Raw genomic sequence first — 57,671 nt, forward strand, 5'->3', positions numbered from 1 at the left:
AGCTGGAAAACGCCTATCGAAAAGAATGCTTTCGAGGTTCCGATCAAAGAAAAGGTCGACCTGCTGCTTACTGCCAATGGTGCGGCTATGGCGGGCGGAGCTAATTTTGTTAACTCGATGTTGTTTGCCGTAAATGAGCAAAAGTACTTCGCCTCAACAGATGGCTCCTACATCGACCAGGATGTGCACCGCTTATATCCAACGTTTACGGTTACCAAGATAGATCCTACCAAGGGCGCTTTCGAAACCCGCAATTCCTTAAGCTCGCCGGTTGGTATGGGTTATGAGTACCTGATCCCTTCAGCAGCCGAAACTGTGCAGGGTGTAACGCCACGCTATAAGAACCGTTACGATATTTTAGAAGATATGAAGTTCGCTACCAAACAGGCTGGCGAAAAATTAACCGCAAAATCTGTTGATCCCGGGAAATACGACCTGGTGCTTGATCCAAGCCACCTTTGGTTAACCATCCACGAATCGGTTGGTCACCCAACAGAACTTGACCGGGTATTAGGTTACGAAGCCAATTACGCGGGAACCAGTTTCCTTACTTTAGATAAATGGAAATCGGGCAACTTTAAGTTCGGCAGCGATAAGGTGAATGTAGTGGGCGATAAAACCCAGGTAGGTTCATTAGGTGCGGTAGGCTATGACGATGAAGGCGTAGGTACTAAGAAATGGGATATCATTAAAGATGGTGTACTGGTTAATTACCAGGCCATCCGCGACCAGGCGCATATCATCGGATTGAAAGAATCGCAGGGTTGCTGCTACGCGCAAAATTGGCAGGATGTGCAGTTTCAACGCATGCCTAACGTATCGTTACAGCCGGGCAAAACACCTTTAAGTGTTGATGACATGATCAAAAATGTAGAAAAAGGTATCTACATCATCGGTAACGGCTCCTTCTCGATAGATCAGCAGCGCTATAACTTCCAGTTTGGTGGTCAGCTATTTTACGAGATCAAAAACGGTAAAATTGCCGGGATGCTTAACGATGTTGCTTATCAGGCAAATACGCAGGAGTTCTGGAATTCGTGCACGGCAGTTTGCGACGAAAAGGATTACCGTTTGGGTGGATCATTCAACGATGGTAAGGGCCAGCCTAGCCAAAGCAGCGCGGTATCGCACGGGTCGTCAACAACAAGGTTTAACGGGGTTAATGTAATCAACACAAAAAGAAAGATCGGATAACTATGGCGATATATACAAAAGAACAGGCACAGGCTTTATTAAAGAAAGTGCTTAGCTATTCAAAAGCCGACGAGTGCGAGGTAAACTTAAGCGGCAGTGAGGGTGGTAATGTGCGCTATGCGCTCAACGCCGTATCAACCGCGGGCGATATCAGCAACGTAGGTTTGGCGGTAACATCTGTTTATGGCAAAAAATCCGGTACGGCAACTATCAATGAGTTTGACGATGCTGCTTTAGAACGCGTTGTGCGCCGGTCGGAAGAATTGGCACAACTTGCACCGGCCAACCCAGAGTATATGCCAATGCTGGGCCAGTCGGAATTTAAAGAATCTAAAACATTTAATGCCAATACCGCTGCAATGACTCCGGAGAGCCGCGCAGAAATGGTGGGCAAAAGCATAGCGATAACCAAAGAAGCCAAGCTGCAGGCGGCGGGTTTCCTGGAAAACTCGAGCGGCTTCAATTCGGTAATGAATTCAAAGGGGTTGTTTGCCTATAATAAAAGCAGTGATGTTACTTTTACCATTACTACCCGTAACGAAGGAGGTACCGCATCGGGCTACGCGGCCCGTGGTTTTACCGACGTAAGCAAACTGGATACGGCATCAGCTACCAGGGTTGCCGCCATGAAGGCCAACAGCTCAGTAGGGGCAAGGGCAATAGAACCGGGTAAATACACCGTAATTTTAGAGCCTGTTGCAGCAACCTACATGCTGGAAAATATGTTCCGTTTTGATGCGCGCAGCGCAGAAGAGGGCCGTAGCTTTTTAAGTAAAAAAGGTGGTGGCACCCGATTGGGCGAGCAATTAGTTGATCCTAAAGTAACCATCTATTCTGATCCGTTTGACGCAGATCTGCCGGGCTCTACCTGGGGCGGCGACGGTTTGCCACGCGAAAAAACAATGTGGATAGACAAGGGTGTGGTTAAAAACTTAGCTTACTCACGCTATTGGGCGCAAAAGAAAGGTGTGGCACCGGTGCCTAATGGCAGCAACATTATCATGGAAGGCGGCACGCAATCGTTAGAAGACCTGATCAAAGGTACCGAAAAAGGCATCCTGGTATCGAGGTTATGGTACATCCGCATGGTAGACCCACAATCTTTATTACTAACCGGCCTTACGCGCGACGGTACGTATTACATCGAAAATGGCAAGATCAAGTTCCCGATCAAAAACTTTAGGTTTAACGAGAGCCCGGTTATCATGCTGAATAACCTCGAAGCCCTGGGAAAACAGGAACGCAGCATCAGCATTGAAAGCTACCGCAGCTACCTGATTCCACCTATGAAGATTCGCGACTTTACTTTCAGCTCATTGTCCGACGCGGTATAAGTTGTACTTAACAACAAAAATTTAAAAAGCGCTGTTGCCGAAAGCAATAGCGCTTTTTATTTGTTTACAGAGCATGAGCTTACAAAAAATTGGATGGATAGGGCTGGGCACAATGGGCATCCCGATGTCGCAGCAACTGATTAAGGCAGGTTATCCGCTAACTGTTTTTAATCGCAGTAAGGATAAAGAAGCATCGCTAAAAGAGCTGGGTGCCGACACCGCGACAACACCTGCAGCGCTTTTTGCTGAAACGGATGTGGTAATCATCATGGTTACAGATGATAAAGCCATTCGCGAGGTATTTAGCGGCAATGACGGTTTATTAAGTGCAGGTGTAAACGGGAAACTGATCGTGAACATGAGTACGGTATCACCGGCAATAAGCAGGGAGATTGCCGGTTTGTGCGCCAAGCAGGGCAATCAATACCTGGATGCACCGGTATCCGGCAGTGTTAAACAAGCCGAGACAGCACAATTAGTGATTATGGCAGGCGGCGATGCGGCTGCCTTTGAGCAGGTAAAACCTATATTAACCAAAATGGGCAAAATGGCTAATCATATTGGTGAGGTTGGTGCAGGTAACGTGGCTAAGCTTGCTATTAATACCTTGCTTAGCATTCATACCCAAGGATTGGCTGAAGCGGTGGTACTTGCAAAGCAAAACGATATCGAACCAACGGTATTGATGGAATTGCTCAACAACGGCGCGTTAGCCAGTCCGTTCATGAAGATTAAGGGAGATGCTATCCTTAATGATAATTACCAGCCAGCATTCTCACTAAAAAATATTGCTAAAGATCTGCGATTGTCTAAAGATATCGGTCTTTCTACTCCATTGGGCGAAGCTGCTTTAAAAACGTTTAGTGATGCGGAGCAGGAATTTGGGAATGAGGATTTGATTGCCGTTAAAAAATATTTAGATAGATAAATTATTGGTCGTTAAGCTTAACTAACTTGTATTTAAGTTTGCCTTGCAGCAGTTGTGTTGAATTGCCGGCAGTTTTAGTTTCATAGAGGTTCAATGTGTTACCCTCGAAGTTAAATGCGTAAGTTTTCTCATTGGAACTGAAAATATCAAAAGTGATTTGATCGAGATTGTTTTTTAATTTACTGTCGAAGGTGTTCTCGGCAAGGTATGTCGAAAAATTTGGCATTCCGCTTATCCGGCCGTCGATACTTAATTTTACGATACAGGTTTTCCCAGTGTCATCGGTTAACTGGTAGGTGCCTGCAAAGATATTTTTATTGATAAGATAGATAATGCCTTCCTGCAATTCGCGGCCGTTCCAATTTTTTAAGGCCCGTACATAAGGTGTCAATACCCAGTTATTTTGATAGAATTGATGCAAGATGAGCGAAGTGTCGCCGCCGTTGATGGAATAGCTTAATTCATTTTCGCCAAAAGGCATCGCAGGAGTGTGTTTTCCGGGCCTGAATATCAACTCTACACCGCCGGCTTGCTGGTTGTCATAACTAACTTTAGCCTGCAGGCTGTCGGCTTCAATATTGTCAATATTGAACTGTATAGTTGTAATGCCAATTACTTTATCTAACCCCGCAAGCGGCGATTTGGAGGCAATTACTTTTTGAATATAATCCTGTTTTACCCAAACACCTTGTAAAATAGGCTTTAGTTTTGCGATCAATAGTTGTGTTGAATCGGTGGCAGATTTTTGTACTGAGAGCGGAGCGGTTGGCTTGCCTTTGCATGAAGCAAGTGCCACAATTATTGCAAATACAATAGCTCTTTTCCGCATAAGCACTAATATAATAGTTTACCGGGCGCTAACATAAACAAATTCCATCCTTCAAACATCTTTCGTATTTTTGTAACTTATTAATCTCACCTGCATGAATGCTGATGCTGTTAAAATGCTGCCGGGCCGTTACTGTAATTCGTTAACAGAATATTCGCGTTTTGTTACCCGCGAAGTAAACATTGGCGATATCCCGATGGGCGGCCAAAACCCCATTCGCATCCAAAGCATGACTACTACCGATACTATGGATACTATCGGTACCGTAGAGCAAACCATCAGGATGGTTGAAGCAGGTTGCGAATACGTGCGCATAACCGCTCCCAGTATTAAAGAGGCCAATAACCTGGCCGAAATCAAAAAACAGTTACGCCAGCGCGGGTACAATGTACCTTTAGTGGCAGATATTCATTTTACGCCAAATGCTGCCGAAGTGGCGGCACGCATTGTAGAAAAGGTGCGGGTAAATCCTGGTAACTACGCCGACAAAAAGAAATTTGACATCTTAGAATATACCGACCTGGAGTACCGCGCCGAACTGGAACGTATCTTTCAGAAATTTACCCCGCTGGTAAAAATTTGTAAAGAATACGGTACGGCAATGCGCATCGGTACCAACCATGGTTCGCTGAGCGACCGCATCATGAGCCGCTACGGTGATACCCCGCAAGGAATGGTAGAAAGTGCAATGGAATTTATCCGTATGTGCGAAACATTAGGCTATTACAGCCTTGTTGTAAGTATGAAGAGCAGCAACCCGCAGGTAATGGTGCAGGCTTACCGCCTTTTGGTGCAAACAATGGTTGCCGAAGGCATGAATTATCCGCTACACCTGGGTGTTACAGAAGCCGGCGACGGCGAGGATGGCCGTATCAAATCTGCCGTGGGCATAGGCACGCTGCTGGAAGATGGCCTGGGAGATACGGTCCGTGTATCGTTAACCGAAGAGCCCGAAGCTGAAGCACCGGTAGCTATTTCTCTGGTTAAAAGATATATGGACAGGAGTGAAAAGTTAAAAGTTGAGAGTAAAAACTCAGAAGTGCAGCCTTCAACGTTTAACTTTCAACCTTCAACCCATACCCCTTACGAATACAAAAAGCGCGAAACTTACGAGGCCAATGCATTCATAGGCGGGCATATGGTACCACGCGTAGTGATCGACCTATCACGCGCGAATTTGAAAGACCCTGCAGTTTTAGGAAATGCAGGATATTTGTATTCGCCTATACTGGACAAATATAACATGGCCGATCAGTCGGTAGATTTCGTTTATCTTGGCGATTGCCTGCCGTCTTTTGATCTGCCCGGCAATCTTAAGCAATTATATAATTACGCCACCTGGAAAACACTTAAAGTTAAAACCCTTTGCCACCCGCTGTTCACCTTGCGGGAGTACATTGAAGCAGATAACAGAACATCGGCGCTGAATCTGGTCAGGATCACGCGTGCCGATCTGGACACAGAAGCATTTGGCAACCTTCCGTTAGATAGATCGTTAGTGTTTGTATTAGAAACTAACGAGTTACATGGCATGGCCGATCAGCGTATATTTTTCCTGAAATTGCAGGAGATGGAATTGGATGTTCCGGTGATAGTTAAGAGGAGTTATGACTTTGATGTTGTAAATGAAGAAGGAGCAATTCAAAATTCAGCAATCAATACTCAAAAACTACAACTTGAAGCCGCTACTGATTTGGGCGCTTTATTGGTTGATGGCTTTGGCGACGGGATATGGATAGATGCACAACAGGTTGCTGCGGGTGTAATTACCTCTACCGCTTTCGGCATCTTACAGGCAACCCGCTCGCGCATATCAAAAACAGAATATATCAGCTGCCCAAGCTGTGGCCGTACATTGTTCGATCTGATGGAGACCACCCAAATGATCCGCAGCCGTACCAGTCACCTCAAAGGTTTGAAAATTGGCATAATGGGCTGTATTGTAAACGGCCCCGGCGAAATGGCCGATGCCGACTACGGGTACGTTGGCTCGGGTACCGATAAAGTTACCCTTTACCGCGGCAAAGAGGCTGTCAAGAAAAATATCAACTCCGCCAACGCACTCGACGAATTGATTGGCATTATCAAGGGAGACGGTAACTGGATAGAGCCGGTTTAAATATCTGTTCTGTTTCATAATAAACCTCTCGTAAAGAAACAATCCAATTTTCTCATAAAAGACATAAAATATTTTGTATACTAAAATAAATTAGCCAACTTTGCAACACAAAGTACTTTTATATATTTAGATGTCGGAGCAACTCAATCTGACATTTTTTTGGATAATTTACTTTGCAATTCAAAGTACTATTTAATCAGTAATTTAGAAATTAATTTATGACACTTTCAGAAAACGTATCTAAAACACTTCAACCTGCATTGCTTATCAAAACTATGCTAATAGGGGCGGGCATTGCCTTGGCAGTTATAACCGTATTTATTTTACCGGTAAATCCTAACCCGGGGTGGGGTAAGTTTTGGATGATAAGGCCGTTAATCATCACACCTTTGGCAGGTGCAGCCGGCGGCGCTGTTTACTATGTTTTAAATTGGATAGCAAACCCAACCGGTTGGATTAAAGTCGGCGTAATTACTTTAAGTCTGGTTGTATACCTTATAAGTCTTTGGTTAGGCATTATATTAGGGCTTGTTGGTACTTTGTGGAATTAATTGACGAAATACTTTATCACATGACTATTTCCAATAAAATTGCCTGCTTGTATATCGACCTGAAATTCAACCGTTGGATGCGTTACTTCTCGGTATTTACCAGGGTCGCTTTGGCAGCCGGTTTTCTGCCGTCCGGCTATGTGAAGATAGCCGGCGAGCGCTTCACTTCGCTACCTAACAATCAGCCGATGGGCCATTATCTCGAGGCATTGTTTCATACCGGCTATTATTATACGTTTATAGGTATTGCGCAGATGACGGCTGCTGTTTTGTTGCTGATACCCCGGACGGTTGTTTTAGGCGCATTACTATATTTCCCAATCATTTTAAACATTTGCATCCTTTCGTTTTCCGTACGGTTCGAGGGTTCGCTTATTTCCTCGCCACTTATGGTACTGGCCAACCTGTTTTTACTTTGCTGGAACTATGATAAACTCCGGTTTGTTTTCCCGTTTAGTCCACCCGCAATCATCGAAAAAGTTGAGCGGGATAGGCCGGTTAGCAATAAGTTTCCGATTGGCTTTTTTACCGGCGCATTAACAACCGTTATAGTTCTTGTCGCAATTATAACCAACGCGTATGAAGTAATGCCGCGCAATTCCTTAAGCGATTGTAAATTGCAATGTTCTAAAAGCTTAAACCCTGGTGCCTGTCAAATTTTTTGTGAAAGCATTCACTTGAAGGGACAGCCGCTAAACACTAGCCTTGACAAATATGAGAAGGCTCTGCAAAAGGGGAGAAATAAGTTAAACCCCTAAGCCTAAGTGAACATTTGCTTAATTTATACTGACGCGACACTAAGTATCAACTTTTATTTCTTAAGAAAATTATTCTGCCAACCTGTCATCACAGTGTAACCTGCACTGACGGTTTGGTCGGTTACTGCCACGAGTTCGCTTATTTTTCTGCCAAATGTATATTGGCACAACCCTTGTTAAATAGGTGGGGTAAGCAATATATTAATAATAAAATCAATCAATAATATGTCTAAAATAATTGGAATTGACTTAGGAACAACGAATTCCTGTGTTGCAGTAATGGAAGGTAATGAGCCTGTAGTTATTGCTAACAGCGAAGGAAAACGTACTACGCCATCTGTAGTAGCTTTTGTTAACGATGGCGAGCGTAAAGTAGGTGATCCTGCAAAACGTCAGTCTATCACAAACCCTACTAAAACTATTTATTCAATCAAGCGCTTTATGGGTAACCAGTTTAACGAGGTTACTAAAGAAACTGAGCGTGTACCTTACAATGTGGTTAAAGGTGACAACAACACCCCCCGCGTTGAAATTGGCGACCGTAAATACACTCCGCAAGAGATCTCTGCAATGATCCTTCAAAAAATGAAGAAAACTGCCGAAGACTTTTTAGGTACGGAAGTTACAGAAGCGGTTATTACTGTCCCTGCATACTTTAACGACGCGCAGCGCCAGGCAACTAAAGAAGCCGGTGAAATTGCCGGTTTAAAAGTTCGCCGTATTATTAACGAGCCTACTGCTGCTGCCCTTGCCTATGGCTTGGATAAAGCACACAAGGATATGAAAATTGCTGTGTTTGACTGTGGTGGTGGTACGCATGACGTATCTGTGCTGGAGTTGGGTGATGGCGTGTTCGAAGTAAAATCTACCGATGGTGATACACACTTAGGTGGCGATGATTTTGACCAGGTGATTATTGACTGGATGGCAGATGAGTTTAAAAGTGACGAAGGTGTAGACCTGCGTAAAGACCCTATGGCGTTGCAACGCTTAAAAGAATCTGCAGAGAAAGCTAAGATCGAATTATCAAGCTCAACTCAAACAGAAATTAACCTGCCATACATTACTGCCGGTGCCGAAGGCCCTAAACACTTGGTTAAAACCTTAACCCGTGCAAAATTTGAGCAATTGGCAGATAGCCTGATCAAACGTACTATTGAGCCTTGTAAAACTGCTTTGAAAAATGCAGGTTACAGCACTTCAGATATCGATGAGATCATTTTAGTAGGTGGTAGTACCCGTATCCCGGCTATCCAGGATGCAGTTCAGAAGTTCTTTGGTAAAGCGCCGTCAAAAGGTGTTAACCCGGATGAAGTTGTAGCTATTGGTGCTGCTATCCAGGGTGGTGTATTAACCGGAGAGGTTAAAGATGTGTTGTTGTTAGATGTGACCCCATTATCATTGGGTATCGAAACTATGGGTGGTGTAATGACCAAACTGATCGAATCGAATACAACTATCCCTACCAAAAAATCTGAAACATTCTCAACTGCGTCTGACAGCCAGCCATCTGTAGAGATCCATATATTACAGGGTGAGCGCCCAATGGCATCTGCCAACCGCACCATCGGCCGTTTCCACCTGGATGGTATACCACCGGCACCTCGTGGTGTTCCTCAAGTGGAGGTTACCTTTGATATTGATGCTAACGGTATATTACATGTATCTGCAAAGGACAAAGCTACAGGTAAAGAGCAAAAGATCCGTATCGAAGCTTCATCTGGCTTAACTGATGCCGAGATAAAGAAAATGAAAGACGAAGCAGAAGCTAACGCTGATGCAGATAAAAAAGCAAAAGAAGAAGTTGAAAAACTGAACAGTGCTGATGCCTTGATCTTCTCAACCGAAAAACAGTTGAAAGAGTATGGTGGTAAGATACCTGCTGATAAAAAAGGCGCTATCGAATCAGGGTTGGAAAAACTGAAAACTGCTTATGCGTCTAAAGATCTTGCTGCTATTGATACAGCACAGGAAGAACTTAACGCTGCATGGACAGCTGCATCAGAAGATATGTACAAAGCATCTGCCGAAGGCGGACAACCAGGCGCTGATGCAAGTCAGGCTGCCGGTGCCGAGCAAGGTGGTGCTGATAACGTGACTGATGTTGACTTCGAAGAAGTGAAATAATCTGTTAACAGATATTAAATAAAAAGCCGGTGCATTGTACCGGCTTTTTTATTTTTTAATTAGATCTGTGTCGAAAGTATAAATTTTACCAGGCAAAAGAGCCGACGCTAATAGCATCGGCTCTTTTAATATTTAAATGTTATTCGATATTATTATCCTTTAGATTTTCTAACTGATCAGATTATTCACCTTCTCAACTAATTCTGTCAAATCAAATGGCTTGTTAATAATGGCATCGCAGCCGTAAGCAAGGATATCCGATTCGTGATTGATGTATGCCGAAAAAATTATTACCGGGACATTGCTGTATTGCGGGTGCGATTTGATCTTACGGCACAGCTCGCCGCCGTTGGTACCTGCAACCCTAAAATCTAAAATAACCAGATCGGGATTAAACGTTTCAACCAGGGGCATTACTTCATCACTCTCGCCTGTGCTGCGTACCTCAAAATTTTCATATGTGAGGGTTTCGTGCACAACCGCAAGAATATCCTGGTTATCGTCCAGTACTAAAATACGTTTTACCATAAAAGATATTAAATAAACTTATATAAGCCGAAAAAGGTATTAACGTACGCAAATAATCTAAACAACATTAATATATACGTAAGGTTGGGCTTGCTCCTGTGGGGACTTTTGACAAGACAAAATTAATATAAAAATATTATATTATAAATTAAATGTTTGAGGGGTAATTTGTATCATTACTGTTATAAAACTGTTGATGCAAAACCCTAATGCAGCGCCCGGGCTTACTAACCAAAGCTTTCATAATCTGATGGCGCAAGCCCCCGTGGCTATTAGTATGCTGCGCGGTCCGGCTTTAGTTATTGAATCCGCCAACAGCATAATACTTGATGTGTGGGGCAAAACAGCAGCTATTATTGGCAAGCCGCTTATAGAGGGCCTGCCGGAGCTTAAAGGACAATCATTTGTTGATCTGCTGAACAACGTTTATCAAACCGGGCAGCCTTATTACGGTTACGAATCTAAAGTACTGCTTATACGCAATGGCATAGGCGAGCGTTGTTACTTTAATTTTGTTTATCAACCTATAACAGAACCAACCGGCCCAATCAGTGGGGTGATGGTGGTTGCAACGGAAGTTACGGGCCAGGTAATCGCGCGCCGCCAAATGGAAGACGCCGAAGAGCGCCTGCGCCTTGCTACAGAGGCTACCGGCCTGGGCACCTGGGATTTGGATTTGCAGGCGGGCAACATCATCCACTCGCCCCGCCTGGCCGAAATTTTTGGACGTACCGGCAAAACGCGCTTACGGCATACCGAACTGCGGGATATTGTTTACCCTGCCGATTTGCATATTGTTATAAAAGCTTTTGATAAAGCGCTTACCAGCGGAGTTTATTTTTATGAAGCGAGGATCATTTGGCCGGACGGCACTCTGCACTGGATCCGCACTACAGGCAAGGTGATTTATGACGATAATAGGCAACCTGTACGCATGTTAGGCACCCTTACCGATATCACCGAGCAACGGCACATACTGGATGCACTTAAAAAGAGCGAGGAGAGCTTCAGGCTTGCCACCAATGCGGCCGAATTAGGTACGTTTGACATGGATCTAATCAGCAGGCATTCGGTTTGGAACGCACGGCACCGGGAGTTGTTTGGCGTATTCGATGCCGCACTTATCGATTACAATTTGATTTTTGAAACAGCGGTGCATCCGGCTGATAAGATCATTATCGACAAGGCGTTCAACCGGGCTTGCAACAAACGGCTTACCAACGGCGATTATGATGCCCATTATCGCACGGTTGGTGTTGAAGATAAAAAATTAAGGTGGATACGTGCTAAAGGTAAGGTGTTGTTTAATGATACGAATGAACCTGTCAGGTTAATAGGCGCGATTGTAGATATCACGGAGAGCAAACAAAACGAGTTGCGCAAGAATGATTTCATAGCCATGGCAAGTCATGAGTTGAAAACGCCGCTTACATCCATTAAAGCTTATGTGCAATTGTTGTTAGCCAAAGCAAAGGCCAGCGGTGACAGCTTTTTTATCAACGCGCTCGAAAAATCTGAAAGTCAGGTAAACAAAATGACCAACCTTATTTATGGTTTTTTGGATTTGGCCAAGCTGGAATCGGGAAAGTTAAAGTTAAGTAAGTCAACATTTGACGTTACCATTCTGATAGACGAAGTGGTGAGCGAAAGCCGCCCAATATCCCAGGGGCATGAAATAACTTTCGATAATTTGATACCAGTTAATATTAATGCTGACAGGGAAAAGATAGGGCAGGTAATCAGTAATTTCATTAACAACGCGGTCAAGTATTCGCCTAAAGGCACTGTCGTTGCAGTAGCAGTTAAAGACGGCCAAAACGAAGTTAGGATAGAGGTCAGGGATAAAGGCATTGGTATAAAACCAGCTGACCAGCAATTTATATTTCAGCGCTTTTACAGGGTGGAGGATGAAAGTACCAAGGGCTTCTCGGGCTTTGGAATAGGGCTGTACCTATCAGCAGAGATTATTGAACTGCATAACGGCACTATAGGGCTAGAAAGCAAGGAGGCAAATGGATCTACATTTTATTTTACCTTACCCAAAATGCCTGATCAAGATTAATGGGGAACAAAAAAGGCCATGATCAATAATCATGGCCTTTTTTGTATATCAACTACTGGTTAGTATGGATAAGCTCTTCCGGGATGCGCTCTTTTCCACGCAGCACGGCGCTGTAAGTACGCAGCACGTTTCTTTTTCTCTTCACGCTTGCGGGCTTCGTTACCAATTACGTAACCACCGCCGGCACCAATAGCACCGCCAATAAGGGCACCACCAACGTTTTTGCCTATTAAACCACCAACAACGGCACCGCCGGCACCGCCAATAATTGCACCTTTACCTTGTTTACTTATTCCTTTTTTTTCCTGGGCCTGAGCATTAAAATTAAATGACGTGGTTAACGTCAGCGCAAGGCTACCGAATATGATTAGCTTTTTCATAATATTGTGATTGTATCTAAATATAACTCGCTATAACAAATAGCAAGCCGTAAAATATATATGATATATAGAGTAGCTAAAACCCATAAGGTTTAACCACTTATTTAAGAAAAGCAATTACAGCTTCAGAAAACTGTACACTATTCCCTGCATTGTTATGGTCGCCGGGTACGGTTTTCATTACAGCGTTAGGTATTAATTTTTGTAATTGGGCGACGTCGCCGTTGGTGGTGTCTTCACTACCATCTATTAACAGCACCGGCATCTTTACCTTGGCCAGTTGCTGCCGGCTGGTGCTGGGTTGGTGTTTTTGCTGATAGGCTAATGCCAGTTTATCAAACGGGTTTTTATTTATCCACACCATCATATCGTCTACATCATGCTGTGTGGTATCCCCCATCAGGGCCTTGTAGGCATGGATCCTTCTTGGCCATTCAGGGTTGGTGTAGTCGGCACCCATTCCGCCCATAACCGCTTTTTTAACCCTTTTATCTAACACCATTAACCGGGATGTGATAATAGAACCGCGCGAGTAGCCAACCGCGTGGTACACCTTTATGCCCATGCTGCTTACCAACCCCATAATATCTTTAGCCTCGGCATCATTGGCGTAGGCGGCGTCAGTATGTGGCTTATCCGACAGGCCGTTTCCCCGCTGATCCAGAATGATCACCTGGTATCCCTGGGCAATTAGATTGCTGTAAAGCTTACCTCGTTTCCAACCCTGGCTGGTGCCGGTAAACCCATGTATCAATACTATCGGGTAGCCGCTGCCCTTAACTTCATAATAAATTCTAGTACCATCTAACGATGTATAGTATTTCCCCTGCGCTATTTCCTGTGCACTAACAGATGCAGCCGGCAGCAGTGAGAGGCAAACTAAAAAACAAATTAGTAACTTTTTCATACAATAATTTTAGACGAATACATTTAGTAACAGCACACCAAAAAGTCCTACCAAGGCGACAATGGTTTCCATTAAACTCCACGACAAAATTGTATCTTTAATAGTAAGGTTGAAATATTCTTTGTACATCCAAAACCCAGAGTCGTTAACGTGCGAAAATGCCAAACTGCCCGCCCCTATCGAAAGCACCATCAGGTTGGGGTTAATGCTGGGGTCTTTAACCAGCATGGCCGATACAATGCCTGCAGCAGTTAATCCTGCTACAGTAGCCGAGCCCAGGCTTACCCTGATAATAGCGGCTATAAGCCAGCCTAAAAACAAGGGCTGCAGGTTGAATGATTGTAAGCTGGCGGCAATTTGTGTGCTTATACCGCTATCTGTAAGTACTTGCTTAAACGCTCCAGATCCGCCGATGATCAGCAGGATCAATGATATATCCTTTATGGCATCTCCGTAAATATTAGCCAGATGACCCATGGTTTTGCCCTGCTTAATGCCTAACGTGTAGGTGCCGATTATAAGCGCTAGCAGCATTACGATAGACGGGTCTCCTAAGAAGGCTACAATCTCATGAAGGCGATCTTTAGTATTGCCGATAAACGGAAAAACGGCAGTAACACCCAAAAGTAGTACGGGTAAAAGGGCGGTAAAAAAACTATTGGCTGCGCCAGGCAGCTGTGCGTCCGGCATATCTGCCGCACGGAAGGTATCTAACGGTTGTGATGGGATCTTTTTTAAGAACTGGGCAAACACCGGACCGGCCAGAATTACGGCCGGGATAGCGATCAATAAGCCGTATAAAAGGGTTAAACCCATGTTGGCGTGAAATATGACCACCAATGCTGATGGTGCAGGGTGCGGTGGCAAAAAGCCATGCGTAACAGAAAGCGCCGAAAGCATCGGCAGTCCGATATAAACCGCAGGTAGCTTATATTTATAAACTACCGAAAATATAAGCGGAACCATGAGCACGAAACCAATACCGTAAAACAAAGGTATGCCGATAACAAAAGCTGCTGCAACCAAAGCCAGCTGAATATATTTTACGCCGAAAGCGTTTACCAGCACCCCGGCTATTTTTTGCGCGGCACCGCTGCTGGCTACCAATTTGCCCAGCATGGCGCCAAGGCAGATAATCACGGCCAGTGATCCCAGCGTATCACCCAGGCCTTTTTGTATCGAGCCGCTGATTTTGCCAAGCGGTATACCCAGGCACAACCCTGCGGTAATTGATACCATAAGAAATGCTACAAACGGGTTTACTTTAGCCCAACTTACCAGTAAGATGAGCAGTACAATACAGAATAGGATAACCAGCATTGTTTTTAACTTCCAGGGTTTAGAAATGAATTGGTACCGGCGGCCGGTGCATCTAAAGTAATAACATTATAGCGAAAGTGCTTAGCTGTTAAAAGCATTTCTTAATAAATTAAAATGTCATTTTACATCATACTGGAAATAAGCTCGGCAAAAACTATTTTCTTTGCAGCAATTTATGACTAAGCAGCGCTATTTTATCATCATTCTGATACTGGGATCACTTACGGCGCTGGCGCCTTTTTCAATAGATATGTACTTGCCGGGGTTTCCGGAAATAGCACGTTCATTGCACACTACAACCGAAAAGGTTGCCTTGTCGCTATCTACTTTTTTTATAGGAATATCTGCCGGGCAATTACTTTATGGTCCTCTTCTTGATAAATATGGGCGTAAAAAACCGTTGTATTTTGGCTTGGCAGTATACATTGTCGCTTCGATGGGATGCTATTTTTCGGCCAGCATTGAGCAGCTTATTGGCCTGCGTTTTATACAGGCTGTGGGCAGCTGCGCTGCCAGCGTTGCGGCAATGGCTATGGTACGTGATATCTTCCCGCCAAAGGATAATGCAAAAGTATTTGCACTGCTTATCCTGGTGTTAGGTGCATCACCTATGATAGCGCCAACTGCGGGCGGTTACATTACCGATTATTTTGGCTGGCATGCTATATTTATAGTGCTTACCGTTATGGCCATATTAATTATGCTGGCAGTAGTATTTGGCCTCAACGATGACTACAAGCCCGATAGCAGTATTTCCTTAAAACCTGCTCCGATACTTGACAGCTTTAAAAAGGTAATCGTTGATCCGCAGTTTTATACATATGCGGTGTGTGGCGGTATTGGGTTTTCATGCCTGTTTGCTTACGTATCAGCATCCCCGCTGGTATTCATGGATGTGTTTAAAGTAAGTAGTAAGGCCTACGGATGGATTTTCGCCGGACTGTCGGTTGGTTTTATCGGGGCAAGCCAGGTGAACAGCAGGCTGGTAAAAACTTACAAAAGCGAGCAGATAGTAAACGTTACTATACCGGCAATGCTAATTATTTCGGTTTTGTTTTTACTGGGTGCATGGCAAAACCTTTTAGGCCTGGCCGGCACTCTTGTAATGATATTCGGCGTGTTAGCTTGTGTAGGCATCATATCGCCAAACACGTCTGCACTATCATTGGCACCTTTTGATAAAAATGCGGGAGTAGCATCGGCTTTGCTGGGCGCATTTCAAATGAGCATTGGCTCGGCAGTATCTGTAGGTGTAAGTTTATTCCCCGGTAAAACTGCAGTACCAATGGCCGCTATTATGGTAGTGTCATCATTTTTAGCGCTTGTAATGTTGGTAATCGGCAAGAAAAATATTAAGACTAAATCCGAAGCGGTATCGACAGCTTTTGCTGCGCACTGACAATTCAAAAAGCCACTCCTTTAACGAATAACTGCACTTTTGGCATTTGCATTGTAATTATTGCTGATAAAACAAAGCAGAGCAACGCAAAATATTTCTCAGGGAATATCCGTAGCTAACTTACCTTATTTGCATGGTATCCGGAGTTAAAAAGATCCCAATTTTACGTTATGGCCTTATCGTATCGCTTATAGTTGTACTTTTTGGCAGTGCATTCTATCTTTATCTTCATTACAACAGGGCCGAGCAGATCCGCAGTAATTTTCAAAAGATGATTAGTGCGCGCGAAAATTCGTCACTGATAGATAGCTGTATAGTTGAACTTTACAGTGCTGATAACAGCAGCCGGATGTATGCGTTGACGGCAAACAAGCAATACGCTAAAAAATTTTCGCAGCAGCTTAAGAACGTCTACAAGATCATTGAAACCATTAACACGAATAACAGAAATAAAGCAGGTGTTGCGGATGAGGATACCACACTTGGTGATCTGGTAAGCCAGAAAACCCTGAAAACCGACAATTACATTAAACTGATGAGCTTGACAGATAGTTTAATGCGGTCGGCAGGGAAACTCAACGGCGCTTTAACAGATCCAAATAATAAGGTTATCAAGCAGCCGGTTATAAAGCGCATCAAAACACAGGTACATGTAGATACCATTAAAGCCGTTGCTAAAGTTGAAGAGCAACAAAAAAAGAAAAAGTTTTTCGGCAGGTTGTTCTCAGCGTTTAGCAGCAAGAAAAAGGAGCAGAGGGCAGCCATCTCAAATCCGGTACTGGTTCAAAAGACTACTGATAATGTTATCACTACAATGGCCGCTACCCCAAAGGTTGCCCAGGTTTACAATAAATATTACAGTAAAATTTACGATGCAACTAGCAAACTGCGCAAAAACGAGCGTGAAATGCTGGAAATAAACAACCGCCTTATCAACCAAATCATCGGTAGTTTAAAAAAATATAAAGTTGCCGAGCAGCAATACATTGCAGGTAGTAAAAACGAGATCAACAGCAATTTAGCGACGGTGCTTTACGAGTTCAAGAAATTGTCGGGCATTATGTTTCTGATGCTTACGTCTGTTGTGATCGTAATATTTTATAACATCTGGAAGATCTTTCGTAATGAAGAAGAGCTGGTAGTTTATACGGAGATGGCCGAGAACTATGCTTTGTCAAAAAGCCGCTTTATGGCTAGCATGAGCCATGAGATACGCACACCGCTTAATTCAATAATTGGTTTTGCTGAGCAGCTTACGCAAAGTGATCTTAACGAAACACAGATAGAACAAACCAATGCCATCCGCAGTTCGTCAAAAATGCTTCTGGATGTGGTGAACGAAATACTGGACTTTTCTAAGTATGAGACCGGCAAAATGAGTTTTGAGCAGGAGCCGTTTAGTCCGTATGAAGCTATTGATGAGATAGCAACCAGTATGCAGGTGCAAGCTGCGAAAAAGAACATAAAGCTGTTGACCGATATTAACCTGGATAGGGACGAATGCTTTAAAGGCGATTATTTCCGCCTGAAGCAAGTGATCATGAACCTTACAGGCAATGCCATTAAATTTACCAATGTGGGCAGCGTTACCATCAGCGCGTTTGTAACCAATGGCCCGGATAATATTGGAATACTTAACGTGCAGGTTAAGGATACCGGACTGGGTATAGATAAAGAGCACCTGCCGTTAATATTTGAAGAATTTTCGCAAGTGGCATCGGCGCAAAAAGCGGTTAATTACAGTGGCACCGGTTTAGGATTAACCATCTGCAAAAAGATAGTTGAACTGCAGGGCGGCAGTATAAAGGTTGCCAGCAAAGTAGGCCGCGGGTCGATATTTAGTTTTAAACTGCCAATGGAGCGCGCCAAAAAATTGGAGTGCAAACCGGAAGTGAATCGATTAGCTGACCCGCGTATAGAGCTGGCGGGCAAACATGTTTTGGTAGCGGAAGATAACAAGTTGAATGTGTTGTTAGTGAGCACCATCCTTAAAAAATGGAAAATTAACTTCGATGTAGCTTATACTGGCCGTGAAGCCCTGAAGCTATTTGAAGATAACTACTACGACATTATACTTACCGACATTGAAATGCCCGAAATAGGTGGTATTGAATTTACCCAAATGCTAAGGGCAATAGATAATGACAGGCATGTTAATGTACCTATACTTGCACTCACAGCTAACGTTTTAAAGGAAGACCGGGAGAAATATTTAGCTGTAGGTATGAATGGTGTGGTACTAAAACCATTCACTGAGCAAAACCTGATTGACAGCGTTGCTGCAGCCTTAAGCGGTAAAAATGTATTGGTAAACCGCTAAACCTCCCCGGAAAAATATTAATTTAATCGGATCAAAATATCTGCTTAAATTGATAATGTAGATGTTACATTTAGTATTCCGAATGAAAAAATACCTTACACTACTGTTGCTTGCTATTAACTTTAATACGTTTGCGCAAAATGAGGCCAGCCTCACTTTAACGCCATCGGCTAACGTAACCATTAGCAAACATATTTACGGACAGTTTGCCGAGCACCTGGGCCGGGGAATTTATGATGGCTTTTGGGTTGATAAAAGCCTGCCTGTAGCGAAACAAGACAGAATACGGCTGGATGTTGTGGATGCCCTTAAAAAAATTAAGATACCAAATTTGCGCTGGCCCGGCGGTTGTTTTGCCGACGAATATCACTGGCGCGACGGAATAGGGCCAAGGACGCAACGCCCGCGGATGGTAAATACTAACTGGGGCGGAATCACCGAAGATAACAGCTTTGGTACCCATGAATTTTTAGCATTATGTGATCTGTTAGGTTGTGAACCGTATATAGCAGGCAATGTTGGCAGCGGCACCGTAGAAGAAATGTCTAAATGGGTAGAATACCTAAATTCAAACAGCAGCAGTTCGGTTGTGCAAATGCGCAAACAAAACGGACACCCTGCGCCGTACCAAGTTACATTTTGGGGAGTAGGTAACGAGAGCTGGGGCTGTGGTGGAAATATGACGCCTGAATATTACACCGATCAGTTTAAGCGTTATGCATCTTTTGCTAAGGACTACCCGGGTACGCCACTTAAAAAAGTAGCCAGCGGCGCCAATGCCGAAGATTACAACTGGACGGAAGTATGCATGAAAAAAATCCCGCTACAAATGATGTGGGGCTTGTCGTTACATTACTACACTATCCCTACTGGCAACTGGGGTAAAAAGGGATCTGCTACGGCATTTACCGAGGAGGAGTACTTTAACACTATGGTAAGCTGCCTTAAAATGGAGGAGTTGGTAACCAAACATTCGGGTATGATGGACAAGTACGATCCAAAGAAAAAGGTTGCCTTAGTGGTTGATGAATGGGGAGTATGGACGGATCCGGAACCGGGAACTAACCCCGGCTTTTTGTATCAGCAAAACAGTCTTCGTGATGCATTGATCGCCGCATCTACATTAAACATCTTTAACAACCATAGTGACAGGGTTAAGATGGCCGGACTCGCTCAAACAGTTAATGTTTTACAGGCCCTGATATTAACGGATAAAGAAAAAATGGTGCTCACACCAACCTATCACATCTTTGATATGTACAAGGTGCATCAGGATGCCAAGTATTTAGAGATGAAACTTAAAACGCCGGATTACGAAGTAGGTGGAAAAAGCATTCCTGCTGTTAACGCATCAGCATCAGTAGATGCGAGCGGCAAAGTCCATATCTCGCTGGTAAACCTGGATATAAACAAGGCTGTTACAGTAAGCACAATATTGAAAGATGTAAAGTGGAACGTGGTGAGGGGGCAGATATTAACATCAGCATCGATCACAGACATAAACACGTTTCAACACCCTGACAAATTGCATTTAAGCAGCTTCACAAATGCAAAAAAAGAAGGTGACAAGCTAGTAGCGGTTATCCCTCCGAAATCGGTAGTGACGTTAGCGCTTAATTAATTACTTAGCAGGTTTTTTGGTTGATTTGGCAATACGGTCTTCGGCTTTTTTTACCTCGTCCTTTTCACTCAGAGGCATTTCGGTGTTCAGATCTTTATTAAGGCCGGTGTAAGATTTTGAACCGGGTGTAGGTTGTTGGGTGTTCTTTGAGTCGGCTGCCATAATACTTATGTTTATTAATTATAAACTTTTGGCAATACAAAAAGTTTACCTAAAATTAATAATAAGCATTAGAAAGAAACAAGATCTATTTTTTGATCTGTCGCAACTCTGTATTTAGTTCGTTGATCTTAAGCTGTGCCTGCCTGTTTTCAAGGTAAAAATAAATAGCACAACCTAAAAATATCTTACCTAAAACAAATACTGCGGCAAAAACCCATTTCCACGATTTATGGATCTTCATGTGGCTGGATTCCGATTCCACCTCTATATATTGAGGGCCGTTATCTGTGCGGCCATTAAAGTTTTTGAAGTTACGGTCTTCCCTGTCGGTTTGGTACTGTTCCGGGTTGTCCTTAGGCCTAACCATCAATTCGTCGATGGATTCAGATATCTTATTCCATGTGCGGGCAGGTGGGGAAATGGCCATATGTTGCGCAATGTGCTCCATATCAACCTCTAATTGCTGTAGTGCAAATTTCACTTCAGGATAGGTGGCTTTCATGTACATCAGTTCTTTCACCTCCTCATCAGAAGCTGAACCCATTACATAAGCTTCTAAAATCCCGCTATCTATGTACTGTTGTTGTATCATTACCTGTTATTCCTGATTGTTATAAATGCTTCCCGTAATAATTTCCTTACCGCCGCCTCAGATGTATTCATCTCGGCAGCAATATTCGCCGTTGATTTTCCGTGATAATGTACGCCGCAAAAAACACGTTGCTGATCAGTTGCCATCATGTTAACAAAACGGTTTCCTTTAACGATTAGTTTCTCATCCGGGCACTTCTCCACGGACGATATAAATGAGGCCAGTTTTTTGCGGGCCATAGCCTGCAGGTATAAGAAAGTATTAACACCGGGGGAGGTGATATCATGCACATCAGAAGTTTGCAGCTGGTTAAAAACATCAACCAGGTACCGCTCGGCTTCTGCACTACTCTTAACAACTTCAGAAATGTAACCCAGCAGCATTGCGCCGAACCTGTTAAACAGATCCTGCTTAGTTTGCGCATTTGTTGGCAATGAAGCTGCAGTAGTTGCTAACTGTGGTTTCAATTGGTTAGTGTGTATTAATTAGTGAAACAAAGGTAATTATAAAAATTTATTTACCGTCTACGCCTGAAAAAAACAATCTTGTAAGTTAAATTAATTTCATAGCCTAACGCTGAACTATATTGTTGTACGTGGGCCGGGGGTTAAATGTTAATTTTGGTTAAATAAAAGTAAGCATTAATGTTTAAAACTACCTTTTTTATAGCTTTAGAACATGCTTCGCAGTAGCTTATTTTTAGTCATTTTTTTTGCTGCCTTTACAGCTGTTGGCCAAGGTAGACTAAAGGGGCGCGTTTTCGAAAACAAAACGCGCATCGGATTGGCAGGCATCAGGGTGGAGAATTTAAGCAACTCACAATCCATTCTTACCAATAACGATGGCAAATTTACGTTGTCGGCTAAAACCGGCGATCTGCTTTTATTAAAAGGGTTTGCCTACAAAAATGATACGGTTTTGGTGACGAGCATGGCTGATCAGGAAATTTTTATGGTTCCGCAAACGAATGATCTGGCTCAGGTGAACGTAGTAGCAACAGTTGCTCCTAAACTAAATACTTACTACGATCCGTTGTATCACGGCCAATCCGTATTGATGGTTAGGGATAAGAAAGGACGCGCGACGGGGGGCGTCATCATCCGCTTATGGTATTGGAAAAAAGATGAACACAAAAAGGCAAAGGCCGAGAGTCGGGAGCATATGTATGCATTAATGGATCGTATCACTCAGGTGTTCACCCCGCAGATCATCGGTAAATATATACCGCTAAAGGGACAGGAGATGGAAGATTTTTTAGAGATGTACACTCCAGATGTCAGCATTTTTTCTGCTAAAAGTTTTGATCTTACCAGCTATTTAAATGATTGTTACAAAAAGTATCAGCAACTCCCATCAGACCAGCGCAAGCCAAAACGCTTAAAGCTAAATTAAGCTTTTAAGATGCTGATGCCTGTGCCCAATGCCACTGCATCCTCTACAATTCCGCTAAATGGCTCTTTTATAAAAGGTAACCTATCGGCATACTTACGTGCATAAAACGTAGCGTATGTTGCAGCAAGAGCAGATACTCCACCCAATACCATACCCTCTAAAATACTTTTCCGGTTGGCTTTGAATATGGTGGCGCCAACAAACGCACCCGATGCCACACGTGCTAAAACTTGCGGTAATTCGATCCGATTCGGCCCGTTGGGGATTTTATCCCCGGTAACTTCCGCTATAGATAACAGCTTGGTGACAAGTGCAGTAACAGGTAATTGTATAAAACGTAGTACCGAGCGTGATAAAGCCGGATTAGGGTGATTGCTTAGATAGTGACTGGCAACTGCAGGCGCCATGGTGGCACGCATGCCGGCAACGGCTCCTAATCCTATAGTTTGTAATACAATATTGCTGCGTTTCATGGTAGTACCTATTAATATATTACTAAATAACAGGCAGGCAGTAGTATGGTTTTAATTATATGATTACACGATTTAGTCTTTCAACAATGTGTGCGTTGAATCCTTTTGATGTGATATATTATGGATGCTTGGTTACCAACTATCGCATATCGAAAGAGATTTACTTATACAAAAAAAGCGGTGAAACTTAAATCACCGCTTTAATATTGCTAGCTAAGAAACTTACATCTTTCTTTTTAAACTATCCTTTTTTGCTTTTTCGCGGTCTTTAAAAAAACCACGAAGTAAAAAGTTATGCTGTACGGCCTCAAGGTCGTCGTTAAGCTTAACTGAACTTTGCTGCAGGTTGTTGATAGTGGTTTGCACCTTTTCGGCACCTTTCGGGTCGTTAAGTAGTACGCCCATTATATTATCTGTGCTGTTGAGTTTGTTACTAGCTTTGTTAAGGTTTTCGGTAAGTACAGTAGCGTTATTTGCTGCCTCGCGTAGTTTGGTAACCGATTCCTGTATCCGGGCATAGGCGACGGTATCTGTAAGCAATTTATCAGCAAATCCGCCTTTAGTATTCATTTTATTACTGAACTGGTTTAGCTGGGCTGCCATGCGTGATGCGGTTTGCGTAGTGGCCTGTAAATTGCGCATTGCCGCACGAAGCTGCACAGCCATGGTGCTATCCGTTAACAGCGCGCCAACGGTACCTTTGCCGGCAAGGATCTGATGGCCGAGTGTTTTGAAGTCTGTGGTAATGGCTAGCAAATTTTGGTTGTTTTGCTGCAGGGTTTTCATGATATCGTCCGTAGATAGCAGTTTTTCAGACTGCAGCACATCGCCATCCTGCACAATAGGTGCCTGCGGGCTGCCGCCGTCTATAACAATGATCTTATTACCTATTAACCCGTCGCTGCTTATCCGTACGCCGGCGTTGCGATGAATGTATTGCTGCGACGCAGCTTCAATACTCATTATTACATCAACCTGTGAGTTGCCGGTAAAGCGAAGGCTTTTGATCACCCCAACTTTAACCCCCGAGAACCAAACGTTGTTGCCTTTTTTCAAGCCCGATACGTCACTAAATACCGAGCTGATGTGTATGCTTTTAACAAAGCTTTTGTTTTGCCCGCCTAAAGTAAGTACGCCAATAACAAACACTACTACGCCAAGCAGCACAAAAATGCCTACTGTTATTGATTTTCTATTTTCTGATGCATCCATTATATAGGGTACTAATATTATTCTGTAAAATTATAATCGTAAAAAGGTTTAACGCGCTTATCGTCTGTCGCGAATACCTCGTCGAATGTGCCCACGCGTTGAAACTGGCCGTCAAGCAGCATAGCTACACGGTCGCCTGTTTGTTTTGCGCAGGTTAAATCATGTGTGATAATGATAGAAGAAGTTTTGTAATTGGCTTGCACCTCGTTTATGAGATCGTTAATCTCAATACAAGTTATCGGGTCAAGGCCTGCGGTAGGCTCATCATACATCATTATTTCTGGATTGAGAATCAATGTGCGTGCAATGCCTATCCGCTTGCGCTGCCCGCCAGATAGTTCTGACGGCATTTGATTGATGGTTTGCGAAAGGCCTACGGCATCTAAAACGCTTTCTACATTTTTGTCTATTTCGGCCCGGGTGATTCCTTTGCGGTTTCGGACAAGCGGAAACTCGAGATTTTTACGCACCGTCATACTATCGTATAACGCGCTGTTTTGAAATGAAAAGCCGATACGTATGCGCAATTCCTGTAATTCTTTTTCGCTAATACTGGTTACATCGTTGCCTAGTACTTCTATGCTCCCGCTATCCGGACTTAACAAGCCCGAGATCAGTTTGATAAGTACGGATTTACCCGTACCCGAGCGGCCAAGCACTACCAGATTTTCGCCCTGGTACAGGTCAAGGTCAATCCCGCGTAACACGTCGTAATCGGCAAATGATTTCTCCAGTCCACGGATTTTGATGACCTGGTTATTTGTATCTATTTGTGCCTTTTGTTTTTCCATATCAATTATCGGAACCAGCCGGCTATTTGTACAATTAAAACTTCTTCAATAAAAACCAGGAACATTGCTGTTACCACAGCGCCGTTAGCGGCTTTACCCACACCCTCGGTACCTTTTGTTGAATTATAGCCCTGATAGCAGCCCACAATGCCTATGGTAAAACCAAAAACGATGGCTTTTGAAAGTGAGGCCCAAAAATCTACAAAGGTTAGCGGCTCAAAGGCCTGCTCCATGAAAGTGGTAAAACTGGTGCCCTCATTTTGGCTAACATTAAGATAACCACCCAACAGTGCAATGAGCGCGGTATAGGTAGCCAACAAGGGTATAGCAATAGTGGTAGCGATTACACGCGTACAAACTAAAAATTTAAAGGGTTTGGTTCCCGATACCTCCATCGCGTCTATCTGCTCGGTCACCCGCATAGATCCCAATTCAGCACCAATACTTGATCCTACCTTGCCGGCAGCAATCAGCGCAGTAACCAGCGGTGCAAGGGCTTTCATTATCGCGATAGATACCAGCGAGGGCAACCATGACTCGGCACCAAAATTAGTAAGTGAGGGGCGGCTTTGCTTGGTGAAAATCACACCCACAATAAAACCGGTAAGGGATATCAGAGTAAACGAACGCACACCCACCTCATAACATTGGCGTATGATCTCTTTAAATTCGTAAGGGGGTAAAAAAACTTCCTTAAAAAAGCGCAGTACAAAAGAGTAAACCCTGTCCAGCATCATAAAAAATGCGGCTATTTTACCCTTTGTTTTTTCGAAGCGCGAAGGGACGGATGATCGGATGCTTTTTGTGGTAGACATTAATAGGGGCAAAGGTATAAATTAGTACATACTACACTTGATTATCAGTACAAATTGTATCAGAACTTGTTTGTAATAACGCAATTATTACAAACCAACGACGATTTGACCTTTTTGGATATATGGTCAGATTATTGTGTCGTTTAAACACATGCCGAGCGTGTACAAATGCGGGACTGCGTTGCAATGCCAATAATTATCCCTCTGCTTAAATAAATTCTTGCCGCAAATTATTAAGTTCGTAACTCTTTTATATAATGCTGATGTAGCTAATAGTTACTGATTTGCAGTGTATAGTTAGACTATCAAAAACCTATATGAATATCACTTATTGCCGGATCATTATTGTTGGATTATTATTTTTCTGTAGCGCAAGTGCAACAGCTCAATTATACGATCCCTGTGATAAACTGGCTACTCGTGAAACCCGTGAACTTTATTATAGTATGCAGCGGTTGGTTGATGCCGGTACAATGTTCGGTCATCATGATGATACCGCCTATGGCATCGGCTGGTGTTTTGAGCCCGGTAACAGCGATGTTAAAACCATTACCGGCAACTATCCGGCAGTTTATGGATGGGACCTGGCCCGGATTGAGCATGATAGTACCAGGGACATCAATAACATCCCGTTTGAGTATCAAAAAAAGTTGATTCGCCAGGCATATGACAGGGGAGGGGTAAATACATTTTGCTGGCATATGGACAACCCTGCAAATGGTAAAACCGCCTGGGATACTACATCACGATCTATAGCTATGCTGCTTCCTGGTGGCGCCTATCATAATACTTATGTAAAGTATCTTGACAGAGCTGCAGCATACATGGGTAGTATTAACGGCACTACAGGCGAGGCAGTGCCAATCTTATTCAGGCCGTTTCATGAGCTAACAGGAAGTTGGTTTTGGTGGGGCGCAAAATTTAGTACGGCAGACGAATTCAAGGCCTTGTGGCAGTTTACAATCACCTATCTGCGTAACGATAAGAAACTGCACAACCTGCTCATTGTATATTCTGTTGCCGATTTTGATTCCGAGGCAGATTTCATGGCCCGATATCCTGGTAGTGATTATGTGGATTTTATTGGGTTTGACAACTACTGCTATAAAAATGTGGCGAAGTATCAAATGAATCTGGATAAGCGTTTGTCGCTGTTAGATGCGATTGCTATAAAAAATCACAAGCTCGCGTGCCTGCCCGAAACTGGTTACGAAACGATACCCCAGGCCGATTGGTGGACGAGTGTTTTGCTGCCTGCAATTGGCAGTCATAAACTGAGTTATGTTATGGCCTGGCGCAACGCCCATATGGATCACTTTTATACGCCTTACACTGGGCAAAAGAGCGAGGCTGATTTCCGCTTATTTGCACATGACCCTAAAATGATGTTTCAAAACCGGGTGACGAGGTTGGGGCTTTATGGAAAATATGTGATAGCGACTGTTAATAAATGATAGGGCCTTAGCCGCCAGAGGTAAAACTTAATTAAGGGTACGATGTTTTGCCTTTATCAATAGCAAACTTATGAACGCATATCAACAAAAATGGGTGGATGTATTACGTGCCGCCAATATAAAAGACTGGAAGATTGAACCAAAAGGTGATGACATAGCGGTTGAAATGCCACATGTTACCGATCTGAAACTGATAAGGGATAACCTGCCTCAAACCATAGCCGCAATATCTTTAGATATCAACCTGCCTCATGAGCGGCTAAAATTTAGTTTTCATAACGGGTACCAAAATTTTGAGTACGTGCTGAACCCAAATGAAAGTGATCTGAATGATGATGCCGGCAGGCGTTAAATTTTTGCTTTTGTAGCCACGACGCTAACGCAAATACCCATGGCTGCTATCAGGGTAAACGATGCTCTTAAAGACGCGAGCCCGGCAATAAAGCCAATTACCGGTGGTCCGATCAAAAAACCCATAAACCCAATGGTTGACACTGCCGCCAGCGCTACCCCTGCCGACATGGTTTTTGATTTGCCAGCGGCGCTGTAAACCAGGGGGACAACAGATGATACCCCAAAGCCAACCAGCAAAAAGCCCAGCATAGCGGTATAAATGTAAGGGAATGCCACTGCGGTGAGTAAACCTGTGGCTGTTAATAATCCACTGATCTGCAATGTGCGTTTCAATCCAAAACGATGGGCAAACCAATCGGCAATAAAACGGCCGGTAGCCATGGTGAGCATAAACGCAGTGTAGCCTGCGCCCATCCAGCCGGCCTGGGCTAAAACAACCTTTTTAAAGTAAATCACGCTCCAGTCAAACATAGCGCCTTCGCATATCATCGAACAAAAGGCAATGATTCCCAATTTGATCAGTGAGTTATCCGGCAGTACAAATACCGGCCCGGAGCTGGCCACCTTATCGTTTTTTAAATAGTTAGATGATATGGCAACGGCGATAACGATGATAATAAATATGATTATGAAATGCTGAGCCGGAATAATATTCTTGCCGATCATGAACGTGCCGATACCTGCCCCGGTAAAGCCAGCTAAACTCCATATGCCATGAAACGACGCCAGGATTGGTCGCTGATAAAGCTCTTCTGCTGCTACTGCCTGCGTATTAACCGATATGTTAACCGCGTTGCTTGAAAAGCCGAATAACGTAAGGCAAACCACCAATTGGAAAACTGACTGTGAAAGCCCCAGCGTAACCAGGCAGCAGGCGTAAACAACGGATGACGCAATAAGTAATTTACGACTGCCGATTTTTGTAATTACCCACCCTGAAAAAGGCAGGGAACACATAAGGCCAACAGGGGTGGCAAACAGGACGCCGCCGAGTGCAGCATCGCTTAGGTTAAGCTCCTGTTGAATTGTTGCTATGCGAGATGCCCAGCTTGCAAAGCAAAGACCTGCCATAAAAAACAGCGTGCCCACCGCTACGCGCAGTGTGCCTTTATCAAATTTGTATGTGGGCAAAGTTGTTTCCAATATTTTTCTTAGTGTATTTTTAACACTAAGGTAAGGATTATTTTTTACTCTTTAGTTGACGTCAGCTGCTAAGGTATGTTGATTTTAAATGATCCTTTTACATTAACTAAAGCATTATCGGTCATGCGCACTTGCTGGCCGGTAAACTGACCTGTTATTATGCCGTGGGTGATGCCATTGTTGTTACTTGCATCAAACCGGGTTACCTTAACCGTACCGACATCTAAATTTGAAATATTGTAAGCCCGTGCATTGATGTTTATGCCGTGAATTGTAAAAGTACCTGCATGGGCAGATTTAAATTCTATCCTGAAAGTTAGTCCGGCCAAAACATCAAGCGCATTGATCTGCGTGTAACCGTTAGGATATGACGGGTCTTCACCGTCCATTTGCACGGCTAATGATGGGTTAGACATTGTTGTAATTGCTCCACCTTCTAACTGGAACAGTACAGTATTCTCCGGGCCGATGGATAAACCGTTGTCATCACTTGTAACTGTACCAGTTCCTGTCCCAGTCCCGGTATTGGTTCCTGTATTTGTCCCCGTTCCTGAACTTGTTGCGGCGCCATCCGGATATACCGGGGCATCAAGTTTACAGCCCTGGATAAGCATTGTAAACAAACAGAGTCCTAAAAAGAGCTTTTTTATTGTAGCCACCTGATATTGATTATGTTGGCAATTTACAATTTATATTCGAGCCATGGTTGAAATATCAGCAATCGCCGTCGGGGCCGCAAACCGGTCCGTTCATAATCTCTGATGACGGCTTAACTTCGCTATAAGCTTTCTCTAAAGTTTCAGTAAACACAGGTACAGCTTGCGCTCCGGACACAGCGTATTTGCCGTTCATCACAAAAAACGGCACCCCACGGATACCCAGGTATGATGCTTCGGCTATATCATGCTTTACATCATCGGCAAAGGCATTTATTGCAAGCAATTCTTTAAGTTCAGCAGCGTCAAGCCCAATCTCAGTCCCCAATTCAGCAAGTGTCTCTGTATCGTCAACATTCCTGCCGTCGGTAAAGTAGGCTTTAAAAAGTTGTTCTTCGGCAGCGTCACCTAAGCCATGCTTTTTGGCCAGATGAGTAAATTGGTGTGCTTTAAAACTATTCGCAACAACGGCCCTGTCCATGTTGTAATGTAAACCAACCTCGGCAGCCATTTCGGTTACGTGGTTGTTCATCTGCCGGGCGTAGTCAAGCGTCCAGCCTTTGGCATCGGCCAGGTATTGATTGATGCTAACCCCGGGAGCGGTCACCATATCCGGGTTAAGCTGAAAGCTCTTCCATTCAATTTCCACATCGTCTTTATGTGCAAATTGTTGCAGGGCATCCTCAAACCTGCGTTTACCGATGTAGCAGAATGGACACATCACATCACTCCAAATTTCAACCTTCATAAAATTAGTTTTTATAAAATTACAGCAATTGGCTATCATCTGCGTAAGCAGGAAGTAAAAATGAACCTTAAGATACAATTAACGCAGCTTAGGGGTAAATACAGCCAGGTAGACATTACTCATTAATTAATATTTAAGTAACAATTTCAACTAATAAAAGTCCTACTTTTAGTAATCTAAATAAATTAATATGAAAAGAAAAATCTTTACTACTGCTTTATTATCCTGCTGCTTTATGATCTGTTTGGCAGCTGCTTTGTTAGATGTTGCAGGCACATGGACCGGCGATCTTAAAATGGCTGACGGCAACACCATCCCGCTAAGCTATACTTTTAAAATTGATGGTGCTAAAGTTACCGGTACGGCTACCTCACCTCAAGGCGAAACGGCTATAGACAATGGAAAGCTTGCAGGTGATGTTATTACTTTTTCGGTAAACGTACAGGGCATGGATATCCCCCATAGCGGCAAGTGCTACGCCGATTCTATTGGAATGGACGTAACCGTTGGCGAAGACAAACTGCACAGCAAGTTAATGCGTAAAGCAAAATAAGTACCGCTGATTGAAAGTTTTCAAAACCCTGCCGTTTAAGCAGGGTTTTTTGTTTAGTAGTTGTTAGCTATTAAACCAAGCACTACCTTTGCCGCGCATGCAACGTATAATCGCATATTTACTTATTGTTTCGCTGCTATCAGCGAACTTTTCGCGCTTATTTGTTTACGCAGGCTTTGAATTGAACAAAAACTACATTGTAACCAAGCTTTGCGAAAATCGCAATAAGCCGTGGATGCACTGTAACGGCAAATGCTATTTTATGAAAAAGATAAAGCAAGCCGAAGAAAAACAAAGCAGCGCAAGCAGGCAGGCGCAAAAAAACCTTTTCCAGGAAGCTTTTTACAACCAACCGGCTGTAACCAAGTTCCATTCCGTTTTACTATCGGTAACTGCAGTGCCTAACCACCGCATTTATCTGCCGCAACAGTCACGCACGGTATTTCAGCCGCCCCGGCTCTCTTAGATCACTTTAATTTAATTATTGCAGCCGTATCGGAGGCTAATGGCCTGTGTATTTCCTGTGCTTTAGTGCGCCGCTGCATTTTGTTTATGCCCACGGTTTTACACCGGGTAAACCTTATATGATCTATGAGACCATTTCTAATACTTTATACTTTATTATCTTTTTGCTCGGCCATTTTCTACGGTCAAAATACCTTAACGGGTACTATTACGGATGCACGCACACACGAGGCAATAGCAGGAGCGATGGTTGGCAACGCTGCTAGCGGTGCAGCACTTACTACAACCAATGCCAAAGGAAGGTTTACCATCAATCTTGATGGCGAGAAAGCGCTGCGTATTACCATGATCGGTTACGCCGAGAAAATTTATACGCTGACAGGTAGCGGCCATGTTGAAATCACCCTTGAGCCATCTACTGTGAATTTGCAGCAGGTTGTGATATCTGCCAGCAGGGAACGGCAGGCCAGGCAAGATGCACCCATTGCCATCAGTAAAATAAACGCAACCCAAATTCACGATACCAGGGCAACCGCGCTTTACCAATTACTCAACAAGGTAACGGGTGTTTACATGGTTGATCTGGGGAACGAGCAGCATACCATGGCTATCCGCCAGCCTATTACCTATAACGCTTTGTATTTGTACATGGAGGATGGCCTGCCTATCCGACCGACAGGAATCTTTAATCACAACTCGCTCTACGAGATCAATATGAGCGGCGTGCGAGATATTGAAGTGATAAAAGGTCCGGCATCATCACTCTATGGCAGTAACGCTATTGGTGGTGCCATTAACTTTATTACCCAGGGCCCGCCGGCAGGTTACGCAGGTAATGTGTCTATCCAGGGCGATAATTACCACTACCGCAGGGTTGATGCCGACGGAGGCTTTAGCAGCGGCAAATTTGGCCTTTACGTGGGCGGGTATATTGCCCGCCAAAGGGATAGCTGGCAGGACTACAGCGACTTTGACAAACGATCCGGTAACTTTAAAACTACATATGATTTTGATAATGCCACCCGCCTTACCACATCGGTAGCTTATAATTATTTGAATACACAAACGCCTGGTAGCCTGGACAGCGCTAAATTTTACAGCCGCAGTTACGGTTCTAACCAGCGCTTTACCTATCGTAAAGTAAGTGCCTTCCGTGCTAATAGTAAACTGGAGCATTCCTGGAACGAGCGAAGCAACGCTTTTGTAACCCTGTTTTATCGCAAAAATTCCACGGCCCAGTTGCCAAGTTATTTTATTTCAGATGTCAGGGACAATGCCGGTAATTACATAAGTTCTAACGGACAAGAAAACGATCAGCGCTTCAATAGTGTAGGCGTTTTGGCCCAGCACCGGCAGGATTTGAACTTTCTGCATTCGCGTTTAATTGCGGGGCTTTACGTTGATAACAGCCCAAGTTCTTACTATGCCCGCTTTTTAGACATTACTAAAGATGTGGCTAATAATTATTATACCGGATACAGCAACACAGGCCGCTACATAGATGACTATAAGATTAAGCTGTTTAACACGGCGGCTTACGCACAATACGAACTGAAGCCAACAGAGGCATTACGAATTGTTATGGGTTTACGATATGACCGAATCCACTATAATTTTACTAACGGTATACCTGCAGGCAGTACCAAGTACAAACAACAGGAGACCAACGATTTTAATATTGTGGCCCCGAAACTAGGGCTTACTTACAACTTTGGTAACAATAAAGGTTTATATGCTAATTACAGTGTTGGCTTTCAACCACCTGAGACTGGTGACCTGTACAGTGCAAGGCAGTTAACGCCGCTTAAACAGGCAACTTTTAATAACTACGAGGCAGGGGGCTGGTTTACGGCGCTTAATAAAAAAATGTATGTAGAAGTCACACTTTATGATTTGGAAGGGCGCAATGAGATCATTAACCAGTTGCTTCCCGATAATACCACACAAAACCAAAATGCGGGTGCAACACGTCATCAAGGTATCGAATACTCGATAGCTTACGCACCTGTTAGGGAACTTGCCATCAGGTTCAGCGGCACCAACGCGCGCCATACTTATGTCGATTACAGCGAGGTGAGCACAAACTATGCAACGGGTGCAAACACGGTAATTAGTTATAACGGCAACCGCATGAATAACGCCCCTGCATGGATAGCCAATTCAGAATTAACGTATAAGCCGATTTATTTAAATGGATTCCGTATAGGGGGCGAGTGGCAGCATATCAACGGCTATTTCACTAACCCGGCTAACACTAAAACCTATGCAGGTTACGATATTGTTAATGCTCGTTTAGGCTACGATGCAAAAGGCAGTAATTTGAAAGGGTTAGGTATTTGGTTTAATGCGCTTAATTTAACCAATAAGTTATATGCCACTACGGTAACCAGCAATCAATATGGCGACACTTACAACGCTGCACCGCCACGAATTTATACATTGGGTGTTAGTTATTCATTTTCAAAAAATTAAGCCATGGCAACTGCAAAACAAAACTTTTATAAGTGGCATCGTATCCTCGGCTTAACAGCGCTTGTGCCAGTGATTTTTTGGACGCTGAGCGGATTATCGCACCCTTTCATGTCTAACTGGTTTAGGCCAACTATTGCGCTTGAGGTATTTAAACCGGGCTTACAAAGTGAATTAAGGCCCGCGTTATCCATTCAACAGGTATTGGATAAAAATGGCATTGGCGAAATCAGGAATTTTACCCTTATTAATTTTAACCGCAAAACTTACTACCAGGTTTTGGATAAGGATAGTGTTGCCAATTATTATTCGGCAACTGATGCCGGGCAGCTAAAAAATGGCGACCGTTTGTACGCCGTTTACCTGGCCAGATATTTTACACAGGATTCTACATCGACTGTTAACTCTATCACGCTGCAAAAAACGTTTGATGAACATTACCAACCTATCAACAGATTGCTGCCGGTTTGGAAGGTGTCTTTTGACCGGCCTGATGCTATGGATGTTTACATCGAAACCAGCCATAGCAGAATGGGGACGTTTAATAACAACACCCGCAAAAATATGCTTTGGTTGTTCGAGCAGTTCCATACCTGGTCTTTTTTGGCAGCAATAGGCGGCGAGCAGTTCCGGATCATTATTTTGATGATTATCATTACTATCATGTGCCTGTCGCTGCTAAGCGGTTTAACCGTTTACGGATTCTTTTGGAAGAAATTCAAGGCCGCACAGCAAAGCCGTAAGGAAACAGGGAAAGAAGACAAGCGATTTGTACACCGTTATCACCGGCAAATCGGGCTGATCGTTTCATTTGTGATGTTTACCTTTATGATTAGTGGTGCTTTCCATTTGTTAGTAAAACTTCACAATATCCAACCGGAGAAGAAAGCATATGAGCAATTGATCAGTAGAACGGAGCTAATCAAATCAAACCTTGAACTGCCTTTGCCAGACAGCCTCATTAAACAAATTAGTTTGGTGAAATTTAACCGGTCGGTTTTTTATCAGATTGTTGATACAAAGAAGAACGTGAAGTATTATAGTGCAGCAACCGGGCGGTTACTTCCAGGTGCCGATGAGCAGTACGCTGTGTTCCTGGCCGGTTTTTACCGGTCTGGAAATGCAAAGCAAGCAGCGTTAAATAAGAACAAGGTTAGTCAGGTGCGCGAATTTAACAACGAATACGGTTTTATAAATAAACGGCTGCCCGTGCAAAAAGTAGAATTACCTGGCGGTGAAAATTGGTATATTGAAACAACAACATCCAAGCTGGCTACAAAAGTTGCCGGGATTGACCGCGCTGAAGGCTTTTCATTTATATTTTTACACAAGTATTTCGGCATGAGCTGGGCGGGTAAAAATATCCGCGATATAGTGAGTATGCTGGCCGCATTGGGTGTGCTGGTTGCTGCGTTATTCGGCTTTGCCGCATTTATAAAAAACAAATAGTATTATGAGACGATCCATTTTGATATTAACACTGGCAGCATTCACCTTAGGAGTAAACAGCTGCAGTAACGAAAGCAACAAAACAGCTAAAGAATCTACAAAGCCGAAAGGCAAATACTATTGCACAATGCATCCGGAAATTACAAGCGATAAACCAGGCACCTGTTCTAGATGCGGTATGGATTTGGCAGAGCGCGATACCACCGGTAAGTAAGAAAAAGCCCCGTTGCTGTAAGCAACAGGGCTTTTTAATTCGTTTACTAATGTGGCGGCGTTGGATAGTAATAAATAGGTGAGTAAACTCCTTCGCTGGTGGTGTAATAGCCTTTTCCATCAAACGTAAAGCCTATGGCCTCTCCCTGCTTTTCCGGTTTATAAGGCGGCTCTTCGGGTTTGCGCTGTAAGGTTTGCCATACATGTTCGCCGTTTTTGCGTTGCCAGTAGTAAACCTTTTCGTAGCTCTTAACCAGTATCTGATCGCCCTTTTTTGAAATATCGGCGGCAGTTATCCATTTAAATGGTTTAATACCGCTAAAAAATAAACGCGTCTGGAATTTTAGCGTCACGGTATCTTTAGCCTTAAAGTTGAGTGGTGTGGTATAAACCTCTACAGAGTCGTACCGCTTAGTTACTATGTAAAGCAGTTTCTCTATAGGGTCAACCATCAGTGCCTCTGCATCGCGGGCGCCTTTCGGATATTTAACGTATAGTGGTGCCTGAACGGCATGGGCAATGCTGTCTTTGCTCCAGCTGTTACTTTCTTCAACCCGGTTTATAGTAACGTAGCGGCGCGTTGCGCTATTATCGCCAATATCTGCAAGGTAGATATAACTTTTCCCTTTAAAAGGACCGGGACCTACTGCAATGTCTTCGCAGTCGTAAACGCCGTTAGCGCTCCTGTCGGCCTGATAGTAAATGGTTGACTTTAGCTTGCCATCTGCGTTAATTGCAAAAAAACGGCAGGTATCACCACTATCATTATGTACATAATAAATAGCGGGGTTAATACCCGAAGCCGAGATCCCGGAAATTTCTTTCATAGCTTTATCCTGCAAACGGCCTTCTGGCAGCTGTTTGTTGTCTATCAGCCTGTGTTTGGCATATGCACCAATAAAGGTTAACACGACAATTGGGATAATTATATTCAGTTTACGCCGGGTACTCATATCTGTAGCAATCAATAACAATCAATTGATCAGTATATTATTTGACAAGTGTTGTTATTGCTGATCGCTGACAAAAGTAAGCATAAAAAAATAGCCCCGGAGCTTTCCAACTGCGGGGCTATCGTATGTAAGACTTATCAGGCTTGGGCGGCAACTTTTTGCGGTGTGCCAAAGCTCATTTCGGCATCTGGTTTCGAAACATCGGTAAGCGTTACCTTGCCACGTTCGCGGCGCAGGATGCGGTTAAATAAAGAGATTTCTCTATCGAACAAAAACTGGAAGAACAATTTAGTCCACGATGTATGATAATAAAGCGTATCGTAATACTCGGGAGCAGTTTTCTTTATTTCCGGCAATTTATTCCATGGGATTGACGGAAAATCGTGATGCTCATTATGGAAACCTACGTTAAAGGCTACAGCATTAAAGTTACCGTAGTAACTGTAAGTTTCTTGTTCAACGCTATGGGTAAGATAATGCTCCTGGATCCAGCGGGCACCAAGCGGATGCAACCCAACTGAGAAAGAGAAACTAAGCAACAAGAATGCAATTGCACCCCAGCCCATAAAGTACCAGATTGCCACAGTAAATACCACTTGGATCATAAAATTGGTAAGTATCCAGCCATCAAATGGATGTATCTCCCTTAATCTGGATAAGCGGAATAGTTGAAAAACAGGGAAGAATAATAACCACAAAGCCTTTCCAAAGAATGAGTTACTTATCAGCTTAGCTTCCCAGCGATTTGGCAGATCTGCATCCAGTTCATGCACACCCTGAAACGAGTGGTGTTTAATATGATATTTTTCAAACGAAATGGCGCTTGGCAATATCTGCGGCAAGTTGGCAAACATTGATGCAAAGCGGTTAGCGTTACGGTTTTTAAATAATAATTGATGCGTACACTCGTGTATCATTACAAATAAGGCATGATCTGCAAAAGCGCCGAGTAAGTAGGCTGCGCCAACTATTACCCACCACGCTTGGTCTCGTACAAGCCAGGCCATAACTACTTGGAAAGCTACAAGGCCAATAATTGCCCATATTGTGTTTGGATTTTTCCCAATCAGCTGGCGCAACTGCGGGAATTGTTTCAAGATCTTTTTCGTACGAATTCGATGCGGTTCTGACTCCGAAGAGTAAACAAAATCAGTTTTCTTAATCATATAGTGTGTTAACGCTTGTTTTTGGGATTAACGTCTAAGGTAATCACTTTAATTATATTTTTTAGGAATATTTATAAAATCAGCAATATTTATTTCTTTTAAATTAATCAGTTGCTCAGAAGTTTATCTAAAATAGAATTCACTTAAGATTTTAAGTTTTAAATTCAAGACTATCATTGGGGATGCATTTTAAATTACTTCAAAATGTAACAATATCGTGTTGCGGGGTAAAAATCAGCGTTAATCCAAAGATTTGTGAGATTTTTGCACTCCAGTAAAAAATAATACCATTATGCGATCAGTTCTTTACATCTTTTCAATCTTTTTTATAACATCGATTTTAAATGTCAATGCCCAAACAAATAACGGCAAAGGTAAAATAAGCGGTAAGGTTACTGATGCAGTTACTAAGCTGCCGGTAGATTATGCAACCCTATCGTTGTTTAAGCAAGGTAGCACCAGTCCTTTCAACGGGATAAGTACCGATGCTAAAGGAAATTTTGTAATTGAAAACATACCTGCCGGCGATTATAGGCTAACCGTTGATTTTATTGGATATACCAAAGCCGTTACTGAGCATGTAACTGTTAATGCTGGTGGTACGGCCGCACTGGGCAACTTACTTTTAAAGCCAATCCAAAACCAGCTGAGCACTGTTGTAGTAACCGCCAAAGCGCCGATAATTGAGAACAAGATAGACAAGATGGTTTATAATGCAGCTAATGACCTTACCGCGCAGGGTGGTGTTGCATTAGATGTATTAAAAAAAGTTCCCCAGGTTTCTGTAGATATTGACGGTAATGTAGAGTTGCAGGGCAATTCAAACATCCGCTTTTTAATAAACGGCAAGCCATCAAGTATTTTCGGTGCGAGCCTGGCGGATGCTTTGCAATCTATCCCGGCCAGCCAGATCAAAAGCATTGAAGTTGTAACCAGCCCGGGTGCAAAATATGATGCAGCAGGCACGGGCGGGATTATCAATATTATATTAAAAGATAGCAAGGTATCGGGCATTAACGGTAGCGTTAACGGCGCTTTAGGGACCAGGCAATCTAACGGCTCATTCAACCTAAATGCCCGCAAAGGCAACTTTGGTGCTAATGCATATTTTAGCGGTAATGCGCAGCGTAAAACTACCGGCATGACATCAAATGACAGGAGGGGTTTTGACGCATCATCCGGCGATTCAACGCGGCTTTTGCAATCGGGCACCAATACAGGTACCCGCAGTAGTTACCAGACAGGGTTAAGTTTAAACTGGAGCATCACGCCTAAAGACGAATTGACGGGTACTGTAGGTTTTAACCATTTTGGTAATCATAATTATGGATTGACCAGCCAGGATGAAACTGAGAGATCGTCTGCAGGAGGGTTAATATCGCAGTTACTGAGCCAGCGAAATTCCGACAGCCGTTTCAGCGCCAATTCTACCGATTACAGTTTAAACTATAAAAAAACATTTGCTAAAGAAGGTCAGGAACTAGATGTGTTGTACAGCACAAGCTATAGCAAAAACACGGTGAACTATTTTCAGGAGCAGGATTATCTTACCGGAGGATATCCAACATCAGGCTCGCGGGGCAACAACCCGGGTAATGACCGGGAAACAAATATATCTATTGACTACAGCCATCCTGTAAGCAAAAACTTTACCTTGGAAGGTGGGGCCAAAGCTGTGATCGAAAATTTAAAGAACACAGTTAATACAGATAGTTTACTTAACAATGGCAGTTACATTAACAATGCCGATCAAACTTATGGGTTTAACTATAAAAGAAATATCTATGCGGTTTACTTATCTACCTCGGCCTCGTTGTTTAAGAACTGGCTGGATGTAAAGGCCGGTATTCGCAACGAGTACACCAACACTGAAGCCAATTTTCCGGGTGTGAACATACCTGGTTACAACACCGTAGCACCATCGGCTACTTTATCGCATAAATTGTCAGGTTCGCAAAGTATCAAACTGAGCTATAACTACCGTATTGAGCGCCCTGATTACGGCGAGGTAAATCCGTTTTACAACATCAGCGATCCGCATAACATCAGCACCGGTAACCCTAATTTAAAACCCGAAGTAAGTCACGGTCTTGAACTGGGATATAATAAATCGTTTGATAGCGGGGCAAATATTTCTGCCGGTGTATTTTATCGCCATAACAATGATGATATCCAATCATTCACAACCCAGTATGAGGTATTGAACGTTAACGGGCGCGACTATACAAACGTTTTACTCACGCAACGGGCAAATATCGGTACCCAAACCAGTGTAGGAACTAACTTTTTTGGATCGGTACCGGTAACCAGCAAACTCAACCTGCGCACCAACATGTTTTTGGTAAGCCGCAATAATACCAGCGTAGGGTATGGGTCGGTAACGGGTATTGGTTACAGGGTAAATTTAAATGCTACCTACCAGTTTGGCAAAGATCTTACCGCCGAAGGATTTGTTAACTACAATTCGTCGCAGAAAAATATACAGGGTACACGCCCGTATTTTCTGTTTTACAATTTTGCGGTTCGTAAACAGTTCTTCAATAAAAAGGCGAGCTTAGGTTTACTGGCAGCCAATCCGTTTAACAAGTACATCAACCTGCGATCTAACACTTTCGGTCCAAGCTTTAATCAAAACAGCTTGCGTCAGATTCCCTTACAAAGCTTTGGCATAACATTGAGTTATAAATTTGGTAAACTGGAATTTGCAAAGGATAAAGATAAGGGCGATAAAGACGATAAGGGTGATAATATTCCCTCACCGGATGCCGGTGGCCGTTAACAGGTATTATATACGTTTGTAAAACAAATTGCCACCGTTTAGCATTGTATTTGTATATAAAGCATTATCACCATGAATACTGCTGATAAACACTACAAATTCATAAACAGTAAAACTGGCTATGTTATTTTTTACCATTCGCTAAGCGGCCAATTGTCGGCTGAGGAGATCAAGGCCGAATTGGACAGGATCCGTACGCAAGTTGCGATTCAAAATGGTATTTACCAGCAAACAGTTTACTGGGAAGAAATTAAAGATGAGTAACCAACTCATGCCTGATAAGTAATTCGGAAAATAATTATTTGGTAAATGTGCTGTATATCAGTACATTCATATACCAATTATTAACCGGCGCCCAAGGCCCGTTTTCGTTTACTTATTATCTTATCATTATGAAAAAGCCCTTTTTGATAGTGTTGTTGGCTATTGGCATGCAGTTGCAATTACATGCCCAGGTGGTTTCCCAGCAAAAAAATGCCGATGTTAAGGATGTAGTCACTAAATTGCAAACACTCTCTACCGACAGAGTGATCGAGAAAGCCTACCTGCAATTCGATAAATCATATTACGATCCTGGCGATACCATCTATTTTAGAGCTTATATAACGGCCGGAGAAAAGCACGAACTTTCGAAAATAAGCGGGGTATTGCATGTCGAGCTGATCAGCAAGAATGATTCAGTGATGCAATCTCAAATTTTGCAACTTACCAATGGGCAAGCCTGGGGCGATCTGTCGCTGCCCAACTATATTCCAAAAGGTAACTACCGCGTAAGGGCATACACCCAATGGATGCAGAACCAGGGCAGTAAATACATTTTTGATAAAAATATACCAGTTACCGGTCGCAGCATCTCCAAAGTATCAGCCGCCAGGCCGGCAGACAAAAAGGTGGACATACAGTTTTTCCCGGAGGGCGGAACTTTCGTAAATTCCGTACCATCTAAAATAGGTTTCAAAGCTATCGGTGGTGATGGCATAGGCATTGACGTAAAAGGTACAGTGGTTGATAATAACAATAAAGAAATAACCAAATTCACATCTACACGCCTGGGCATGGGGCAATTTTTTGTGACTCCACAAGATGGTAAAACTTACAAAGCCAAGCTAACTTATCCTGATGGTACCGCGGCAACGGTAGATCTTCCGGCTGCGCAGATCAAAGGCATGGCGCTTGCGGTGAATGATGAAACGCCGGGTAAGCTATCAATCGATATTAATGCCAATAAACCCTATTATCTTGATAATAAAAACAAAGAGATCACTATCGTAATTTACGCCAGCGGGCTGATTAAAACGGTTAAAACAATATTGGATAACCAGGTAATTGGGTTGGACCTTCCCGTTAAAGACTTTAAAACAGGCATAGTACATATCACTGTTTTTTCGCAAGACGGCACGCCGTTAAATGAACGCCTTACATTCGTGCAAAATACCGACCTGCTAAAGCTTGTCGTTAATGCTAAGCAGTCTTATTACCCTAATCAACAAACAAGCATTGCCCTAAATGCAAAGGACGGGGATGGCAAAACAACGTCGGGATATTTTTCTGTAGCGGTTACAGATGATAGCCGCCTGCCAGCAGATGAAAATGCGGAGCAGACAATATTATCTGAACTTTTACTTTCATCTGAGTTAAAAGGGAACATTGAGCAGCCTAACTATTATTTTACGGCAAGTAACGCTGATGCAAAAGCAAGCCTTGATGTGCTGATGCTCACTCAAGGTTACCGCCGGTTCGAGTGGAATGAGCTGTTGAATCAGCCTGCACCGGCCGTTGCTTACAATCCCGAAAACGGCTTAAAGATCAGCGGCACCATGACCACTAAAGAAGGTAAACCTGTGCCAAACGAAAAGCTGAGTTTGTTGCTGGCCTCAAGCGGACAATCATTAACCGCGATGACAGATGCCAACGGGAAGTTTGTTTTTAGGGACCTTGGGTTTAACGATAACACAAAATTCCTGTTAAAGACCGAAAATCAAGCCTTAAGATCTAAAACCAAAATTATGCTTGATAGAACTTTTGACGGCATAGCAGCATTACCCAACGGCAAGCCGTTAAACAAGCTGGCAGATAATTTACCTGCCAATATACTTACACGATCTAATACCGATCTCTCTAAAACCAGGCAACTACAGCAGGTTGATGTAAATGGCAAGAGTGTGTACCGAACCACAAGCTTAGCCGGAGCAGGGAATGCTGATCAAGTTATCACGTATAAGGACTTTAAGCACGCTGTAAAATTATCTGATGTGCTATCAGGTTTGGTACGCGGGGTAACTTTTAAAAACGGCCAGCCATATTTAAAAAACAGTTTGGTGGTAGGGCAAACAGGTCAGGGAATGTTACCGATGATGATTATCGTTGACGGAACAACCGGCATAGAAAGCGTAGACAATTACAATCCCGCTGATATTGAGCGGGTTGAGGTTTTAAAGGGTGCCAACGCATCTATCTATGGCTTGCAGGCCGCAGGAGGGGTAATGATACTTACTTCACGGCAGGGCGGCGACGATCTTGATAAAGTTATCTCGGTAGAAATGTCACCTGGTTTATTATCGATATCGCCGCAGGGATTTTATAAAGGGCGCGTATTTTACACCCCTCGTTACGCCGCCACCGACGCTACTTATAACTACAACGGAACGGTTTTGTGGAAGCCAAACTTGATGACTGATAAAGATGGTAATGCAAGCTTCGATGTAGTTAATCCGCCTAAACCGGGCAATTACCGAATGGTTATTGAAGGAATAGATGGCAATGGCAATTTAGGCCGGAGCGTTATAAAATATAAAGTACAGTAATCGGGTAATTTATTTAGTAATTATATAAACTCGGTCAAGCGTTCTTGGCCGGGTTTCTTTGTTAATAAAAGCGGGCAAAATATTTTCCTGCGGGTAATTAATGAAAGTTTTAACTACTTTGAACTGAACATGGTTGGCGTTTAAGTAATCGATAGATGGCTGGCCAAAAAAGAACATCGTTGGCTTGTCCGATTTGAACTTTTTGAAAGCGGCAAGATCAAGATAATCCACTGGGCGGTTACTGTAAAACTGAAAAACATTGTTTGATGCGTTGACAGAGTATAAATGCGCAGCTAAGCTCGAAGGTTCGTTCACAAATTTTGCCGCGTCAATCTGCCCATTGTATCCCGCTAACAACTTAAAAAAGGTGCTGTTCATATACAAATTGGCAAATAATACTGCACAGCAATTCAACATGAAAACCCTTTGCCCGGAGTTCGGCGTTTTAGTAATTATTAGTACAACCATCGCACCTATCAAAATACAATCCACAAAAAACCAAACTGGTGATGGCGGTTTCGAAAACACATGAATGGCGACTGCCAGGGCGGGCAACAAAATAATCGCCAGCCATTGTGTGGCCTTTCTGTAAATGTTAGCAGCTTTAGACAATTGCCTGCAAAAGTGCGGCGCAGTTATAATTGCAAACAGTGGGAATATAGCGTTTGTGTAAAAAGGCAACTGAAATTTAGATGCCGAGAACAATAGCAAAAGCAGTAACCCGCCGGCTATAGTATAATATTCAGGCAACGTAACCTTTTGCACAATGCTTTTTACGCTCTTGAATAATCCGTAGTAAAAGAACAAACACCATGGTGCAAAAGCCCAAAGTAAGGTGTGTACAAAGAAGAAAATATCGCCGGATTTTTGCTGTCGAATAGGGCCGCTGTTTAAAAAGCGCCCAAACTGGCTATCCCATAAAAACCATTTAATGCCGGATACACCCTGCCTGCCAAAAACCACTTTTTCGGGATGCAAGTCAAATTGCACATAAAGCGAATATAACTCGGGTATTGTAAATATAAATGTTGTGAGGAACAGAAACCACCATTTAGGTTTAATGAGTTCTTTTAATCTTCTCTGAAAAACCAACTGGCCAAGCAGCGCACCGTAAATAGCCACAATCACAAAGATCCCTTTTGTCATGATAGCGAAGGCGGTAAGCAATGCCGCCAGCAGCAAATGTGTTAATGTGTATCGGTCATGCAGTTTAGCGATATGGTAGATGCTGCCTATCACCAGGCCCATTAAATAAGGTTCAGCGCGCACATCCACGTTAGATATCAGCACATGCTGAGCAGTCATTACTATTAGAACAGCTATGTAAGCAACTTCTTCCGTGTAAAATTTGCGGGTAAATAACCAGGTATATAAAAGGCTTAATAAAAAGAAAAGCAGGGCCGGTAACCGGTATGCCCAAACGTTAATGCCGAACAATTTAAAGCTTAAACATGCAGCCCAGAACGGAAAATGTGGCTTATCCAGCCAATCTACATTGTAGCTGAACAGTTGCATAACATCTCCCTGGTAAACCATCGATTTAGCGAGCGATGCATATAAACCCGGGTCGTCAGAAAAAAAATCGTTACCAATGCCAACAAAATTTACCACCAATGCCAGTACAAAAAGTATCAGGTAAAAGGGCTTATTTTTTTGGTCCATTTAAATAGGTTGAACAGCAAAGATAAAGCTATAAGGCTAAAACATGGCACAAAAAAACCCCTGCCATGGGCAGGGGCAAAAACTCACAACAATTGTTTAACCTTTCGGTCAATTCCTAACTGCAATGCGAGTTCATGAATATAACATTTACGGCCAACGAAAGTTTTTGAACTCAAAACGTGTTTTAAAGTTCTCTGTCGAATTTTTTACTTGAAATCTTGTACAAAAGTAAATTATATCATCTTTGTTGTAATTTAAATCGCGTTATACAGTTTTAGCAATTAACATCAACAAACATTTATGAAAATCAATTTTCAATTAAAAGCAGCTACACTAATGGTAATAGCGCTTATTTTTTCAACATCATTATTTGCTCAAAAGCCACTGGAAAGCCCGCGCGATAGCGTAAGTGCAAAAGTTGCAGGCTCAACCATTAGCATCAATTATGGCAGCCCTTCGGTAAAAGGCCGCAAAGTTTTTGGCGAACTAGAAAAATATGGTAAGGTATGGCGTGCCGGAGCTAACCAAGCTACCGTGTTCACTACCAGCAAAGATATTAAAGTACAAGGTAAAGCTTTGCCTGCAGGTTCTTACGGCTTATTTGCTATTCCTACAGAAACTACCTGGACAATCATTTTTAACAAAGTTCCAAATCAATGGGGTGCCTTTAAATACGACGAAAGTAAAGACGCTTTACGCGTAACTGTAAAACCTACAGCATCTGCAATGAACGAACGCCTGGTATATAAGATCAACGCTAATGGGTTTACTTTAAACTGGGATAAAATATCGGTGCCTGTTTCTATCAAGTAATTGAGTACTTAGTCATTTAAAGCCTCCGTGAGAACGGGGGCTTTTTTATTTCCGACCTTTTAAATAGTCCATGATTGCATAAGGTATTAGCGCTATATTTACCAGAACCCATGCCCTACCGCCTAATAAAAAATTCCCTGGTAAAACGGGGTATAACCATAGTCTTGTTAAGCTTTGTGCTCTACCTGTTAATGGTATTGGCAAATCATCCGCATGCGGTTGAACGGTATTATTCCCAAGGGTTTTACCCAATGGTTTGCAAGGTGCTACACCCGGTGTTCAACCTGCTGCCTTTTAGCATGGGCGATCTTCTTTATATTACCGTTATTACGTATTTGCTGTACGCTGTTTTTAAACTCATAAAACTGTTGTTTAAGAAGCGCTTTAAGCAAGCGGCGATCAGCTTTTTGGGCTTGGTAATAGGTGTGCAAGTGGGTATGCTGCTATTTTATGTTTTTTGGGGGATGAATTATTTCCGCCCAGGTGCTGCTGAACGTTTGAACCTAACCGATAGTGCATTTACCAGCGCCGATCTGCAGGCAGTTACCCGCATCCTGATAGATAGTGCCAACACGTCGCGCAGCAGGCTTACTGTTGTAGATAAGAAGCAAAGCAATGATATGATATACAAAGCAGCTATTAGTGCGGTAACAAAGCTGTCTGATAGTTCTGTAAATTTTAAAACATACAGTCCGGATATTAAACCTTCGCTGCTTACACCGTTGATGAATTATCTGGGCACATCGGGTTATTACAATCCGTTTACCACCGAAGCGCAAATGAATTACCAGATGCCTGTATTTAACCGCCCTTTTGTTGCCTGCCATGAAATGTCCCATCAGATGGGGTACGGGGCGGAGGACGAAGCTAACTTTGTGGGGTACCTTGCTGCTATCTCGTCAAAAAACAAATTGCTGCGTTATTCCGGGTATTACCTGGCCGTAGGCGAATTTATGCATACCATGCGGCAATTGGATACGGTTAACCACAAGCAGTTAAAGCTATTGATATCACCGGAAGTAAAAAAAGATTTTAAGGCCGAACGCCTTTACTGGCTATCCTATCAAAATCAGATAAATGTGATCAGTAGTATATTTTACGACAACTTTTTAAAAGCAAACAATCAGCCCGAAGGTTTGGATACTTACAACCGCATGGTTTCATTAGTAATGGCGATGTATAGAAAGAATGGAGCCTTGACCGGAGTTGATAGGAATAAAAAAAGCGTTCCGTATCTCACCCCGGAACGCCCTGCAACATCATCTCTCAAATAATGTTGATCAACTAAATCTCAGATAACATGTTTGTTTACCCAAGCTCATTATAGTGTACACTTAAGTGGCTACAGCTGTTAAACAATCATGTTTACAGTTTCTGAGTTACAAAAAGTGTACCTAAACATCTTAACTATAATTGGGTTGTGTCAAATATACACATTGATTGAACAAATTTAACATTGTTACAAATTGGAGCATTAAAGATGACGTTACTGTAGCAAAATGCGATTAAGGAAGTTAAATAGCTTGATACGTAATGAAAGCAGGAGTAATTTTAAATCAACAATACCAAATGTTGTAAGCTTTTATAATTTAATAATCAATCAGTTAGATATACTTGGAAAGGTGAATGGTTGACAACTGTATAATATTACCACCAGCCCCCATGTGTAAGTTGCACTATATCATGTACATTTTGCGGCGGGAATGTTGCGGTTTATAGCCTACCAGCCGTAAAACCTGTCATAAAATGCTTTTCATCTGTAATGTTTAATTATTAAATTAGTGACTTTAGTTTCTGATTCTTCTACTAAAACATTTTAAAATGTTAAAGAACGCCGCCCGTTTATTGCAATTCTTTTTTCTTTCGATATTGCTGTCACCCCATATGGCAACAGCACAAAAATTTAGGGCGGCAGATATTGCCCGGTTCAAAACACAAGCAGCAGCAGTCACCATTATTCGCGATGATTACGGAGTGCCACATATTTATGCCAAAACAGATGCGGCGGTTGTATTTGGGCTAATGTATACGCAATGCGAGGACAATTTTAAAGGAATAGAACGCAATTACCTGTATCAACTTGGCAGACAGAGCGAAGCAGACGGTGAGAGCAAACTCTACGATGATGTTCAACTGCAGCTGATTGCCGACAGCGCCGGTGCCATAGCCGATTACAATAACAGTCCCATGTATTTTAAAAGGTTAATGGATGCATTCGCCGATGGTTTGAATTATTACCTGTATAAGCACCCGGAGGTGAAGCCGCTGGTTTTTACCCGCTTTAAACCCTGGTATGCCCTTATGTTTACTGATGGAAGTGTAGCTGCCACAGAAACCGGCGAAATCTCTCCGCGCGAAACACAGTCCTTTTATAATGGTGATGCACAAAAGTTTGGGTCGCGCTATCAGCCCCGGAATATTAAAATGTTTGAACAGCGGGAGAATGGCTCTAACGGATTTGCGGTAGCCCCCAGCAAATCGGCGTCAGGACATGCGATGCTGTACGTCAACCCGCACGTGCCGTTTTACTTTCGTAGCGAGGTGGGCCTAAACAGCGAGGAAGGACTTCATGCTTACGGCGCCGTAACCTGGGGGCAATTCTTCATATATCAAGGTTTCAATGCTCACTGCGGCTGGATGCATACCAGCAGTAATGCCGATGTTGGCGATGTTTATGCAGAAAAAGTGATCAAGAAAGATGGAAAATGGTGGTACGAATATGATGGTAAACTAAGGCCTGTTACCAGCCGACAGTTAACTTTGCATGTAAAGGATGGTGATAGGTTAATTAACCGCGACATTACAGGTTATTACACCCACCACGGCCCGGTGCTCGCGTTAAGGGATGGGAAGTGGCTGGCGCTTAGGCATAACAACCGGTCGTACAATGCGCTGCTGGAATCTTGGCTAATAACCAAAGCCAATACGTTTACCCAGTACAAAAAAGCAATGGGCCTGGTTTCAAATACCAGTAACAACACTGTTTATGCCGATGACCAGGGTAATATTGCATTGTGGTATGGCAATTTTATGCCACGCCGCAATCCAGCTTACAACTGGGCCTTGCCGGTAGATGGCTCCACATCTGCCACCGAGTGGAAGGGGCTGCACCCGGTTAACGAAACGGTGCATATATACAACCCGTTAACAGGCTTTATACAAAATTGCAATTCAACACCATTTACTGCATCAGGGACGGCCAGTCCCGATAAGTCGGCATACCCATTATATATGGCCCCTGATAACGAGAATTACCGTGGGATCCTTGCGGCCCGGTTGTTAAGCAATGCTGGTAAGTTATCATTAGACGGACTTATTGCAACAGGTTACAACCACTACCTGGCGTTGTTTGACGATGTGCTGCCGCCATTGTTTGCAGCCTTTAAAAATGCACCTGATAGTTTAGCGAAAAGACTGACCGGCCCTGTTGAGGAATTACAGCGCTGGGATAAGAATTCAGCTGCAAACTCTGTAGCAACCAATTTAGGGGTTGAGTATGCAACTGCCATAATGCGGGTATTGCCTGCCCCAAAAGCGGGTGAAAATAGCTATCAGGTAAAACGCATACACGAGCTCCTACAAACTTTATCACCGGATAAACAGCTTAACCTGCTTGCTGATGCGGTAAAAACACTGGAAACTCGCTATGGTGACTGGAAAATCAAATGGGGCGATGTTAACCGCTATCAACGCCCTGCAGATGGCATAACCTTTGATGATAGCTTGCCGAGTTTGCCAGTGGGTACTACATCATCAAACTTTGGGCAACTGCCATCGTTTGTAAGCCGTGCGGTAAATACGCAAAAGCGCTACGGGTATTCGGGGAACAGCTTTTTGGCGGCGATTGAGTTTGGCCCGCGGATTAAAGCGCGGTCGATTGTTACGGGCGGCAGTTCGTTTAATCCGGACTCCAAACACTTTACCGACCAGGCAAAAGGGTACCTGGACGGTAACTTTAAAAATGTTTTATTTTATAAGGAGGATGTGCTGAAGCATGCCGAGCGCAGCTATCACCCGGGAGAGTAAGGGCACCCATACAAATCCTTATATTTGCGATTGAAAATTTAATGAAGAAATATTTAATATTACTGTTTTTAGTCGGCATAAGCGGTGTCACCTACGCACAAAGCATATCGTTTTTTGATCTGACGAACCTTACCAACCTTACCGACGGGCAGGCGCATACTTATCTGACACTTGGCAAAGCCTTTAAGCAGCTGTATATCGAAACTAAAAACGGTAAACGGATCGAGCATTTCCGATCGGTGAACCCTAAGCTTAAGCAGCAAAATATTACTATAGGCGTAAATAACATTTTAGGCAACGGCACGGTATTGCGTACGATAACCTACACCACCCTTGATCCGCAGCATATTATCAACATGATAGCCCAGGCAAAACGAGCCCACATGACCATGAAATTTCAGGGAGTGAACCATGATAATAACATCTTTGTGTTTGACAACGAGTTTTATCGTGTGGATATGTATATCAGCACCACCGATGATAAAGGCATGGTGAAGATCAATCAAAAAGAGTTTATTGGCTATTGATTAATATTAAGCTCCCGTTAGTTCATCATAAGCTGCACCAAGGCCGCGTTCAATACCTTCTCCCTGAAACTTGGTAACGCCGGGGATTGCCTTTGTTGTGAGGATATCCGATTTGCTTTTACCTGCTTTGATGCTGGTGTCAACATAGGCGACTAACTTTATCATAAAATCCTGCATCATTTTCAGGTCTTCGGCTGTGCCGGTAACTTTTACCGGGTCAAAGGCGTGGCCGTAAACAAAAAGGGTATTCTTATCAAACTGCTTTAGGGCGGCTTCAAGCGCTAAAGGCCAGTGGCTGCATGATGCACCTGCACTGCGGTCGATATACGGGTAGCGGCGGTTAAACACCTGGTCGCCGCAGTGTACAATGTTGGCATGCTCAAAGTGAATAAAACTGTCGCCGTTGGTATGCCCCGCGCCAAAGTAGTGAGCAGTAATACGCTCATCACCAACTTTTATTTTCCATTTATCCGTGTAAGTAGTATCAGGGTAAAGCTGTTTATCATCCGCATTTTGTTTGGCAGCAGCTGCTTTCTGGTTGGTTAAAGAATTAGCATGCGCAGCCACATTTTTTACAAGGCCTTTAAAAGAAATGTTACCCGCGGTATGGTCACCGTGATGGTGCGTGTTTATAAGCCATTGGAAAGGTTTGTCGCTTTGTTTTTTAAGCTCCGCAATCAAATGTGGAGCCGTGTTCGGGAACTCTGCATCAACTACTACAATACCTTCCTTATTTACCATATAGGCAATGGTTCCCCCTTGCTCTGTAAAGATGCCCACATTACTGCGCAAGGCAGTAAGTTTATAGGTAGGATCGGCCAGCATACCGGCAAAGCTGCGTTTGCCAAATAAAGCCAGCGAGCCGGCGGTTAATGCAGTTGCTGTTAAAAATTTTCTGCGTTCCATATTGTTAGGGCTTATTGTTTTGATGCTATTAACGTAGTGATTTTACCGGTAAATTTGAGTTTTATGATCCGAATGTTAGCGTTTCATCATCAATATCGAAAAAATGACTGTGATCCCAACACGTTGGGTAATGAGCTTTTGCCATTCAGGCTTAAGTTGCCGGACACTAAATTTAATAAAGGATTATGTTGGCTACATGCAACAGGGGTAACTGCATGGATAAATTTAATAAATATTTTTGATTGTAGCTATCGTACTTTTTGCGTGCTGTTAAATCTGATTACCTTTGTCGTAGTACATGAATAACCAGCCGGATTACAGCAAAAACAACTGGCCCTATTTTTTTATAGGTATTGCCGTGTTGTTAAATTTTACCGGTTTGTTTACTCCAATTATGGGGCCAGACGGTACGCTGTATGCAACCATTGCCAAAACAATGGTACAGCGTAATGATTACGTGCAGCTATTCGCTTACAATACCGATTGGCTGGATAAACCACACTTTCCGTTTTGGGTCACCGCACTATCTTTTAAGCTGTTTGGTATCAATACCTGGGCATATAAACTCCCCGGCATTTTATTTATGCTCATGGGTGCAGCCTACACTTACCTTTTTGCCAGGAAGCTGTACAGTAAGGAGGTAGGGCAGTGGTCAGTTGTGATATTGCTTACTGCGCAACACATTATCCTGTCAAATAGCGATGTAAGGGCCGAGCCTTATTTGACCGGCCTGATCATTGCCGCCGTATATCATTTTTATAACGCTTGCGCCCGCAATAGCTTTTGGCAGCTATTACTTGCCAGCATATTTACTGCTTGCGCCATCATGACCAAAGGGATGTTTGCCCTGGTGCCAATTGGCGGGGCTATTGCTGGCCATCTTATTATCACCAAGCAATGGAAACTGCTTTTCAACCTTCGCTGGCTACTGGCCGCGGTGCTGATACTGCTTTTTGTACTACCCGAAATTTACTGCCTTTACCGTCAATTCGATGCGCATCCGGAGAAGGTAGTGTTCGGCCGGACGAACGTATCCGGCATCCGGTTCTTTTTTTGGGATAGCCAGTTTGGGCGTTTTTTTAATACAGGCCCGATCAAAGGCCACGGAGATCCCAGCTTTTTTATCCATACTACCCTCTGGGCTTTTTTACCCTGGTCGCTTATTTTGTTTGCCGCTATCTATCATTTTATAAAAACGGGTATAAATAATGTCAAAGCACGCGAGTGGTTTTGCATTAGCGGGGCGCTGCTCACCTTTGTGCTGTTTTCGGCATCCAAATTTCAATTGCCGCATTATTTGAATATCGTGTTCCCGTTTTTCGCGATTATCACGGCGCAATATTTGAGTTCGCTCAGGTCCGTAAAAACTCTAAAATTGGTGGGCGCGGTTCAGATTTCCCTCATCATTTTATTGCTTGTTATTATAACCGTGCTGCATTACTACTACCGGCCTGTGGAGTTTAACTGGCACATTGGCTTGGCGCTGGCTATATGGTTGGCTCTCCTGCTGATCGTTCCATATAGTTTTCCGGAAACAGATTTCCGGCGAACGGCTGTGCGGACGTTCATCACATCGGTGATTATTAATCTGTATCTTAACCTTGCCTTTTACCCTTCACTCCTGCGTTACCAGGCCGGGAGCGAGGCTGCCATGTGGATCAATAAGCATAATACCGATACGCTGCCCGTTGCGCAAAATTACGAGATTGGCTCTCACCCGATGGAGTTTTATATTAAGCCCGGTATTATCACCCTGTACCCCGACAAGCATAGTTTGACACCCGCCGGGCCATTTATATTTTATGGGCATCCGGCAGATGTGCTTGCCCTGGCTGCTACAGGCCGTGTGGTACAGCAACTGGCTGTTTTTCCTCATTATCCCATCACACGGCTTAAGCGCGAATTTTTGAATCACACAACGCGTGCTGCCACTTTAGATACCATGCAGGTGGTACTGGTAAAATAATTTTCGCTTTTGTAGCACTTAACTTGCTGCAAGCGTATAGGTTATAAAACACCTGGTTCAAAATATCATGATTCGTAAAAACATAAGTTTAACCCTGGCCTGTTTAGCCGCAGGATTAATAGCCTGTAACAAAAATAACCCTGTGCCTGCGGGCAAAGACCTGGTATTAACAGCTTCAGAGCAACAGCAGGTAGCAGCCGATAATGCCTTCACTTTAAAACTATTTAAGCAGGTTTCGGCTGGATCAACCAATGCCGACAATCTGTTTATTTCACCTTTAAGCGTCAGTTTCGCACTGGGCATGACGGCTAATGGTGCTAAAGGCGAAACCCTTCAGGCAATTAACAGCATTATGGAGTTTAAGGGCAATCAGGATCAAATAAACAGCTACTATAAAAAGTTGATCACTGATTTGCCCTTGCTGGACGGTAACAGCAAAGTAAGTATCGCCAATTCTATTTGGTACAAGCAGGGCTTTGATATACAGCAACCGTTTATCACAACAAATACCGCAAACTATAATGCCAAAGTGCAATCGCTTGATTTTGCGAGTTCAGGGTCAAAGGATGTGATCAATAATTGGGTTAAAGATGCCACCGGCGGCAAGGTACCATCAATCATCGACCGGATAAGCAGTGACGACTACATGTATCTTATCAACGCAATATATTTTAAAAGCACCTGGAAGGAAAAATTTGATGCGGCTAAAACAGCTAAACAAAACTTCATCACTGCCGACGGTGCAATGGTTAATGCAGATTTTATGACCGGAAAAGTTAATCTTCATGTTTTTTACGATGACAAATTAACCACCTACCAATACCCTTCAAAACCAACAACGATTGTTGAACTGCCTTATAATAACGATAAATATAGTATGGTGCTGATTTTGCCCAGGCCCGGCTTAACCACCAACCAACTGCTTGATCAATTAGATGCCGCTCAATGGCAAAGCTGGATGACCGGATTACAACCGTCCGAACAAACAATTTATCTGCCTAAATTTAAGTTTAGCTATCAGCGCATGTTAAACAGCGACCTGATGAACTTAGGTATGGGCATTGCATTTTCCAATAAAGCCGATTTTACTGGTATTAATGCATTGAATGGGTTAAAGATCACGGCAGTCAAGCAAAAGGCTTTTGTTGAGGTAGATGAAAACGGAACCGAAGCTACAGCCGCTACATCAGTAACGATTGGCCTTACTTCAGCAGCGCCAATGGAACTGCGGTTCGACCGGCCGTTTATATTCGCTATCCGGGAGATGAAAAGTGGATTGATCCTGTTTACCGGCATTATGAATAACCCAACTTTACCAGGAAATTAAACTGTTACCCGGCCCATAAGGGGGTCGGTATAGCTTGGATTACCGGTTTCTACCCTGCCGGCATACCTTTTTTCCATGTCGCCAAACCCCCGCACGCGGATGTTGAAATCGTACCAGCCATGACTTTTGTTAAAGTTAAGCGACATAGTCTGCGCCTTAAAAGATTCACCGTGAACGATAATCTGCTTACCGCCCGTTTTATAAGCGTTATCAACCACTTCTACAGTGAGCGGCGAGCTATTATTGGGAATTGCGAATAACAGCTCAATATTGCCGGTAAGTTTACCGCCTTTTTTTTCGTAGCTAAAACCTACATCCAGTGCTGCATCTTTGGCGTTCCCTTTAAACTCACGGTAAAAGCCGTTAGGGCCGTAAGTGCGCAGATGGTAATTGCTACCATCAAATTCAGTTAAAGGCCAGCTATCTTCCAATGTATCGCCGGCAGTTACCGCATAGCTCCATGTACGTAGCGGCTCCATTTTTTGCGTATTGTTAATGCTGGCGTACCTGCCCGGCGCGTAAACGTTAAAAGGCGCGCCGGCGGCATCCTTGCCAAAAACCGCGTTACCTGCTATGAATTTTATTTCAAAGCTTTTTTTGTCAGCACTTAGTTTGCCGTCAGCATACAGCTCGTAAGGTAAGGGATTGGATGGTTTTATCCCCGGCTCCTGCCTGGCCATGTAAGGCGAAGCCTCTGGCGATCTTTTGATGAGAGCGATATCCGCATCTGTAAGTTTTTTATAATCGCTTGGTAGTTTCTTAAATTGAGCTTTGTGAATGCCCTCGGCAGATTCATCCCTATTCAGGAAAGTTAGCGGTGCCAGCTTTTCGCCGTTGTACGGGCGAAATGCTGACGTAAGATCGCCACAAACGGTGCGCCGCCAGTCGCTGATGTTGGTTTCCTTAACTTTCTTTCCGGTTTTTTGTGACAAGAATTTTTCAAGAAATTGCAGGGTAGATGTGTGGTCACATACTTCGGAGTTGACATATCCGCCGCGGCTCCAGGGCGAGGCGATCACCATAGGTACACGGTAGCCCAGCCCAATTGCACTTTCGCGCTTGTATTTATTCGGTACACCTTCGCGCGCTAATTCCTGCTCCAGCGTTACAAATTCTACCCGGGTATCAATGCCTTTAGATGCCTTACCTGTTCCCGCCTTGTGTGAATGAGGCGCTACAAATGGCGGTATATGGTCAAAATAGCCGTCGTTTTCGTCATAAGTAAGAATAAAGATGGTCTTTTTCCAAACTTCAGGGTTGTGGGTCAAAATATCTAAAACTTCTGACAGGTACCAGGCACCATACCATGGTGAACCGGGATGGTCTGAAAAATTTTCAGGCGCGGTGATCCATGAAACGGTGGGTAATTTGCCTGTTTTAACATCGTCCCTGAATTGGTGAAGCACGTCGCCTTTGGGCACCTGCATCTGGCGCTCGGTGCCGTTATCGTTATATTTTAGGGTAGTGAGTTCATGGTAATGCGGATCGGAACTATTAGTGCTAAAAGCTTTCAAGTGCAGGCTTTTTTGAGCCGGGGTAAGGTTATCAAAAGCGCCCGGTTCAATAACATGTTTATTTTTTTCAATTTCAGTTAAGTCATACTGAAATTGCTTTAGTTGCTTTTTTAATTTTACAGCAGCTGCTTCATCTGCAGTTGATGCTTCAATTTTGCTTTGCAACTCCGCAATTTGCTTAGGCAGTATATTCAGTTGCTTTTTCACAAAGGCGATATGCTTGTTGTGCAGCCGCACATTATATTGCTTAAAAAACTCCAGATTGTTATCTGTGTAATTAGATAGCCATGAGTCCTGTTCGCCTTCAAAGCCTACACCTACGGATAACTCGTTCTGGTAGCATTTCCATGATATGCCCTGCTCTTCCAGCCGTTCGGGAAAAGTTGTCCAGTCCAGTGATTCAAAATCTGCGTCCTCATTCCACACGTTAGCTTTTGAGTTTTCGTTCTGATCTTTACGGATGGTGCCTGTCCACAAGTAGTGGCGGTTAGGCGTAGTGCCGGTTAGTGCCGAGCAGAAGTGCTGGTCGCAAACGGTAAAGGCATCAGCAAAAGCGTAGTTAAACGGCAAATCCTGGCGGTTGTGGTACCCTAGGGTTAAGGGCATATCTTTATACTCTTTATTACCCGATTGTTTTTCGTTAAGCCACTGATCAAACTTACCATCGTTACGGGCATTAACCTGGTTGCTCCAGCTATGTGGCAATGAATTCATCCAGGTAGCGCGTGTATTTTTAATATCGAGGTGAAACGGCGCATAGGTGTCGCCTTTGGCGTTTGATTGCAGCCAAACCGGATTTTTATTTGGCAGATCGATCACCCGCGGGTCGTTAAATCCCCTTACGCCTTTTAAAGATCCGAAACAATGGTCAAACGAGCGGTTTTCCTGCATCAGTATTACTACATGTTCTGCATCCATCCAGGTGCTGCCGGGTGCGGGATTTATTTCCATCGCCTTGGCAATAGACGCAGGTAATACACTGCTTAAGCCAGCGGCTCCGGTGAGCATAGCAGCCTTTTTTAGAAAATCTCTACGGGAATTTAACATGTGGTAAAGATATTAAACAAGCATTAATTAGCTGTGGCGCCTGTATAAACCCAATGTTAATTTTATACCGCAGAAATAAATTGTCAATAGTATTTTGACGTTTTGACAATGCCACAACACAGTAGATCAATATATGCAGCCGGGTTGGTCAGTGGATGAATGTGGCTATTACCGATAAGTTTTTCTAAATAATGCAGGATGCACCAAAGAGGATTTTGCTCGATTATTTATGATGAACTTTTCTTACTTTGTAAAACCAATTTACCGCTGTACTACCTGCTTATAGTTGTATGATAAGATACTGCCTTACACTTGACCTGAAAGATGACCCCAAATTGATAGCTGAATATGAGGCGCATCACCAGGCAATCTGGCCAGAGATAACGGCTAGCATAACGGGCTCTGGCATCATCAGCATGGAGATTTACCGCTTTGATGTGCGCTTGTTCATGATAATGGAGGTTATGGATGAATTTAGCTTTGAAACCAAAGCCAATAAAGACGCCGCAAACCCAAAAGTACAGGAGTGGGAAGCGTTGATGTGGCGATACCAGCAGCCGGTAAAGGGCGCCATCGCGGGCGAAAAATGGGTAATTATGAATAAGATATTTCAATTATAACATCACCATATGAAAAAAAGAATCTGGTTGCTTTACCTGCTGTTGATTGCATGTAGTAAAATAATTTATGCCCAGAACACCTACACCCCCAGCGTGGGCAATATGGCGGCAAGGCGCAATTTTCAGGATATGAAATTCGGCTTGTTCATTCACTGGGGTATATACAGCATTCTTGGCGATGGGGAATGGGTGATGCATAATAAAAAGATCCCATATGAAAGTTATAAGCGACTAGCCGGTTTC

Annotated in this window: 50 protein-coding genes (1 of these 50 running past the window's edge); 30 read left to right on the top strand and 20 right to left on the bottom strand. The window is 43.3% G+C overall.

The window, feature by feature from the left end:
* The 3 genes from ACE5CV_RS06560 to ACE5CV_RS06570 form a co-directional block, all read left to right on the top strand.
* The coding region (locus ACE5CV_RS06560) for a TldD/PmbA family protein (RefSeq protein ID WP_374949370.1) at nt 1-1,194 on the top strand (1,194 nt) is incomplete at its 5' end.
* A 2-nt stretch (nt 1,195-1,196) separates the two neighbouring features.
* Entirely contained in the window at nt 1,197-2,528 is a 1,332-nt protein-coding gene (locus ACE5CV_RS06565; RefSeq protein ID WP_374949371.1) for a TldD/PmbA family protein, read from the top strand.
* A 73-nt stretch (nt 2,529-2,601) separates the two neighbouring features.
* Nucleotides 2,602-3,456, top strand: coding sequence for an NAD(P)-dependent oxidoreductase (locus ACE5CV_RS06570; protein WP_374949372.1), 855 nt, complete (start codon nt 2,602-2,604; stop codon nt 3,454-3,456).
* A gap of 1 nt (nt 3,457) precedes the next feature.
* On the opposite strand, the gene ACE5CV_RS06575 is transcribed toward ACE5CV_RS06570, so the two are convergent.
* On the bottom strand, nt 3,458-4,285 hold the full coding sequence (locus tag ACE5CV_RS06575; RefSeq protein WP_374949373.1) for a hypothetical protein: 828 nt from the start codon (nt 4,283-4,285) through the stop codon (nt 3,458-3,460).
* 94 nt (nt 4,286-4,379) lie between these two features.
* Between ACE5CV_RS06575 and ispG the strand changes: the two genes are divergently transcribed.
* From ispG to dnaK, 4 genes are all read left to right on the top strand, one after another.
* On the top strand, nt 4,380-6,404 hold the full coding sequence (gene ispG / locus ACE5CV_RS06580) for a (E)-4-hydroxy-3-methylbut-2-enyl-diphosphate synthase (RefSeq protein WP_374949374.1): 2,025 nt from the start codon (nt 4,380-4,382) through the stop codon (nt 6,402-6,404).
* 218 nt (nt 6,405-6,622) lie between these two features.
* Nucleotides 6,623-6,955 (top strand): hypothetical protein, encoded by a 333-nt coding sequence (locus ACE5CV_RS06585; protein WP_374949375.1) that lies wholly within the window; start codon nt 6,623-6,625, stop codon nt 6,953-6,955.
* A gap of 20 nt (nt 6,956-6,975) precedes the next feature.
* Nucleotides 6,976-7,713, top strand: a complete 738-nt coding sequence (locus tag ACE5CV_RS06590; protein ID WP_374949376.1) for a DoxX family protein — start codon at nt 6,976-6,978, stop codon at nt 7,711-7,713.
* A 225-nt stretch (nt 7,714-7,938) separates the two neighbouring features.
* Entirely contained in the window at nt 7,939-9,840 is a 1,902-nt protein-coding gene (dnaK, locus tag ACE5CV_RS06595) for a molecular chaperone DnaK (RefSeq protein ID WP_374949377.1), read from the top strand.
* 168 nt (nt 9,841-10,008) lie between these two features.
* Here the strand turns inward: dnaK and ACE5CV_RS06600 are convergent, their stop codons facing one another.
* Nucleotides 10,009-10,368 carry a response regulator transcription factor gene (locus ACE5CV_RS06600; protein WP_374949378.1) on the bottom strand — a complete coding sequence of 120 codons (360 nt, stop codon included), beginning with the start codon at nt 10,366-10,368 and terminating at the stop codon, nt 10,009-10,011.
* A 196-nt stretch (nt 10,369-10,564) separates the two neighbouring features.
* Here ACE5CV_RS06600 and ACE5CV_RS06605 point away from each other — a divergent pair, with 196 nt between their 5' ends.
* On the top strand, nt 10,565-12,430 hold the full coding sequence (locus tag ACE5CV_RS06605; protein ID WP_374949379.1) for an ATP-binding protein: 1,866 nt from the start codon (nt 10,565-10,567) through the stop codon (nt 12,428-12,430).
* A 59-nt stretch (nt 12,431-12,489) separates the two neighbouring features.
* Here the strand turns inward: ACE5CV_RS06605 and ACE5CV_RS06610 are convergent, their stop codons facing one another.
* The 3 genes from ACE5CV_RS06610 to ACE5CV_RS06620 all read right to left on the bottom strand — a co-directional run bounded on the left by ACE5CV_RS06610 (nt 12,490) and on the right by ACE5CV_RS06620 (nt 15,037).
* Nucleotides 12,490-12,810, bottom strand: a complete 321-nt coding sequence (locus ACE5CV_RS06610; RefSeq protein WP_374949380.1) for a glycine zipper domain-containing protein — start codon at nt 12,808-12,810, stop codon at nt 12,490-12,492.
* A 100-nt stretch (nt 12,811-12,910) separates the two neighbouring features.
* Nucleotides 12,911-13,717 carry an alpha/beta fold hydrolase gene (locus tag ACE5CV_RS06615; protein ID WP_374949381.1) on the bottom strand — a complete coding sequence of 269 codons (807 nt, stop codon included), beginning with the start codon at nt 13,715-13,717 and terminating at the stop codon, nt 12,911-12,913.
* 9 nt (nt 13,718-13,726) lie between these two features.
* The gene (locus ACE5CV_RS06620) at nt 13,727-15,037 is read right to left on the bottom strand and encodes a gluconate:H+ symporter (protein ID WP_374949382.1); all 1,311 of its coding nucleotides are present in this window, start codon (nt 15,035-15,037) and stop codon (nt 13,727-13,729) included.
* 175 nt (nt 15,038-15,212) lie between these two features.
* On the opposite strand from ACE5CV_RS06620, the gene ACE5CV_RS06625 reads away from it, so the two are divergent.
* From ACE5CV_RS06625 to ACE5CV_RS06635, 3 genes are all read left to right on the top strand, one after another.
* Nucleotides 15,213-16,436: a multidrug effflux MFS transporter gene (locus ACE5CV_RS06625; protein WP_374949383.1), complete on the top strand. Its 1,224-nt coding sequence runs from the start codon at nt 15,213-15,215 to the stop codon at nt 16,434-16,436.
* Between the two features lie 133 nt (nt 16,437-16,569).
* On the top strand, nt 16,570-18,756 hold the full coding sequence (locus tag ACE5CV_RS06630) for an ATP-binding protein (protein WP_374949384.1): 2,187 nt from the start codon (nt 16,570-16,572) through the stop codon (nt 18,754-18,756).
* Nucleotides 18,757-18,838: 82 nt separating this feature from the next.
* Nucleotides 18,839-20,377, top strand: coding sequence for an alpha-N-arabinofuranosidase (locus ACE5CV_RS06635; protein ID WP_374949385.1), 1,539 nt, complete (start codon nt 18,839-18,841; stop codon nt 20,375-20,377).
* On the opposite strand, the gene ACE5CV_RS06640 is transcribed toward ACE5CV_RS06635, so the two are convergent.
* The 3 genes from ACE5CV_RS06640 to ACE5CV_RS06650 all read right to left on the bottom strand — a co-directional run bounded on the left by ACE5CV_RS06640 (nt 20,378) and on the right by ACE5CV_RS06650 (nt 21,598).
* Nucleotides 20,378-20,539 (bottom strand): hypothetical protein, encoded by a 162-nt coding sequence (locus ACE5CV_RS06640; protein WP_374949386.1) that lies wholly within the window; start codon nt 20,537-20,539, stop codon nt 20,378-20,380.
* 85 nt (nt 20,540-20,624) lie between these two features.
* A complete protein-coding gene (locus ACE5CV_RS06645) occupies nt 20,625-21,131 on the bottom strand; it encodes a hypothetical protein (RefSeq protein ID WP_374949387.1) in 507 nt (168 codons plus the stop codon).
* Entirely contained in the window at nt 21,131-21,598 is a 468-nt protein-coding gene (locus tag ACE5CV_RS06650) for an RNA polymerase sigma factor (protein ID WP_374949388.1), read from the bottom strand. The genes ACE5CV_RS06645 and ACE5CV_RS06650 overlap by 1 nt, the downstream gene beginning before the upstream one ends.
* Before the next feature lie 211 nt (nt 21,599-21,809).
* Here ACE5CV_RS06650 and ACE5CV_RS06655 point away from each other — a divergent pair, with 211 nt between their 5' ends.
* Nucleotides 21,810-22,523: a hypothetical protein gene (locus tag ACE5CV_RS06655; protein WP_374949389.1), complete on the top strand. Its 714-nt coding sequence runs from the start codon at nt 21,810-21,812 to the stop codon at nt 22,521-22,523.
* Here ACE5CV_RS06655 and ACE5CV_RS06660 read toward each other — a convergent pair.
* The 4 genes from ACE5CV_RS06660 to ACE5CV_RS06675 all read right to left on the bottom strand — a co-directional run bounded on the left by ACE5CV_RS06660 (nt 22,520) and on the right by ACE5CV_RS06675 (nt 25,736).
* A complete protein-coding gene (locus ACE5CV_RS06660) occupies nt 22,520-22,996 on the bottom strand; it encodes a DUF4126 family protein (RefSeq protein ID WP_374949390.1) in 477 nt (158 codons plus the stop codon). The genes ACE5CV_RS06655 and ACE5CV_RS06660 overlap by 4 nt on opposite strands.
* Before the next feature lie 222 nt (nt 22,997-23,218).
* Nucleotides 23,219-24,208: an MlaD family protein gene (locus ACE5CV_RS06665; RefSeq protein WP_374949391.1), complete on the bottom strand. Its 990-nt coding sequence runs from the start codon at nt 24,206-24,208 to the stop codon at nt 23,219-23,221.
* Nucleotides 24,209-24,225: 17 nt separating this feature from the next.
* A complete protein-coding gene (locus ACE5CV_RS06670) occupies nt 24,226-24,999 on the bottom strand; it encodes an ABC transporter ATP-binding protein (protein WP_374949392.1) in 774 nt (257 codons plus the stop codon).
* A 5-nt stretch (nt 25,000-25,004) separates the two neighbouring features.
* Nucleotides 25,005-25,736, bottom strand: coding sequence for an MlaE family ABC transporter permease (locus ACE5CV_RS06675; protein ID WP_374949426.1), 732 nt, complete (start codon nt 25,734-25,736; stop codon nt 25,005-25,007).
* Nucleotides 25,737-26,131: 395 nt separating this feature from the next.
* Between ACE5CV_RS06675 and ACE5CV_RS06680 the strand changes: the two genes are divergently transcribed.
* Together ACE5CV_RS06680 and ACE5CV_RS06685 are read left to right on the top strand one after the other, a co-directional pair.
* Nucleotides 26,132-27,268, top strand: a complete 1,137-nt coding sequence (locus tag ACE5CV_RS06680; RefSeq protein ID WP_374949393.1) for a glycoside hydrolase family 26 protein — start codon at nt 26,132-26,134, stop codon at nt 27,266-27,268.
* A 70-nt stretch (nt 27,269-27,338) separates the two neighbouring features.
* Nucleotides 27,339-27,620 carry a hypothetical protein gene (locus tag ACE5CV_RS06685; protein WP_374949394.1) on the top strand — a complete coding sequence of 94 codons (282 nt, stop codon included), beginning with the start codon at nt 27,339-27,341 and terminating at the stop codon, nt 27,618-27,620.
* Here the strand turns inward: ACE5CV_RS06685 and ACE5CV_RS06690 are convergent.
* The 3 genes from ACE5CV_RS06690 to ACE5CV_RS06700 form a co-directional block, all read right to left on the bottom strand.
* Complete coding sequence (locus ACE5CV_RS06690) at nt 27,617-28,753, bottom strand: MFS transporter (RefSeq protein WP_374949395.1); 1,137 nt, start codon at nt 28,751-28,753, stop codon at nt 27,617-27,619. The two genes, ACE5CV_RS06685 and ACE5CV_RS06690, sit on opposite strands and share 4 nt — an antisense overlap.
* An 80-nt stretch (nt 28,754-28,833) precedes the next feature.
* A complete protein-coding gene (locus ACE5CV_RS06695; RefSeq protein WP_374949396.1) occupies nt 28,834-29,379 on the bottom strand; it encodes a hypothetical protein in 546 nt (181 codons plus the stop codon).
* A gap of 100 nt (nt 29,380-29,479) precedes the next feature.
* On the bottom strand, nt 29,480-30,169 hold the full coding sequence (locus tag ACE5CV_RS06700) for a DsbA family protein (protein ID WP_374949397.1): 690 nt from the start codon (nt 30,167-30,169) through the stop codon (nt 29,480-29,482).
* 190 nt (nt 30,170-30,359) lie between these two features.
* Here ACE5CV_RS06700 and ACE5CV_RS06705 point away from each other — a divergent pair, with 190 nt between their 5' ends.
* From ACE5CV_RS06705 to ACE5CV_RS06725, 5 genes are all read left to right on the top strand, one after another.
* On the top strand, nt 30,360-30,722 hold the full coding sequence (locus ACE5CV_RS06705; RefSeq protein ID WP_374949398.1) for a hypothetical protein: 363 nt from the start codon (nt 30,360-30,362) through the stop codon (nt 30,720-30,722).
* A gap of 97 nt (nt 30,723-30,819) precedes the next feature.
* Nucleotides 30,820-31,188, top strand: a complete 369-nt coding sequence (locus ACE5CV_RS06710) for a hypothetical protein (RefSeq protein ID WP_374949399.1) — start codon at nt 30,820-30,822, stop codon at nt 31,186-31,188.
* Between the two features lie 125 nt (nt 31,189-31,313).
* The gene (locus ACE5CV_RS06715; protein WP_374949400.1) at nt 31,314-33,659 is read left to right on the top strand and encodes a TonB-dependent receptor; all 2,346 of its coding nucleotides are present in this window, start codon (nt 31,314-31,316) and stop codon (nt 33,657-33,659) included.
* A gap of 3 nt (nt 33,660-33,662) precedes the next feature.
* A complete protein-coding gene (locus ACE5CV_RS06720) occupies nt 33,663-35,105 on the top strand; it encodes a hypothetical protein (RefSeq protein ID WP_374949401.1) in 1,443 nt (480 codons plus the stop codon).
* A gap of 4 nt (nt 35,106-35,109) precedes the next feature.
* Entirely contained in the window at nt 35,110-35,319 is a 210-nt protein-coding gene (locus tag ACE5CV_RS06725) for a heavy metal-binding domain-containing protein (RefSeq protein WP_374949402.1), read from the top strand.
* 46 nt (nt 35,320-35,365) lie between these two features.
* On the opposite strand, the gene ACE5CV_RS06730 is transcribed toward ACE5CV_RS06725, so the two are convergent.
* Together ACE5CV_RS06730 and ACE5CV_RS06735 are read right to left on the bottom strand one after the other, a co-directional pair.
* Complete coding sequence (locus ACE5CV_RS06730) at nt 35,366-36,271, bottom strand: hypothetical protein (RefSeq protein ID WP_374949403.1); 906 nt, start codon at nt 36,269-36,271, stop codon at nt 35,366-35,368.
* 137 nt (nt 36,272-36,408) lie between these two features.
* Nucleotides 36,409-37,437, bottom strand: a complete 1,029-nt coding sequence (locus tag ACE5CV_RS06735) for a fatty acid desaturase (RefSeq protein WP_374949404.1) — start codon at nt 37,435-37,437, stop codon at nt 36,409-36,411.
* Nucleotides 37,438-37,729: 292 nt separating this feature from the next.
* Here ACE5CV_RS06735 and ACE5CV_RS06740 point away from each other — a divergent pair, with 292 nt between their 5' ends.
* The 3 genes from ACE5CV_RS06740 (at nt 37,730) to ACE5CV_RS06750 (ending at nt 43,020) form a co-directional block, all read left to right on the top strand.
* Nucleotides 37,730-40,216, top strand: coding sequence for a TonB-dependent receptor domain-containing protein (locus ACE5CV_RS06740; protein WP_374949405.1), 2,487 nt, complete (start codon nt 37,730-37,732; stop codon nt 40,214-40,216).
* 72 nt (nt 40,217-40,288) lie between these two features.
* A complete protein-coding gene (locus tag ACE5CV_RS06745; RefSeq protein WP_374949406.1) occupies nt 40,289-40,480 on the top strand; it encodes a hypothetical protein in 192 nt (63 codons plus the stop codon).
* 128 nt (nt 40,481-40,608) lie between these two features.
* Nucleotides 40,609-43,020, top strand: a complete 2,412-nt coding sequence (locus tag ACE5CV_RS06750) for a TonB-dependent receptor plug domain-containing protein (protein ID WP_374949407.1) — start codon at nt 40,609-40,611, stop codon at nt 43,018-43,020.
* A gap of 9 nt (nt 43,021-43,029) precedes the next feature.
* Here ACE5CV_RS06750 and ACE5CV_RS06755 read toward each other — a convergent pair whose 3' ends face one another.
* The gene (locus tag ACE5CV_RS06755; protein WP_374949408.1) at nt 43,030-44,682 is read right to left on the bottom strand and encodes an ArnT family glycosyltransferase; all 1,653 of its coding nucleotides are present in this window, start codon (nt 44,680-44,682) and stop codon (nt 43,030-43,032) included.
* Nucleotides 44,683-44,982: 300 nt separating this feature from the next.
* On the opposite strand from ACE5CV_RS06755, the gene ACE5CV_RS06760 reads away from it, so the two are divergent.
* The 4 genes from ACE5CV_RS06760 (at nt 44,983) to ACE5CV_RS06775 (ending at nt 50,048) form a co-directional block, all read left to right on the top strand.
* Nucleotides 44,983-45,495: a DUF2911 domain-containing protein gene (locus ACE5CV_RS06760; RefSeq protein ID WP_374949409.1), complete on the top strand. Its 513-nt coding sequence runs from the start codon at nt 44,983-44,985 to the stop codon at nt 45,493-45,495.
* Between the two features lie 110 nt (nt 45,496-45,605).
* A complete protein-coding gene (locus ACE5CV_RS06765) occupies nt 45,606-46,769 on the top strand; it encodes a DUF3810 domain-containing protein (protein ID WP_374949410.1) in 1,164 nt (387 codons plus the stop codon).
* 547 nt (nt 46,770-47,316) lie between these two features.
* A complete protein-coding gene (locus ACE5CV_RS06770) occupies nt 47,317-49,521 on the top strand; it encodes a penicillin acylase family protein (protein ID WP_374949411.1) in 2,205 nt (734 codons plus the stop codon).
* A gap of 41 nt (nt 49,522-49,562) precedes the next feature.
* Complete coding sequence (locus ACE5CV_RS06775; protein ID WP_374949412.1) at nt 49,563-50,048, top strand: hypothetical protein; 486 nt, start codon at nt 49,563-49,565, stop codon at nt 50,046-50,048.
* 6 nt (nt 50,049-50,054) lie between these two features.
* Here the strand turns inward: ACE5CV_RS06775 and ACE5CV_RS06780 are convergent, their stop codons facing one another.
* Nucleotides 50,055-50,954 (bottom strand): MBL fold metallo-hydrolase, encoded by a 900-nt coding sequence (locus tag ACE5CV_RS06780; protein WP_374949413.1) that lies wholly within the window; start codon nt 50,952-50,954, stop codon nt 50,055-50,057.
* Between the two features lie 298 nt (nt 50,955-51,252).
* Between ACE5CV_RS06780 and ACE5CV_RS06785 the strand changes: the two genes are divergently transcribed.
* Both ACE5CV_RS06785 and ACE5CV_RS06790 read left to right on the top strand, forming a co-directional pair.
* Nucleotides 51,253-52,920 carry an ArnT family glycosyltransferase gene (locus tag ACE5CV_RS06785; protein ID WP_374949414.1) on the top strand — a complete coding sequence of 556 codons (1,668 nt, stop codon included), beginning with the start codon at nt 51,253-51,255 and terminating at the stop codon, nt 52,918-52,920.
* Nucleotides 52,921-52,987: 67 nt separating this feature from the next.
* On the top strand, nt 52,988-54,247 hold the full coding sequence (locus tag ACE5CV_RS06790; protein ID WP_374949415.1) for a serpin family protein: 1,260 nt from the start codon (nt 52,988-52,990) through the stop codon (nt 54,245-54,247).
* On the opposite strand, the gene ACE5CV_RS06795 is transcribed toward ACE5CV_RS06790, so the two are convergent.
* The gene (locus ACE5CV_RS06795; RefSeq protein WP_374949416.1) at nt 54,244-56,808 is read right to left on the bottom strand and encodes a phosphocholine-specific phospholipase C; all 2,565 of its coding nucleotides are present in this window, start codon (nt 56,806-56,808) and stop codon (nt 54,244-54,246) included. The two genes, ACE5CV_RS06790 and ACE5CV_RS06795, sit on opposite strands and share 4 nt — an antisense overlap.
* A gap of 290 nt (nt 56,809-57,098) precedes the next feature.
* Between ACE5CV_RS06795 and ACE5CV_RS06800 the strand changes: the two genes are divergently transcribed.
* Together ACE5CV_RS06800 and ACE5CV_RS06805 are read left to right on the top strand one after the other, a co-directional pair.
* Complete coding sequence (locus tag ACE5CV_RS06800) at nt 57,099-57,428, top strand: L-rhamnose mutarotase (protein WP_374949417.1); 330 nt, start codon at nt 57,099-57,101, stop codon at nt 57,426-57,428.
* 9 nt (nt 57,429-57,437) lie between these two features.
* Nucleotides 57,438-57,671: the 5' portion of an alpha-L-fucosidase gene (locus ACE5CV_RS06805; RefSeq protein ID WP_374949418.1), read on the top strand. The gene runs 1,068 nt beyond the window's last position; 234 of the gene's 1,302 nt are visible here — the first part of the coding sequence; the start codon lies at nt 57,438-57,440; the stop codon falls past the right edge of the window.

This window comes from Mucilaginibacter sp., from assembly GCF_964263795.1.
Classification (GTDB): Bacteria; Bacteroidota; Bacteroidia; order Sphingobacteriales; family Sphingobacteriaceae; genus Mucilaginibacter.

What these genes read in the sequence shown, in the direction of transcription:
- ACE5CV_RS06800 (WP_374949417.1), top strand. Translation starts at nt 57,099, where the DNA reads ATGATAAGATACTGCCTTACACTTGACCTGAAAGATGACCCCAAATTG.
- ACE5CV_RS06635 (WP_374949385.1), top strand. Translation starts at nt 18,839, where the DNA reads ATGAAAAAATACCTTACACTACTGTTGCTTGCTATTAACTTTAATACG.
- ACE5CV_RS06715 (WP_374949400.1), top strand. Translation starts at nt 31,314, where the DNA reads ATGAGACCATTTCTAATACTTTATACTTTATTATCTTTTTGCTCGGCC.
- ACE5CV_RS06625 (WP_374949383.1), top strand. Translation starts at nt 15,213, where the DNA reads ATGACTAAGCAGCGCTATTTTATCATCATTCTGATACTGGGATCACTT.
- ispG (WP_374949374.1), top strand. Translation starts at nt 4,380, where the DNA reads ATGAATGCTGATGCTGTTAAAATGCTGCCGGGCCGTTACTGTAATTCG.
- ACE5CV_RS06740 (WP_374949405.1), top strand. Translation starts at nt 37,730, where the DNA reads ATGCGATCAGTTCTTTACATCTTTTCAATCTTTTTTATAACATCGATT.
- ACE5CV_RS06780 (WP_374949413.1), bottom strand. Translation starts at nt 50,954, where the DNA reads ATGGAACGCAGAAAATTTTTAACAGCAACTGCATTAACCGCCGGCTCG.
- ACE5CV_RS06605 (WP_374949379.1), top strand. Translation starts at nt 10,565, where the DNA reads ATGCAAAACCCTAATGCAGCGCCCGGGCTTACTAACCAAAGCTTTCAT.
- ACE5CV_RS06775 (WP_374949412.1), top strand. Translation starts at nt 49,563, where the DNA reads ATGAAGAAATATTTAATATTACTGTTTTTAGTCGGCATAAGCGGTGTC.
- ACE5CV_RS06570 (WP_374949372.1), top strand. Translation starts at nt 2,602, where the DNA reads ATGAGCTTACAAAAAATTGGATGGATAGGGCTGGGCACAATGGGCATC.
- ACE5CV_RS06795 (WP_374949416.1), bottom strand. Translation starts at nt 56,808, where the DNA reads ATGTTAAATTCCCGTAGAGATTTTCTAAAAAAGGCTGCTATGCTCACC.
- ACE5CV_RS06620 (WP_374949382.1), bottom strand. Translation starts at nt 15,037, where the DNA reads ATGCTGGTTATCCTATTCTGTATTGTACTGCTCATCTTACTGGTAAGT.
- ACE5CV_RS06750 (WP_374949407.1), top strand. Translation starts at nt 40,609, where the DNA reads ATGAAAAAGCCCTTTTTGATAGTGTTGTTGGCTATTGGCATGCAGTTG.
- ACE5CV_RS06770 (WP_374949411.1), top strand. Translation starts at nt 47,317, where the DNA reads ATGTTAAAGAACGCCGCCCGTTTATTGCAATTCTTTTTTCTTTCGATA.
- ACE5CV_RS06760 (WP_374949409.1), top strand. Translation starts at nt 44,983, where the DNA reads ATGAAAATCAATTTTCAATTAAAAGCAGCTACACTAATGGTAATAGCG.
- dnaK (WP_374949377.1), top strand. Translation starts at nt 7,939, where the DNA reads ATGTCTAAAATAATTGGAATTGACTTAGGAACAACGAATTCCTGTGTT.
- ACE5CV_RS06630 (WP_374949384.1), top strand. Translation starts at nt 16,570, where the DNA reads ATGGTATCCGGAGTTAAAAAGATCCCAATTTTACGTTATGGCCTTATC.
- ACE5CV_RS06565 (WP_374949371.1), top strand. Translation starts at nt 1,197, where the DNA reads ATGGCGATATATACAAAAGAACAGGCACAGGCTTTATTAAAGAAAGTG.
- ACE5CV_RS06655 (WP_374949389.1), top strand. Translation starts at nt 21,810, where the DNA reads ATGCTTCGCAGTAGCTTATTTTTAGTCATTTTTTTTGCTGCCTTTACA.
- ACE5CV_RS06600 (WP_374949378.1), bottom strand. Translation starts at nt 10,368, where the DNA reads ATGGTAAAACGTATTTTAGTACTGGACGATAACCAGGATATTCTTGCG.
- ACE5CV_RS06725 (WP_374949402.1), top strand. Translation starts at nt 35,110, where the DNA reads ATGAGACGATCCATTTTGATATTAACACTGGCAGCATTCACCTTAGGA.
- ACE5CV_RS06585 (WP_374949375.1), top strand. Translation starts at nt 6,623, where the DNA reads ATGACACTTTCAGAAAACGTATCTAAAACACTTCAACCTGCATTGCTT.
- ACE5CV_RS06745 (WP_374949406.1), top strand. Translation starts at nt 40,289, where the DNA reads ATGAATACTGCTGATAAACACTACAAATTCATAAACAGTAAAACTGGC.
- ACE5CV_RS06710 (WP_374949399.1), top strand. Translation starts at nt 30,820, where the DNA reads ATGCAACGTATAATCGCATATTTACTTATTGTTTCGCTGCTATCAGCG.
- ACE5CV_RS06645 (WP_374949387.1), bottom strand. Translation starts at nt 21,131, where the DNA reads ATGATACAACAACAGTACATAGATAGCGGGATTTTAGAAGCTTATGTA.
- ACE5CV_RS06730 (WP_374949403.1), bottom strand. Translation starts at nt 36,271, where the DNA reads ATGAGTACCCGGCGTAAACTGAATATAATTATCCCAATTGTCGTGTTA.
- ACE5CV_RS06660 (WP_374949390.1), bottom strand. Translation starts at nt 22,996, where the DNA reads ATGAAACGCAGCAATATTGTATTACAAACTATAGGATTAGGAGCCGTT.
- ACE5CV_RS06670 (WP_374949392.1), bottom strand. Translation starts at nt 24,999, where the DNA reads ATGGAAAAACAAAAGGCACAAATAGATACAAATAACCAGGTCATCAAA.
- ACE5CV_RS06665 (WP_374949391.1), bottom strand. Translation starts at nt 24,208, where the DNA reads ATGGATGCATCAGAAAATAGAAAATCAATAACAGTAGGCATTTTTGTG.
- ACE5CV_RS06685 (WP_374949394.1), top strand. Translation starts at nt 27,339, where the DNA reads ATGAACGCATATCAACAAAAATGGGTGGATGTATTACGTGCCGCCAAT.
- ACE5CV_RS06680 (WP_374949393.1), top strand. Translation starts at nt 26,132, where the DNA reads ATGAATATCACTTATTGCCGGATCATTATTGTTGGATTATTATTTTTC.
- ACE5CV_RS06700 (WP_374949397.1), bottom strand. Translation starts at nt 30,169, where the DNA reads ATGAAGGTTGAAATTTGGAGTGATGTGATGTGTCCATTCTGCTACATC.
- ACE5CV_RS06755 (WP_374949408.1), bottom strand. Translation starts at nt 44,682, where the DNA reads ATGGACCAAAAAAATAAGCCCTTTTACCTGATACTTTTTGTACTGGCA.
- ACE5CV_RS06575 (WP_374949373.1), bottom strand. Translation starts at nt 4,285, where the DNA reads ATGCGGAAAAGAGCTATTGTATTTGCAATAATTGTGGCACTTGCTTCA.
- ACE5CV_RS06610 (WP_374949380.1), bottom strand. Translation starts at nt 12,810, where the DNA reads ATGAAAAAGCTAATCATATTCGGTAGCCTTGCGCTGACGTTAACCACG.
- ACE5CV_RS06705 (WP_374949398.1), top strand. Translation starts at nt 30,360, where the DNA reads ATGAAAAGAAAAATCTTTACTACTGCTTTATTATCCTGCTGCTTTATG.
- ACE5CV_RS06695 (WP_374949396.1), bottom strand. Translation starts at nt 29,379, where the DNA reads ATGCTTATCCAGGGCTGTAAACTTGATGCCCCGGTATATCCGGATGGC.
- ACE5CV_RS06790 (WP_374949415.1), top strand. Translation starts at nt 52,988, where the DNA reads ATGATTCGTAAAAACATAAGTTTAACCCTGGCCTGTTTAGCCGCAGGA.
- ACE5CV_RS06720 (WP_374949401.1), top strand. Translation starts at nt 33,663, where the DNA reads ATGGCAACTGCAAAACAAAACTTTTATAAGTGGCATCGTATCCTCGGC.
- ACE5CV_RS06640 (WP_374949386.1), bottom strand. Translation starts at nt 20,539, where the DNA reads ATGGCAGCCGACTCAAAGAACACCCAACAACCTACACCCGGTTCAAAA.
- ACE5CV_RS06785 (WP_374949414.1), top strand. Translation starts at nt 51,253, where the DNA reads ATGAATAACCAGCCGGATTACAGCAAAAACAACTGGCCCTATTTTTTT.
- ACE5CV_RS06675 (WP_374949426.1), bottom strand. Translation starts at nt 25,736, where the DNA reads ATGATGCTGGACAGGGTTTACTCTTTTGTACTGCGCTTTTTTAAGGAA.
- ACE5CV_RS06735 (WP_374949404.1), bottom strand. Translation starts at nt 37,437, where the DNA reads ATGATTAAGAAAACTGATTTTGTTTACTCTTCGGAGTCAGAACCGCAT.
- ACE5CV_RS06765 (WP_374949410.1), top strand. Translation starts at nt 45,606, where the DNA reads ATGCCCTACCGCCTAATAAAAAATTCCCTGGTAAAACGGGGTATAACC.
- ACE5CV_RS06590 (WP_374949376.1), top strand. Translation starts at nt 6,976, where the DNA reads ATGACTATTTCCAATAAAATTGCCTGCTTGTATATCGACCTGAAATTC.
- ACE5CV_RS06615 (WP_374949381.1), bottom strand. Translation starts at nt 13,717, where the DNA reads ATGAAAAAGTTACTAATTTGTTTTTTAGTTTGCCTCTCACTGCTGCCG.